The sequence below is a fragment of the Hungatella sp. L36 genome, assembly GCF_014288035.1.
The window spans coordinates 1-57,671 of sequence record NZ_JACOPC010000012.1 but is presented as its reverse complement, the minus strand read 5'-3'; the positions used below and the strand labels follow the sequence as shown (position 1 = coordinate 57,671).

Below are 57,671 nucleotides of genomic sequence, written 5' to 3'. Positions count from 1 at the left end.
ATATTTTATAATGCAGCTTCTCGTCCAGAGACAGACGCGCGAGCATTTTGGATACCTGAGGGTCCTTGATCTTTTGAGACTGATCGGCATATGCCTGGGCGGCGAACTTCTCGGACTCGGCGTCTGTCGCCAGCACGGTACGGATATCGCAGCTGTAATCTACCATATTTCCGCGCCAGTACGAACACGGCTCCGCCGAACGGCATTCCGGCTGGCCGCCAAGAAGAGTAATGAGCTGTCCGATAATGGTAAAATGGTGTTGTTCAACCACAGCGATGCGCTGGATCACACGGCGTATGTTTTTATGTAAGGCGCGGGAATCCGGCTTGCAGGACTCGTTATTATAATTGCTGCCGGCAGTCCAGGACTGATACAGATATTGGTGTACCGTGGTCATTTCGCTGGCCGCTGCGGCTAAGTCCGGCATGAGGATCTGCGCGTACTGAAGATTTTTTTCGGTAACGGCGACCGGAGGATACCAGTTCGAATGGATAACCGGTATGGAGTCCGGATTCGCATGGATACTATACGGAGTATTGTTCATAAAATAGCTTCCTCAAAAGATCTGATAAAGTAGTTAAGTAATCTTTATGAGAAAAAGCCCTGATATAGAACCTTGTACTGCACTGCGCCATTAAATGTGAATAAAATGCAGTACTGGCAGAGCCACACTCCATTATGTAAATTATGACCTATCCCCACCGCTTCACACACTGTTTTTATCTAATTTTTATAACCAATATTTTTATACTGGTAAAACGCACAATTTTTTATTTTGATTTTTCCAAAGTTTGTGAACACTTTTTTGTGGGAATGAGTTATATTAATAATCGTAAACCCCCCCAATACATTATATAGTTTTTGCTACACCCCATAAGAAACGAAATACCTTCTCCAAAAAAAGGATCAGCTCCCCCGGCTGGTCCTTTTTCATGTTATTCTTGCAATTTTCCAATTCTATGGTAAAATACATAACTAACTGCTTTGGCATTTTCGCCAAATGTGTGCACCTGTAACAGACAAATACATAAAGGAGATTTCTAACATGGAAAAAACAGGCGTGAAAGAGTTTTTGAAACGTAAAAACGTCAACATCACCGTCCAGACCTATCTCATTGATGCATTGGGTGCCATGGCATTTGGCTTATTTGCCTCGCTGCTGATCGGCACCATCTTTGCAACGCTGGGTGACAAGACAGGTGTCGCGTTATTTGGCACCATTGCGGGCTACGCAAAAAGTGCGACCGGCGCAGCTCTGGGAGTATCGATCGCTTACGCGCTGAAGGCGCCGCAGCTGGTCTTATTCTCCGCCGCTACCGTCGGGATCGCCGGCAACGAGCTGGGCGGACCGGTCGGTGCACTGGTGGCCACCGTCGTGGCAGCGGAACTCGGAAAAATCGTATCGAAGGAAACCCGGGTCGACATCATCGTCACCCCCGGCGTCACCATCATCTCCGGCGTCCTGATCGCTCAGTTTGTAGGGCCGGGTGTGGCTGCCTTTATGGCCGCCTTCGGAAATCTGGTAAAAACAGCCACGGAGATGCAGCCCTTCTTCATGGGAATCCTGGTATCCGGCCTCATCGGGATCGCCTTGACGCTGCCGATCAGCAGCGCCGCTATCTGTATTATGCTGGCGCTCGACGGTCTGGCAGGCGGCGCGGCCACGGCCGGCTGCTGTTCCCAGATGATCGGGTTTGCCGTTTTAAGCTTCCGGGAAAATGGCTGGGGCGGTTTGCTGGCCCAGGGGCTCGGCACCTCCATGCTCCAGATGGGCAACATCGTAAAGAATCCGAAAATCTGGATTGCGCCCACGCTGGCCTCCCTCGTAACCGGTCCGGTCGCCACTGTGATCTTCCAGATGAAAAACATCGAGACGGCCTCCGGCATGGGAACCTGCGGGCTAGTTGGTCCAATTGGCGTCTATACCGCGATGGGCGGCGGCGCCAGAATGTGGATCGGAATTCTGCTGGTCTGCTTCCTGCTTCCCGCCGTTCTGACGCTGGTCTTCGGAGAATTTTTAAGGAAAGCCGGCTGGATCAGGGAAGGGGATTTAAAACTGGATCTGTAGCACGACATACTGTACTGCAGAAGCGGAACAACCGTAATTTATTCAAAACAGGGCCTGGCTTTTTCCGCCAGGCCCTGATCTTTTGTTAAGCCATATCATCTCGAAGCGCATCAATGATATTCTCTTTCTTTAATTTTCCGACTGCAAACACCATTGTGATAAACACGATAAAGTACACACTGAACGCGCTGACTGCCATACTCGCCCATGGAAATACGAAGCTTACGTCCGCTCCCCCGGCAGCCATGCCGCAGTAGATCAGCCAGGAGCAGATTCCCGCCGCCGGCAGCCCAAACAGCAGCGTCCGCATACCGTAGAAGGCACACTCAAAATTCATCATCTTATTGAAATCACGGTCAGACATTCCTATCGACCGGAGCATGGCGAGTTCCCGCCTGCGCAGCTTGATATTGGTGGAAATGGTATTGAACACATTGGCCGCCGCAATCAGCGAAATCATCATCACAAAAACATACGTAAACACATGAATGACAAACAGAATGCTGCGGTTTTCTTCAAACATCCGGTTCACATTATACAGGGTGTAATCGGTTCCTATTCCCGCTTCCTGAATCATTTCCGACATCTCCGCCGTCACCTGGGAGGGCTTATCTGCCAGAAAGGTCAGTCCCATTATCTCCCCCGCATCCGGAGATACAAACTGTTCTCTTAGCTGCCATGGTGCGACGATCATAAAGATAAACGGCTTCACATCGGAAGAGTTCTTTGGAAGTGTATCGAGAGGTATGGTATCGACGAAGGTGATACTTATCTGCTTCTCTTTGTCTGCCGATGGATTCCCTTTCACCTCCCCGGGCAGTTCGGCTCTGGGAGTGACCGATCCGCTCACGGAATCACCCACAAACATATTAACCAGCCCGCTCCGGCCGCTTTTCGTCTCATCTGATTTTTGCTTCGCTACGGCAATCATTTTCGCATTCTGGCCGGTATATTCTTCCGGAGACAATCCCTGGCTTTCGATAAAATTACGGAATTCTCTGTCCTCAATGAACTGGATATCCATCGGCAGTGTGACTGTCTCATCCGGATTCTCATACCCCATGTATTTCCGGTATTCGTCTGATAAGTCGCCGGCCCTGACCGCGCAGGAATATGACATAAGCGCCTGATAAGAGCTTTCTTTGATCCCCTCCGCAGTTTTAAGCCTGCCGTAAAGACGGAATAATTCATTTTCATCGATTTTCGGGGACGAAAAACAGATGTCAAAATCCGTATTTACCACGGACCGCTTCGCTCCCTGATTCAGGCAGCTTCCAAAAGCATTGGCCGAGACAAACAAAATAACGCTTAAAGAGAGGGAAAGCACGATGCTGCGGCAGCGCTTCTTATTTCTTTTAAAATTTTTCAGAGCCAGCGTTCCCTCCAGGCCGCAGAGGCGCTGCGTCAGTTTTGATGTTCTCACGGCTCCCGATTCGATTTTGATCTCATTGGTCTGGCGAATGCTTTCCATCACAGGTCTGGCCGCGGCCTTCCTGGCCGGAATATAGGCGGCAAACAGAATTGTGACCAGACTGATCACCGCCGCCCCCGCTATGGCTGTACCGGACACAGTCAGCGAAAGAGACACGGCACTGTAGCCGAAGTTTTTGAACTTCTCCGCCACAAAGGATATTACAAGGCCAATGCTGCCAAGGCCCACAAGGATACCGATGGGAATACCAGCCGCACCGATACAGAGCCCCTCAAACAGCACCGAATTCCGCAGCTGTCCGGCCGTAGCCCCCACGGATGCCAGAATCCCGAACTGGCGCGTCCGTTCGTTCAGCGAGATGGTAAAGGAATTGTAAATCAGAAAAATCGAACCTGTCATGATCAAGGCCATCAAAATTCCGCCGACGGAATATAAAAGCATATTAAACAGGTGATCGCTGGACACCCCCAGAAAACGCAGCACATTGTCATTCAGAACATATGCGCTTTGCCCGGCAGTCCTTTCAATATAAGCCTGGACTTTTCCCGGATTTTTAAGTGTGACAAAGATGCTTAAGCTGGCCGTCTGACCTGTCGAGCCTGCCGTCAGACCTGCTGCTGTGTCTTCTGTCGTTATCAAGGTATAACCCGGCGCAGTAAATTCCTCGAAAGCCGGTCTTTCGCAGATGCCGACAACCGTATAGGTTCTTTCTTCCTGAGGCACAAAGGTTTCGTTTTCCTTCCCCGGCTCATTTCTGGCAGGAAAGGGATCATGCTGGCCGAGACGGCCTTCCCCAGCCATACGGCTTCCGATGGCAAGCGAAAGTGTGTCCCCCACTGCATAAGTAACGCCGCCGTTTGCCGCGACATGGGCCGGAACCAGAATCTCCCCGCTGTTCTCAGGCAGTCTGCCGGAGACTAACTCAATCGGAACCGTGTCAAAAGCCTCTTTGCTGAATCCCGCAATAAAGAGATAGGGCTTGTTGGGATTTTTCCCGCCTTTCAGCTCCGCATAGCCAATATTTTCGGATATCGCTGTGCCAGCCACACCGGCGTCCCGGGCCCGCGCCTCCCCGAATGAGGAATCGACATCCAAAAACTCGACGTGCCATCCGCCATATTTCACTGTTGCGCCCTTAATCATGTAGTTCAGCAAAGAAACGGAGAACGTCGTGACAGCCGTGATCATAGCCGCGGACAGAATTACCCCGATCACGGTGACAATTGTCCGCGTGCGGCTCTTTTTCATACTCTGCAGGGTGACCTTGTGAAAGATATTCATCATCACACCATCCTCTCATCCCGCACTACCTTACCATCCGAGATACCGATGATGCGGTCTGCCTGCAGGGCGATATTTTCATCGTGCGTGACGACGATGAGGGTCTGCCGGTATTTTTTGTTGCTTAATTTCAGCAGATTGATGATCTCATGGCCGTTGTGGCTGTCCAAACTGCCTGTCGGTTCGTCGGCCAGGCAGACAGACGGCGCATTCATCAGCGCGCGCCCAACGGAGACCCGCTGCTGCTGCCCCCCGGACAGCTGATTAGGCAAATGCGTTCTCCGGTCTTTCAGACCGAGCATTTCCAGCAATTCCTCCAGTCGTTCCTCGTTGACCTTCCTTTTGTCCATCAGGATGGGCAAGGTAATATTCTCCACCACATTCAGGGTGGGAATGAGGTTGTGAAACTGGTAGATCAGCCCCACCTGCCGCCTGCGGAAAATGGCCAGCTTTTCACTATTTCCCGCATACACATCCTGCCCGTCTAAATACACCTTTCCGCTGGTCGGCACGTCCACGCCGCCAATGATGTGGAGCAGTGTCGATTTGCCGGAGCCGGAGGGGCCGATGATCGCGGCAAACTCGCCCTTTTCGATTGTGAGTGAAACGTGGTCAAGGGCAGTAACCTGATTTTCACCCCTGCCGTAGACCTTGCATAGATTATCAATTTTTAAAAGCTCCATTATGTGAGCCTCCTTCCTCATGGTATACTCATATAATAGAGAATTCACCTTACATCTCTGTGACTTTTCAGTGAGAGATCCGTCACTTTGGAAAACGGATGGTAAATACCGCGCCTCCCTGCGGATGATTCTTTGCAGTAATCGTCCCTCCCTGCCGGATGATAATCATCCTGCAGAGAGCCAGCCCGATCCCATATCCCGCCCTGTTTGCGCTTTTTCCGCTGTAAAACCGTTCAAATATGTGAGGCAGAGCTTCTTTTTCAAATCCCGCGCCGCTGTCATGAATCGTAATTTCAGTGAACAGAACCGTATCCGTACAGACAATCGCAATCGTTCCGTGATCCCCCGCGCTTTCCATACAGTTTTTAAGGATGTTCTGTACTGCCTCCGCCAGCCAGCCCGGGTCGCCCTGAACGATTACGGGGAATGCCGTCTTTGCATCTGCATGCACCTCTCTCTGCACCACAATCCCATGCAGTTCCATAGGGATCAGCAGCGGCCGGAGAGCCGCGCTTATGAGGTCGTTTACGTCAACCGGCTCTCGTTGAAATACCACAACGCCCGCGTCCAGACGGGACAATTTAAGCAAAGACGTGATCAGCCAGTCCATGCGCACCAGCAGTTCCTCTGTTTCCCGAATAAAGGCCCTCCGTTCGTTTTCATCCGGATTTTTCTCCAGCAGGGAAAGCGTTAAGTTTGCAGACGTAAGAGGTGTGCGGAGCTGATGGGCGATATCGGCCAGCGAATCGGCAAGATGCATTTTTTCATTTTTCAGTGCCTCGTTCTGCTCCCGAATGCGCAGCAGCATTTTCGTTATTTCGCTGTGGAGAATAGACAGCTCGCCCTCTTCCAGTTCGTCGAGATCCAGACGGTCGGCATTGTGCAGCACGAGATCGATCTGATTGGAAAGCCGTGCGATACTCCTGTATCGGGCTTTCGTAAACAGGAAAAAGGCGATGCCGAAGACAGAAGTTGAAACGGCGGTAAGAATTCCGGCCGCCGTATTGATGGTAAATCCAAGTGCTACCGTGACGGCTGCCGTCAGGACGAACACCATGGCAAACTGCCGAAACTCCTTATTCCGAAACATTTCCGCCCCCCAATCGATACCCGGTTCCGCGGACAGTCAAAATAATCTGCGGATTTGCAGGATCATCCTCTATCTTCTCCCGCAGCCGCTTGATATACACAGTCAATGTATTATCATTGACAAATTCGCCCGCCGCATCCCACAATTCATCAAGCAGCCTGCTTCTCGTGATAATACTCCTGGGATTATTAACAAACACCAGCAGTAAACGGTACTCCAGCGCAGAGAGGAAAACCTCGCGGCCATATTTTTTCACAACGCCGCCCGCCATATCGACGGAAAGCCCGCAGATTTCAAATGCCGCCCCGCTGCGCCCATTTTTTCGCAGCGCTGTCCCGATCCGCGCGATCAGCTCCCGCGGGCGGAAAGGCTTGGTAATATAGTCGTCAGCCCCCATATTAAGCCCTGTGACAACACTCGTCTCATCGCCCGAGGCAGTCAGAAAGATCACTGGAATATCCTGGGTCTCCTTGATCTTAGTATATACCGTAAAACCATTTCCATCGGGCAGCGCAATATCAATCAGCGCCAGATCAAATTTATTGCCGTCTGCTGCGGCAAATGCTTCCTCCCGCGTGGGGGCGTGGGTGACCGTAAATCCCTCCGAGCGCAGCAGAAGCGTAAGGTTTTTCGCAATCTCCCTGTCATCCTCTACCAAAAATATCCGTGGCATTCGTCATTCCTCCAATCCTTCCATAGCTTCATCGGCCGGCACTAGATATCGATCCCTGCCTTGTGCGCCTGGCTTCCCAAGTCCTTCACCGCCAGCGTGTACCGTTTGCCGTCCTTGATAAAATGAGTCCCGCACTGCCTGAATTCAAAATGAATCCCGTTTTCCATACACTGCTGCCTCAGCCAGAGCACCCACTCATAATCCAGGGGCCGCGCATTCCGGTCGGATTCGCCGCCGGCCACCACCAGTTCAACCCCGGATAAATACGGACGTATATCGATCCTTTCAATCAGCGGCTGGCAGATGATATTTTTATGCCTGATCGGAAGACCGGAAAAGATGGAAAGCCGTTCATCGGCCCTGGCCTGATTTTCTACTGTACAGCAGACCGTCACATTGTCATATCCATTTTCCCAGTCGGGGGGAATACACTGCATAAACCGTTCAATACGTTTCGTCAGAAAGAGAAAATGCAGGTCCGTTCTCTGACGAATCATCTTCCAGCACTCTTCCCGCCACGCATCAGCCTCGTCAACCAGAAAATCGGACTGGAAGCAGAGATATACCACCTGGCCCGGCTTTATTTTGTATTCACCGTTCTTCTTTTTCTCGATGGGCGCAAAGAATTTATCCGTACGGATCACCTCGGCCGTATTGAGCCCTTTTCTAGTACTGCTTTGCATAAATAACTGAGTAATAGTGCCTGATATCTGCGTCAGGTGTGCGTCTGCGAAGCGACGGCGTAGTGGACCCTACGGCTAGCTTCGCAGGCGTGCTCCTGGCGTAGATAGCGGGTGCTATTACTTAGGAATTTATGCAAAGCAGTACTAGCATCGCCTTTGTGAATATAGCAGTATTTGCAGCCCTCGCTGTGCCGGTGGCACCCACGCCACGGATTCCAGACAGCCATCCTGGTTCCTCCTGTTCTTACTGAGAGTTTTCACTAAGTCATTTTAAATTATCAGAAGCTGCACTCATACAAAAACATTTCCGGGCAGTTATCTTCAGCTATCTCTTTTTCAAAGGAAGAATATACGAGAACCGTTGTAAATCCGATTTCTTTCAGAATCGACTCCATTTCTCCCAATTCATAGAGATGCGTCTGAAAATCCATCCGCTCCTCCTGCAATAATTCCGTACCGCAATATAATTCATAAAGTCCCGGTCCAAACTGTGTATGGCTTGTCTCATCGAAATAACTCTTTGTTTTAAGAACTAACTCGTAATTTTCTTTGGTTCTGACCGATATTGACTCTTTATACTCATCGGTATCGGGGCAGCGGTTTGCCGTCGTATCGACTGCGAAAACAAATTTTCCGCCTTTTTTTAACAGGGTCTTCATCTTGCTTAAAATGCTTTTACAGGACTCCATATCCGTAAACAGGGATACGGAACCTGATGAGATAAAAATGTAATCAAAGCTCTCCTGCGTCTGATATTTCTCTATATCGCTCTGTTCTACCATGGAATCCGGTGCTTTTTGCTTCAGTTTTTCAAGCATTTCCCTGGAATTATCGACACCTTTGATCTGATACCCTTTTTCCAGAAACGGGATCAGGAATCTCCCGCTTCCGCATAAGGGCTCTAAAATTGACATTTCTTTTTCGGCGTATGAAAGATAAAATTCCAACTCATCCTGCGGCGCCTTTTCATGCAAAATCTCGTACATTTCCGTACACAAACTGCCATAATAATTTTTCTTTAATTCCATATTTACTCCTTCGTCACACCAGTCAGATCAAGCAGCCTCTGAACCGCTTCCGGACTCTCTGCAAATGTCTCAATGGGTTCTCCCGCCCACTCAGAACAGGCCTCCCTGGTCATGGTCCCCTGTCTTACCTGGGGCCCGTCTTCCAGTTCGACCGTGTACGTCCAATTGACCTCTCCCAGATTTCCGGTCAGAGCCATCAGGACACAGGCGTATCCCTTCATTTGCTCTTCAAACACAGCCGAATTCGCCGCGCTGTTCTCAAAGTTCAATGTCCAGCCATACGGTTCCTCCGAAGTCTGAAGCTCATTTTTAAAGCTGCCAAGCGCCCTGCCGATTCCGAGCAGCTGTGCGACTTTGCCGTTGGCGGACATATCTCCCACATACGGATGCTTCGCGGCGAACAATTCATTTGCCTGCCTGCTTACAATGGTTCCGTCCTGCTTCACGGTCATTCCATTGATGGAAAGATCCGTTCCCACCTCCGTCAGATCAATGTTCAGGTTAAATACTCCACTCCTGTTCCAGACAGACGGCAGACACGCATAGATCACCATTTTTGTATTTCCATCATCCTCTCCAGCCAGTTTATACCTCCGGTACACAGAGGCGGAATCGTAAAAGACACCTCCGACCGCCAGCATGTGTTCGTTCACATTTGCATACGTCACCAGATAGGAATCCACCGGGTACCCGATGACAAACAGCTTTAAAAACAGGGCCAGCAGGACTACGGCAAATGCGGAGCCAATGCCTAAAAGTACTTTTCGCAGATTGCTCTTCCTGATTTTTTTCAAATAATCAATTTCCCGTTCATTTTCTTTTCGTTTTACATCCGTTTCACGTCCAAGGTCCTCTTTCATCCGCAGATACCGGCCGCGGCAGTCCTCACAGGTCTCCATATGCGCCTCGATCTGCCTGCTGCTCTCCTCGGACGTCAGCCCTTCCACATACAGCGGAAGAAGATCGCGGATCATTTCACAGGGTATGTTCTGTTTCATTTTCCTTCGCCTCCTTTACAATTCTTTCCTTTCCCCGATAGAAAGTCACTCTCGCCCAGTTCTCGCTCTTCCCCATGATCTCTCCGATCTGGCCAAAGGTCAGACTGCCGGTCAGGCGCAGATACATCACCTCCCGCATGGGGTCCTCCAGATGATGAAGCAGCTTCATGACCGAAAGCTGATCCCAGGAACAGAACACTTCCTCCTCCGCGGAAGGGACTGCAATCTCTTCCGCTTCCTCGAAATCGGCCCTGCCCTTCTGCTTCCGCAGATGATCGAACCATACGTTCCGCGCAATGCCGCAGAGCCAGGTAGATACACGGCTCTGCTCTTTGAATTTGTGGATGCTTTTCACCGCCTGATAGAATGTTTCCTGGGTCAGTTCCTCCGCCAGATCCGGGTTCTGTGTCTTCGTCAGGAGAAAGGCATATACTGTTTTGGCGTGTGATAAATAGATCTGTTCCATGGAATCCATATATGTGTTTCCTCCTCTCTGTTAATTAGTGTTGCAGAAACCCGATTCGTTACAGGCCGGTTACAATTTTTTTCATTTAGCTTCTATAAAACTTTTTCTTCGAACGTATCTGCTGTTTCCATTTACAGCAGTCGTTTAAATGCAGCATGGGGTCCCGTGTCGGCGGCATGAGCAAAAGCCCTGCCACGTCCTTCTTTTCCCAATAATCCAGAAGCCAGACCGAGTCCTCCTGTGCTGTGACGCCGCCTTCCTCCCGTATCCGTTTTAAGTCTTCTTTTCGGACCTCCCGCTTCATATCATCGGCCGTCAGTCCTTCCACGATCTGTCTCGTCCTTCTGCCGACCGCGCTCCTGTATTGCAGCAGTTCGGCGGGGCGCAGCGCCTTGCTGAGCTCCATGATCTGATCGTCACTCATCGCGTTGCCGGTATCTGCAACTGCTGTTCCCAGACGCCTGGCCCACTCCCGGTTCCATACCTGCTCCCCTCCGGAGACCAGAAGATTCATGGTCAAATCCTCCAGCCTGGCAATATGCCAGAGGGCCCAGGCGATCGTCTCATCCTTTGATGTCACCATCACCGCATACTCCGGGTCCTCCAGGTCTCCGGTCAGCCGGTCCAGCTCATTCTCCTCGCCACCCGACACCTCCGAAAGATGCAGGGCGCCATGAAGCTCTGAAAACAGACGCCTGGCATCCTCCAGACGATCCGCCTTCCGTATCATCGTTCCCAGTTCCTTATGCATTTCCCCCAGTCCTGCTCCAAAATATTTCATAGCTTCTCCCCATGTTCTTTGCTTTATGTTATGGCTGCTGGAACTCCTGCATTGCCAGAAGGATATTGCGGACAAAAGGCGGAACTACCTCCCGCACCGTATCATAGTCATGATTCAGGCACCATTTTAAGGACGACATGGTCAGGGCCGCGTAGGTTCCGGACAAATAATCCATCTGGCTGGCGTTGCCGATAAAGCCTGAACTGTAGGCAGCAATAAACCGGTGCTTTAAATAATCCGCCATCTCGTTCTCCAGCTGAACCTCATCCGTATGTATTTTCCACAGATTCAGAAATGCCTCCCTTTTATTATACAGCACCTCGTAAATCACATCGATAGTCTCATATACTTCCCTGTTCTGCGATGCCAGGAAACGATTTTCCAGCATATCCTGAAACTCCTGAAACATCCGGTCCGACAGCAGTCTGGCCAGATCGTATTTGTCCGAATAGTGTTTGTAAAAGGTGGATCGGTTGATCAGCGCCTCATCCAGTATATTCTGCACCGTGATCTCGGAAAAGGACTTCTTTTCCAGCAGCCGCAGAAATGACTCTTCTATATTCTTCTTCGTTTTAATCACACGCAAATCCTGCTGATTCATGCCATTTCCTCCTCGCTATGAGCACTTAGCGGGCGTCTTTTGACCGCTTACGTGCGATGCATGTCATCTCCACTTGGTGAGGTCCCTCACGAACCTAGTGGAGTGGCTCGCTATGAGCACTTGGCGGGCGTCTTTTGGCCGCTTACGTGCGATGCATGTCATCTCCACTTGGTGAGGTCTCTCACGAACCTAGTGGAGTGGCTCGCTATGAGCACTTAGCGGGCGTCTTTTGACCGCTTACGTGCAAGAATAGCAGCCTGATACGAGCAGAATAGCACATTCTATATGGATAAGCAACTAATTGTCGCATTTTATTGCTTATCCAATCAGTTCCGTTCCATCTGGTGATTGAAACTTTTTTCCGGACTCCTTACAATCGGAGGGAAAGGAGATGATGATTTATGAAAGCAATTGTATGGCTGCTGCCGCTCCTGTTTATCCTCCACGATATGGAAGAGATCATTCTCGCCATCCCATGGAAAAACAGTGAGGCTCCCAAAAAACGATTTATTCGGGTACGCTTCGTCCCATTCGGCACATTTTTCAATACGGAAAGCTTCTCGATCGCTGTCTGCGAGGAGCTGCTGCTTCTGACCCTTGTATCGGCGTTCGGTTACTTTACGGGACACTATGAATTGTGGCTCGGCTTCCTGGCCGCCAATATCCTGCACCTCATTCTCATACACCTCATTGGAACGGCTCTTGTATACAGAAGTTACGTTCCGGGTGCCATTACCGCGCTGCTCACAATGATTCCCTGCTGTCTGATCTTTCTGGATGCCCTGCATCTGCTTCAATATCCAGTCTGGAAACTGATTCTGTCCGTGGCCGCCGGAACCGTAGTGGCTGCAGTCAATATGAAACTGCTTCATCGATGCGGGGAGGTGTTTACAAACTATGTTTCTTCATTTTTCCAATGATGAGCAGATGAATTTTCAGATCAACCGCGCGCTGATGTCCGTCCTCTCCGAGCCTGCACTGCCGCCACAGACAGACGAAAACGCCCGGACGCTGGCCGATCAAAACGCCCGGACACTGGCAGAGATAACGGCAGCCGCTTCCAAAATCACCGATATGGCAAGCTGGTCGGCCACCTGGTGGGCCGCAGCTGAAAAAGCCCGCACGGAGCAGCGTTTCAAACATGCAGCCGCTTATTACCGCATGGCAGAATTTTACCTCCCCGATACATCAGTCCGAAAAGAAGAGTGTTACAGGCTTTTCCGGGAGTGCTTTGACCTGGCATATAGGGAAGATTCCATGGAGAGGTTCGAAGTTCCCTATCAGAATACATATTTGCCTGCAATCCGCTTAAAAGCCAGACCGGGAAGTGCCCCTCATCTCTGTTCGTCAGACATTGTAAGTCCTCCTAACCTCCGTTCGGCAGAAAATGAGCGGGGTGTTATCCTGATTCACGGCGGCTACGATTCCTTTATGGAAGAATTCTATCCGCTCCTAAAAGAATATCCGGATAAGGGCTATACCATCTTATTATTTGAAGGGCCGGGTCAGGGACAGGCGAGAAAAAATGGCCTCGTCTTTACTTACGAGTGGGAAAAACCGGTAAAGGCCATTCTCGATTACTTTCATCTCAGCAGTGTCACAATTCTGGGAATATCCTGGGGCGGCTATCTGGCGCCGCGGGCGGCGGCATTTGACAAAAGAATTCATTACGTAATCTGCTGTGACATCTTTTACTGGGGGCTCGATCTTATTTTAAGCCGTCTCTCACCGTTAAAAGGAACTGTTCTCCGGCTGCTTTTATTAACCGGGAGGAGAGAGCTTATCAATTCCCTGATACGGCGGAAAATGGAGTCTGACCTGGACTTAAACTGGAAAATAACGCATGGAATGTATATTACCGGTACCACAGCGCCTTATGATTTTCTGAAAAATATAGAATGCCACAGGCTTACAGACTGTATCAGTCTGGTTACCCAGGATGTCCTTCTTCTTGCCGGAGCATGCGACCAGTATGTGCCGGTTAAGAGAATGCGGCAGATCGAGCGAAAATTGACCCACGCCTCCTCTGTCACCAGCCGGATATTTACGGCTTCGGAAGGCGGAGAACAGCACTGCCAGGTCGGCGGCTTTAATCTGGCACGTACAGAAATAGAAACGTTTCTTTCTTCCACGGTTACTTGAAATGCTGAGTATCCCGTAAATCTACCCCCCACAAAACCATAAGACGGAGAAACAGAATTTCCTGCTTCTCCGTCTTACTCTCTCATAAAAACTTCCTGTTATCTTTCGATCATCAGAGCAGTTCCACTTCCCGCCTGATCTTCTTCGCGGCCACCATCAGCCTTTTTCTGTATATCTCCAGTTTTTCCGGCGACATCAAATCGATAGGACCGGAGATACCGATTCCGTAGCGGACACTGTTTAAGTAGCCGAATACGGGAACGGCAATACAACGGACACCGATAAACATCTCCTCGTCATCCACTGCATACCCCTGGCTCCGGATCTTCTCAAATTCCTCCAGAAGCTTCGCTTTCTCTGTGATCGTATGGACTGTGTAGCTGGTAAACTCATAATCCTCCAGAATCTCCTCCATCCGCTCCGGTGTGCGGTAGGCGAAAATGCATTTTCCCACAGATGAGGAATGGATCGGCTCGATCAGCCCTACCATAGCCGACATGGAGTAAGGCAGGTCGCTGACCACCTGGTCAATCACATAGACCATCCCCTTATTATAGGCGCATAAATGAACGCTCTGCCCCAGTTCCCGGCTGACTTCCAGCAGAACCGGCCGCGCGATATCGATGATCTGCAGTCTGCTGCGGAACCGTTCGGCCAGATGCAGCACCCGGAATCCAAGCTTGTATTTCCTCGTTTTTTTATCCAGCTGAACCATGTCGTGCTGGCGCAGCGTTTCCATGATCCTGGAAGCCGTGCTCTTATCCACCCCCAGCTCCTTAGCCAGTTCCGTAACCGACACCAGATCATGCTTTGCCAGAATGTTTAACGCATCCAGCCCACGGTCCAATGACTGTAATACCATCCCCTTCGCCCTCCTTTATCCAGTACTGCGTTCATAATGCAAAGCTGTACTCGCGTGTGATTAAAAATTAATACCAGTATACCACACCACTCCAGCATTTTTCCAGTCTGTAACCGTTTTTCAGCCGTAGTCTTAACTTCGTCCGGACCGCTTTCTGTCGATTAGTACCGCGACGACGATGATCGATCCTTTCACCACCTGTTTATAGAACGCCTCAACGCCCAGCAAATCCATACCGTTGTTGATCACACCGATAATCAGCGCGCCCAAAACCATATCAAATACCTTGCCGATGCCGCCTGTGAAGCTGACACCGCCGATGATACAGCCTGCGATGGCGTCCAGTTCATAGCCCACCCCCAGGTTGGGGGAAGCCGATTTCAGCCTGGAGGCCATGAGCGTACTGGCCAGTCCCAGCAGCGCGCCCTCTATTAAATACGCCTGGATCTTGATCTTATCCACATTAATGCCGGCCACTCGGGCGGCGTCCTCATTGCCGCCTACCGCATAAACATAGCGGCCTATGGGACGTTTCTTCATGACGAAATTCATCACGATGACCACAATAACAAACACGATGACTGACCACGGCAGAACACCTCCGATGGAGGTAGAACCCAGATAGTTGAAGGAATCCGAAAAACTGCCGATAGGCATTCCATGAGCCAGAATAAGTGCAAGGCCCCTGGCGATGGATTGGGTGCCCATGGTAACGATAAATGCCGGGATTTTGCCCTTTGCCACGATGATTCCGTTAAACGCGCCGAACAGAACGCCGGTGGCGATTCCTACCGCATATCCGACAAAAGCCGGAAGTCCGTATCCCGCCACACTGCTCGATACCATGATTCCCGCCGTCACGCCGGACAGCGCGAACATAGAGCCGATCGACAAGTCGATGCAGTTCATGATAATCAGCACACCTACGCCGATGGTGGCGATGCCGATACAGGAAATCTGCTTCAGTATATTAATCATATTGCTGGCGCTTAAGAAATTCGGAGCAAATATGGATAAATACAAAAATATTATGACAAACCCAATGACGATACCATGATTATTGACAAACTCTTTTACACTCTGTTTTTCAGCTGTTTTCTCTGCCATGTTCTTCTCCCCCAATCTCCTTCTTGACCGCGTACTTCATCACTATACTCGGATCGGCCTCGTCCCTGTTTAAGATTCCGGTCACATGCCCCTCATTCAGCACCAGAATCCGGTCACTGATCCCCAGCACCTCCGGCAGCTCCGAGGAAACCATAATGATGGACTTCCCTTCGCAGGCCAGCGTGGACATCAGCCGGTGAATGTCAGACTTCGTCTTAATGTCGATTCCTCTCGTCGGCTCATCCAGGATAATAATATCCGGATCCGCGTTCAGCACGCGTGCCACGACCACCTTCTGCTGATTTCCCCCGGAAAGATTCGCGCAGAGCTGGTCATCGCCGCTTCTCTTGATCTCCAGTTTATCCCCGAATTCCTTGCAGTACTTTGTCTCTAAAGACTTGTTAAGCGCCCCGTTTTTCAGACACTTGCGCAGTGCCGACATGAGGAGATTGTCTCTGATCCCCAGCTTCAGCACCAGACCGTTTTTCTTTCTATCTTCAGGAACCATGATAATCCCCCGCCGGATGGCGTCCTCCGGGATTCGGTTCACAATTTTTTCTCCGTTTAAATAGATTTCTCCGCTGTCCGGCCTCCGGACACCCATGATCGTCTCTACGACCTCCGTTCTTCCGGCGCCCATGAGCCCTGCCAGTCCCAGGATTTCTCCCTTTCTCAGAGTAAAGCTCACATTTTCAAATTCCTTCGCCCTGGTTAAATTCTTCACTTCCAGAACGACGTCCCCGATCTTCGCCTGCTGCTTCGGATACATTTCGGAAATCTCACGGTCCACCATATATTTGATCATCTCGGCTTCCGTAATATCCTTCACCAGACCGGTATGGATAAAGCGTCCGTCTCTCAGAATCGTCACACGGTTGCAGACCCCGTATACCTCTTCCAGCTTATGGGAGATAAATACGATCGCCTTTCCCTGGTCGCATAACCGTCTCACCGTCTTCAGCAGATATTCAATCTCCGTCTGGCTCAGCGCCGAAGTCGGCTCGTCCATGATGATGACATCCGCATCGTAGGAAATTGCCTTTACAATCTCCACCAGCTGAAACTTTGCCACCGTTAAATCCGCCATCCTCGCTTTCGGGTCTAAGTCTACTCCCAGCCCCTCCAGCAGGCGCTTGGAATCCTCGTACATTTTCTGATAGTCCACACAGCCTGTCCTGGTCATCGGCTCCCGGCCCAGATAGATGTTTTCCATTACCATCATGTACTTTACCTGGTTGAATTCCTGAAATATCATACTGATTCCGGCCTTCTTCGTGTCCATGACCGATTTAAAATGCACCTGTTTCCCCTTGTAGTAAATTTCCCCTTTTGTCGGCACATAGAGCCCAACCAGAATCTTCATCAGTGTGGATTTTCCGGCACCGTTTTCCCCCATCAGCGCATGCACCTCACCCCGTCTTAAGGTGATGGACACATCATCAAGTGCGTGCACGCCCTGGAAACGCATGTCTATATTTTTCATTTCCACTATGATTTCATGATTCTTCTCTTCCGTCTGATTAGCCATGCTGCCCCCTCCTTGTTTAAATGGGGAGCCTGCGCGCACCCCCGCGCAGCGCTCCCCGCATATACCTCGCCGTTTCTGCTGATTAGAAATATTTCTTCGCCAGCTCGTCACGTTCAGCCGCTTTCTTCTCGTACTCTTCGATATTATCCTTCGTACAAACCTCGTAAGGAATAATATAATCGGATATTTCCTCGCCCTGGGCCGCTAAAATGGCAAGGCGCAGCGCATTTTCTCCCTGTGCCAGACCATCCTGCCAGATGGAACAGTCCACTTTTCCGTCCTTGATTGCTTTTAAGATCACCGGATCACAGTCCATTCCCGCCAGCTTGATTTCCCCCATCTTGCCCGCGTTTTCAACAGCTGTAATGACACCGGTAAGCTGACAGTCTGCCATACACAGGATGGCGTCTACGTCCTTTCCTGCCTGCAGCCAGTTCTCCACAAGTCTCATGGATTCCTCCGGAGACCAGTTTCCCGTATCGTGTACGACCAGCTCCACACCCGGATTCTTGGCCAGCACCGCCTCATACCCCTGTGCCCTTAACACCTGTGCGGAATGCCCCAGAACCGCATCCACGTAAGCCAGCTTCGCATCGGGACCGCATACGGAGATGATTCTCTCCATCTGGAGTTCACCGGCCTGCTCGTCGTCACAGCCCACATGGGCCGTGTTTCTCGTGCTGTCCGTGACGGTGTTTAACGTGATGATCGGAACGCCTGCATCCGCCGCCAGATCCACGGCTGCCGCACACTGAGTCTTGTCTACCGGCTGAATAATGATGGCGTCTACTTTTTTACTCACAAAGGTTTCCACCTGGCTGAACTGCTTCGCCGGATCGTCATCTGCAAATACCACTTCCATGTCGATATCCTGTGCCTTCGTCGCCTGATACTCATACATGGCCGATGTAAAATACTGAACAAACCCGCTCTGATTTCCCTGCATGGAAATGCCGATCTTTATCTTCTCTCCTGTCTCTTTATTCTCCGCAGCGGCCGGTTCGGCAGCCGCCTCTTTGGCCGCCTCCGTCGTCTTCGGAGCTTCCGCCGTTCCCGCCGGAGCCTGTTTCTGTCCGCATCCCGCCATCGATACCACACATGCTGCTGCCAAGATAACCGTAACCATACGTCCTAACTTCATATCTTCTCCTCCTTGTTATGAGCACTCAGCGTCTGTCTCTCAGACGCTTACATGCGACTTTTGAATATTTCCACGCTCTGCCTGACCCCTTCAGCCAGAGGCGTCACCGGCACTTCCCCTATCAGCCGGTCCAGTTCATTTCCGCTGATATTCTTTGGAAATGGCAGCGGTTCGTCTTTAAATGTAATCAGCCCCTTCGCCTGAGGACACGCCTCCTCGATGGCCTTCACCACTTCCGTCATATTTACGGAATTTCCGGCGAAATTAAAGCAGTGAGCCCCCTCGTACTCTGCCTCTGCCGCCATGATAAATGCCTTCGCCACATCGTCCACATACTGGAAATCGAAATCCCCTCCGTACGAAATCTCGTATGCTTCTCCCTTGACGGCGGCCTTCATGGCGGTCGTCGGGGTAGACGTCATCCCCTGGTCTCTCAGTGGTCCATAGGCCACGTAAGGTCTTAAACCGATACTGGAAATGCACTCCTTTTCGTAGTAAATCCTGGCGCTCCACTCATTGGCCTGCTTGTACACACCGTAGTGGGCGTGAGGATGGAACGGCGAACTGTTGTCGTAGACACCGCCCTCATACTCTTCCGTCAGGCCGTAAACCGCCGTGCTGCTGGCGTACACCAGCTTCTTTAATCCGCAGGCCTTTACCGCCTCGAACATATTGACGGTGCCTTCCACGTTTACCCTGGCGCCCAGAACCGGGTCCGCCTGGCAGAACGGCATCTGCATCGCAGCCATGTGAATGACCGTGTCGATCTCATCGTCCTTCAGAGTATGAAGAAGCAGCTGGTAATCGGTAATATCTCCCTTTACCACATGGATCTTCCCGATTTCCTCCTTTTCCATAATCAGCTCCAGCACAGACAGCTTCTCCGGGCTGCGCACCAGCGCATAAACCTCCCGGCCTGATTCAATCAGATTTTTCACCACCCAGCCGCCGATACAGCCGGTGGCGCCTGTAATAAAATAACGTTTTCCCATGTAAGCTCCTCCTATTTTGCCGCCCAGCCGCAGTCTACCAGTAAGTCAGATCCCGTAATGAAGGACGCCCCGTCGCTGGCCAGAAAATAGATGGCTTCAGCGATCTCGGATGGCTCCGCCCAGCGTTTAAAGGCCTGCTCCGCTTCCCTTACCTTCTTTACATCTTCAAACGGAAGTCCGGTGCGGGTCGCCTCCAGCTGTATATCCGAACGCAGCATGGGAGTATCCACAGATCCCGGGCTCACGGAGTTAACTCTGATGTTGTAATCCGCCACCTCCCAGGCAACCGCCCTCGTAAACGCGATGACCGCCCCCTTGGTCGCCCCGTAAATGGCATGTTCCGTCTGACCCACGTGGCCGGATATGGACCCCAGATTGACGATGGCCCCCTCCTTTTGCTGTTTCATCATCGGAAGCACCAGCTTCGTCAGGACAAAGGTTCCGCCGATATTGACCTTGGCCACACGCTCGAATTCCTCGAATTTCGTGTCCTCCAAAGGCTTTACGACCACAATTCCCGCATTATTGTTGAGCACGTCGATTCTGCCATAGACTTCGATCACAGTATTGATGAAATTCTCCATGGTCGTCTCATCCTGGACATCGCCCACGCAGGAGAGGAATTCTCCCCCCATTTCAGTCACCATTTCTTCCGTCCTGCTGAGCGCCGGACTGATGTCGATCATAGCAACCGCATACCCTTCCCTGGCAAATTTTAAAGCCGATGCCTGACCGATTCCATTGGCCGCGCCCGTTACAACCGCAACTTTCTTCCCCATAGTCTTATCCTTCCCTTTTCCTTTATAATCCCAGCATCTCCCGGGCCTGGGCCGCCGTTGCCACTTCCCGCCCCAGACTCCTGGAAACGTCTGCAATCTCCTGTACCAGCTCATGGGTCGTGCAAACCTTTCCCTGCTGGTTAAACGGATAATCCTCGGTTCCCACGCGCACATGGTCTCCATTTAAGATTGCCGCCGCAAGTATATCCATCTGCTCCTCACACATAATCGTTACGGTGCAGGCGCAGTTTTCAGGCATCAGCCTGCGTCTGTACAAATACTCTTCCACGGTGGCCGGTGACCATGTGCCGCCCGGCCATCCGAAGAACAGTGTCGTAATGTATGGAGCGTCTAAAAGACCTTTCTCTATCAGCTGGTTCAAATTCCAGATGGAGCCTGTATGCCAGATTTCAAATTCGGGTTTTACACCGTACTTCCTGCAGGCCGCCGCGTATTCTTCCAGCTCTGATAACGGGTGAAGCACATCACAGTTCACCTCTTTAAATGCCTCCGCATGATGGTTGGCAATGATTGAAACCATGTCATACTTCAGCTCAAACAGCTCGATTCTCTCCTGAAGCGGAATGCTTGACATGCCGCCCTGGAGGATAATATCAGAGCGTTTCTTTACCTCGTCATAAACTTCCTTCCACTGCCCCTCGGCATGGGTATGCAGTACAGCGGCTCCGGCTTCCCGGCAGAGTGCCGCTTCCTCTCCGATTTCCACAGCGTTTCCCGGATATGCCACCTCCGGATGCAGCCAGCAGATGTTTGGTGTCGCTACGATCACCAATGGTTTTTCCTTCCTCATGTTCGTATCCCCTCTCATTTTTCTATAATTTGTTTTGGAATGGTCGTGACCTTCTTACAGCCATCCCCTGTCACCACATACGTATCTTCCACGCCGATCAGGGCGCCCCCGAATTCCTCCCATGCCTCGATCTCGAACACCATGTTCTCTTCAAACGGGCCGTCTATATTACCCAGGGTTCCCAGGATATGTACGTCCTCGCACTCCATGCCCATGCTGTGTCCGATGGAAAATGCCAGGCTGTTCGGATACTTGTTCTGATACCATGCTTTGGCTTCCTCTCCCAGCTCCTTCATATTAGTTCCCGGCTTCACCCGCTCCTCAATATAATGCTGGAATTCCAGCAGCGCGTCGATATGGGCCTTTGCCGCTTCCGGGGTCTTTCCGATGATCACATGGCAGTTGATATCCGCCACATACCCTTTGTAGCTGGCGCCGAAGTCGAGGCGGATGATCTCTCCCGCCTGAACCTCCCGGCCGGTTCCCGGCGCCTCCGGATCGGAATCCCCGATGGTCATGGTCAGATGATCCCAGTCGGAGGCGCCCGCATCCAGCATGGCCTTCTTGCCGATTGCAAGGAGCTCGTTGTCCGTCACGCCCACGGCACAGGCGTCGATGCACGCCCTCAGCGCCGTCTCCGTGATCTCGGTAGCCTTTAGGATGTATTCCATCTCCTTCTCTGATTTGACCAGTCTCATGTCGCGGAATGCCTGATCGGCCTCCACCACTTCTATGGCAAGCTTCGGATCGTTCAGCACATCCATCACGTATTTGGGAGCGGTGGATTCCACACCCACCCGTTTCCCTTCCATTCCCCACTGTTTCAGCTTCCATTTGAGGGCCTTCTGTACATCGCGGGGACTCTCGATTCCCACACTGTCCGCGGCCCAGCACATGGTCTCCGCGCTCTTAAAGACGTTCCAGTGAAATACGGTGTTCTCTCCCGCTTTTCGTATCAGCCCCATATAGGGATACTGGTTGGCCAGGGAAGCCAGGATCGGATTCGCCGCACTGTGAAGCACCGGCAGCCCCGTCGTGTAGTATACATGGATAGGTGAGGTGGCCAGCAGCAAATCCAGTCCGTATTTCTTCATCACTCCCGCAGCCTTTTTCTTATCGTAACCAATGGGATCCGCCATCTTAATCTCCTTTAAATTCTTATTGATCGGAATAGAAGGCGCCAGCTTTTCCAGTATTTCATGGGTTCTGCCTTCCTCGCCCATCTTCCGTACCTCCTCACAGCGCACCGGCCGTTTTTCAATATGTGAAAGGTAACCGGTCAGAATCGCCTCAATGGCATGCATGGCCTGGTACGGCGTGAACTCCGGAACCGTATGATCCAGAATGCACCGAGCGAAATGCTCGTCCTCCCTCTTCACCGAGATGGGATAGTACTTCGGAAACGGCGCGTGCTCGCACTCCGGTTCATACCATTTCTGGCGCATCCGTTCGTCCTTTGACGTCATGGAGTAGACTCGTACCGGCTTTTCCCACGCATGGTTCTCAAAGATCGTTCCCTCTGTTCCGTAGACCTCCAGGCTGTTAAATGGTGGTGTCATCTGTGTAAAGCTGACCATAACGTCTGCAATGGCTCCGTTTTCATATCTGGCGATGGCCGCCGCGTTGTCCTCGGCCTTCTCCGGCAGATTAATCATCTGCTTTGCCAGCACCGCGGTCACTTCCTCGCAGCGGCTTCCCATAATATATTCGATAGTGGCAAATTTGTGGGCCGCCATGTCCATGAGGGACCCGCCTCCTGCCTTGATGGGGTCTCCCTTCCAGAAGCCGCTCTGGCTTAAGCCGGGAATTTCATTGACTCCCTCATAAGCCCGGATCATCGTCACCCTGCCGATGGCGCCCTGTTCAATCAAGTCGTGCACACAGTTGTGTGCCGGAAGGAAACGGTGATTCTCCGCAATCATAAAGAGCACATGGTTCTCCTCGCAGGCGTCTATCATACGTTTACACCCTTCCAGCGTGGTACCCATGGGCTTTTCACACAGCACATGTTTTCCTTTTTCAGCACACTGCACGACAATGTTGTCGTGATAAACGTGGGGCACCATGACCAGCACCGCGTCAATGTCGCTGTCCAGCATGTCGTCCAGATTCTCATAGGCTGTCATCGGGTTGTTTTTATATTTCTGAGCCATTCTCTTTGCATTTTCATAGTTGATATCATAGATGGCCGTATATTCCAGAATCTCTGAACCTCGTATGCCGTTTGCATGGAAGTAAAATGCGCCTCCGCCTCCGACTACTCCAAATTTTATCTTTCTCAAGCCCCATACCTCCTTGCTGAATCTGTTATTTCATCCAATACATTTTCCAGAATGCTGATAAACCGGATTGCGCCGTCCTTGTATCCGATGTAGTCCACGTCCCCGTTCATGTGGGCTACCGCCGAATATACCCGGCCGTTTATGATATCCAGTGCAACTGCCTTGTGAATCCGGAATGTCACGTCCGGAAGAGATATGGTGCCCTTCACAGTCCTGCAGCTTCCGTTCTCAAAGACAATCGCGTAGGAATACTCATCAAATACAAACTGGAAGCTCTCACTATATCCTTTCAGTGTAAAGGTAAGAATGTCATCCGAGTTGCACACCTGTTCAAACAGAACAAATATATTGTCGAAATCCGCTTCGTTCAGTCTGTCCTCCAGAATCTTCGTTCCTGTTTCAAACATCAAATCTTCATCCATCGCATTTCCCTCCTTTTTGTTGTTCGCGTTTTTGCTTTTTATCCCCTTGCAAGTTTACTATAACAATCTTTTTTGCCCATTTCAATTCTCAACCTTGAACTTGTTTCACTATATGCAACAACTGATTACTTTCTCATGAACCGAAAGGGGGTTTGTCTTTCAGCCATCCTCTGCAAAGCGTCTAAATGACGGATCCCAGTCAATAAAATCAGTGTTTTTTTATCTATTTCCGACAATCAATATTTTTTTACTGGTAAAACGCACAATTTTATCTTTGAATTCTCCTGAAGTTTGTGAACACTTTTGTAGGGGTTATGGTGTATATTAATAATTGTAAACCCCCCCAATACATTATATAGTTTTTGCTACACCCCATAAGAAACGAAATACCTTCTCCGAAAAAAGGACCAGCTCCCCCGGCTGATCCTTTTTCATTGTCTTAATATATTATTTTGCCCTGTGAGAAAGGGGCGGCAGACTCGCGTCCGCCGCCCCTTTCCCTATTTCACCAGATAGCCCTTCTCCGCGAGCGCTTCCGCCGCCCGCAGGAAATCTTCTTTCTTCGTCAAAACGTAATCGGTGTTATACGTGGAAACAACGAAAATACCGATCGAATGCTTCGCCAGGACTGCCGATATATCCGCCAGGATTCCAATCAGGGAAAAATCCAGCACTCCCTCGATCCGAAACGCCTTCCAGCCATCCTCTCTGTCCGTCGTCTCCTCCGGAACATGCTCCGTTCTGCACACCAGTGATAATTCCTCATCCGTTTTCCCGATAAAATAAAACGAATCCGTCAGATTGACTCCTGACAGGTCCCGGATTTTACAAACCGAGAAATCGTCGTTTAAAAGCTTTATTTCCATATAACTTCCTCCTGCCACCTTATTCCATCATATTATCGCGTTTGAGCTGAAAGGCGGCTACTATACCGTCTAATCTTCTCGCTTCGGCGGAGAGTGTCTGGCTGGCCGCCGCTTCCTCCTCGGCGGTTGCCGAATTGGACTGCACGATCTCGGCAATCTGTTCCATGCCGCCGCGCAAGAGCCTGATGTGCTCCGCCTGCTGGGCCGACGCGGCCGATATCTCCCGCACCAGTCCCATCGCCTGATTGGAAGCAGACACGCCCTGCTCCAGAGCTTCGGCTGTGGCAGCGGCGATCTCTCTGCCCTTTCTGACCGCCGTGTTGGCATTCTCAATCAGCTTCGCCGTATCCCTGGAAGCCGCCGAGCTCTTTCCCGCCAGACTCCTCACTTCCTCCGCGACCACGGAAAAGCCTCTGCCCGCCTCCCCGGCCCGCGCGGCTTCGACGGCGGCGTTCAGCGCCAGCAGATTCGTCTGCAGGGCAATATCCTCGATCACCTTTGTAATTCGCTCAATCTCTTCGGATGCGTGTGTGATATCATTCATGGCGGCCGTCAGCTGTTCCATCTGGGCCTTTCCCGCCTCCAGCACCCGGACCGCGTCCTGGGAGACGAGACTGGCCTCGCCCGCGTTGCGCGCCGTACTGTCAACCTCATCCGAGGCGGCTTCCAGCGTCGCCGCCAGTTCCTCCACCGAAGCGGCCTGCTCCTGGGCTCCCTCACTCAGCGTCATGGCGCCGTCTGCCACCATACCGGCTCCATCTGCCACCTGGGCGGAGGACCGGACGATCTCTTCCAGCGTATGATTTAACCGCAGCGTAATATGAACCAGAGATTCCCGGATGGAGCTGAAATCTCCGACGTAATCCAGTGTGGGACTCACCGTTAAGTCATTGGCCGATATCCGTTCCAGCACGTATGCCAGCTCTCCGATATACTCTCTCAGACGTTTTACGGTAAGTTCAAAGGTTCCTGCCAGCTCTCCGATCTCATCTCCCGACGTAATTCCAGATACCACAGGAGCATTAGAAGCAATTCCAAAATCCCCCTGTTCCACCGTGCGGGCAAACTTCCTGAGGACGGCGAAGGGAAGCGATATGGCTCTCTTTGTGAAAAACAGAATCAGTCCAACGCCCGCCGCCGCGCAGATCAGCCCCGCAAGCCCCATGGCAAACAGCGCCCGGTACATCGTGGACTTCGCCTCATAACTCGAGACTCCCGAAAAAATAAGCCCTTCAGCCGTCCCATCCGCTCCATACACCGGTACATAGGAGCAGACATGGGGAACACCCAGAATCGAGGTCTCTCCGACAAATGATTTCCCCTCTGAAAGGACTATCTCTGCAACTTCCGGATCCAGCGTCGTTCCGGTGACGCGCTCTCCATCCTTTATGATCGTGGTGGCTGTCCGCTTATCTCCCTGAAAGATCGTATACTCGTAACCGGTCTGAGCCTTCAGTTCATCGAGAAGCTGCGTCCTGTCCCGATCCCCGTATTCCGCCTTCGAAAGCTCATAATTCAGCAGATTCGTTCCCTGCACACACTCCGCCTTCAGCATGTCCATGAACTGCCTGTGGAAAATGATTCCACAGAGAGTAATAACAAAAGCTGTGCTCGCACACAGCAGGACACCAGCCAGAATACTGAATCTGGCGCCTAGTTTCAGTGACTTTTTATGGCGCTCCATACGTGGCCCTCCCGGAATTAATTTCCTGGTCCTTTCTGTTAATAAGAAATATTCTGCTTAAACATATCACGAGGGCTTATGTCTGTCAAGAACTTTGAAAGGGCTTCCAATTCCGGGAGGAACGGCCTGTTTTTACAGATTTTTCACCGGGAGCAGTTCAATATATCCTCTGGTACCGACCGGCTCCAGCTGAATCCGGGGATTTTCGCTGTCCCACCGGTATCCCGCGGCTGACGGCTCGTATCTCTGAATCGCTGTCTGAACCGCCTCGATCGCTGCGCAGTAGTCTTCTTCCTCAAAGGGTTCCCCCTGGAACATGAGGTATTTGGCCGCAGGGAGTTCGATCACATCGAAGCCCTCCGGAACCGGACCGTCGTAATCCATGGTGACCTCCACGCCCTGTACATAGACTGAGGTCCCGGGCTTACGCAAGGACTCCGGAAGCCAGAGGCATACCGGTTCCCCGCAGAGGGATTTCATGCTGGTTAAGAGTCCCCAGACATCGCAGCCCACCTCTTCACAGTAGGGGAAGTAGTCCTCCGCCTTCACCCCTCTCTTGATAATCACCTTGCGCTCCGGTTTGTCGATTGTCTGAATAAACACATTTTTTACATTTTCCATTGCGTTCCATTCCTTTCTGATCTCTCTGTATTTGACGCCATACGGGGTAAACAGATACAAAGGGACCGGATTCCCGGCGTATTCACGCGGATTGCAGCCAAACTCCCGGAAGAACGCCCTCTGGTATCCATCCACGCTGCCGAACCCATACTCAAACGCCACGTCTGCGATTCTGCACTGCTCGTCTCTCAATTTCAGTGCGGATTCGGAGAGGCGCAGCCGCCTGATATAGTCGGCCGGAGTCTGGTTCGTCCACTGCCGGAACAAACGGTAGGAATGCCACGGCGAGAACAGCGATACCCTGGATAAATCAGCCAGCGTAACCGTCTCCTTTAAATGCTCCTGAATATAGTCCTGCATCCTCTGAACCGCTTCCACCTGTTCCTTCATGACTGTCTCCTCCTGTTCTGTGCACCCAGCGGGCGTCTTGAACCGCTTGCGTGCAATTTTGTCATCTTCACCTAAAAAGTTTCTTCACGAACTTTCTGATGTATCTGACACGCTTATCATACAAAAAATCAGAAAAATACTCTCGACCTTTTTTGCTGAACGGAATTCTGATACAGCCGCCTCCTTACCGGGATTCCTGTTCCTGGACGGGCAGCGGCATTAACCACACCTCCATGTAAAGATCGGATTCGTTGCTCCTGTAGTACTTTTCCGCCGAAAACGGCAGTGTTGTCAGGCCATGCGCCGGCAGCCACGTTCCGAATAAGTATTTTCCCGCCTGATCCAGCGCGATGGTCACCAGTTTTTCAAACGTCTCCGCCTCAATTCTGCATACCAGATACTCTCCCACAGGGAGTTCCCGCTTCACAAGCGTGGAAGTGGAAGCCGCTGCCGCTTTCGACTTTGTCTTTGCTTCCATTCCTGCTGCCTCTGTGTCCCCCTCCGCCTGAGCCCCGGCAAAATAGAGAAATGTCCCTGCCTCCGGATCTGCCATATGCGACATCCCCATTTCCGGTCCATCCGACGCCAGTCCATCCACAGATGGTTTCATTTCATGGAATGCTTTCCACAATTGCCCCGGTACATCGATTCCGGTGCTCTCACCCGCCGGCACCTGCCTCTTCATCTCCACGGCAGTCTCCATTCCCAGGTAAGCCTCGGGAACCGCAAGCCGCCTCCGCTCGATCTCCAGAACGATATCACCCGCAATCAGCGGCACGCCCTCATCCACCAGCTGATATCTCATGGACAGCTCCGGCTTATCACACGTATTGAGCATGGGCCAGTCCTTCCTGTACTCCTCCGGCGAGATGCCGTAGGCCTCCTTAAACGCCCTTGTAAATGCGGCATGGCTGGAAAATCCATACTCCACGGCGACATCCAGAATCCGCTTTTCCCTGTCGGCCAACGCGGAAGCCGCCATAGCCAGACGCCTCATCTTAACGTATTCCAATACCGGCCGCCCTGTCAGCCGCTTGAACAGCCGCTGAAAATAGAATGGGGAAAGGCCGGCCGACTGTGCCAGCGCCTCCGTGCTGATATCCTCCTGTAAGTGTTCCTCAATTAAATCCAGTGCTCCTTCGATTGCTTCCCATGCGTGCATCCTCTTGTCTCCTTTCGATATCTGTCTTTCCTTCTATCCTCGTTTTCTGACCTCATTATTTTATCACGCACACACTTTGCCCGCTATCCGTCCAGTGCCCTTTTTCCGCTTCCCCAGGCGCTCCCTTCCCCAAATCCTCCGTCCCCTGCACTGAATTCACCGGGCGCAGCTCAAAACAGCCCGGTGTGCCATTACAGCACATCGGGCCATTCTGTTAAATTCCATGGCGGCGCTCAGCAGTCGCCCACATAATAATTCACAATGCTCAGGTAATCCGCTGGTGTGGGAACCTCCAGGCTCAGACTCAGAATCTTCCTGTTCCTCTGATATTCCGCCTGAAGCTTCGCCTGGATTCCGTATTCTTTGTTTATATTTTCTTTTCTTCCATCAGAGTCCACGATACGAACGGGCCCCGTACAGCCATTGACAGCTTTCAAAAATTCCTTCATATCTAAAATCCTGAGTTTCATCATATCTATCCCTCCTGAACAAAACCGTCCGGCACGCCGGACACCTGCACTGTCTGATCTGTTGTCTTCTCTTTACAATATCATTATAGTGCAGTTTGTTTCAGGAAAATATCATCTTACTGTCATTCTATATCATAATTCCGCCATTTGCTTCGATACTCCATGGGACTGCATCCGATGCGTTCCCGAAATACCTTTCCGAAATAGCTGCTGCTTCCCATTCCGCAGGACTGACAGATCCTGGTGACGGAGTCATCCCCTTCCGCCAGCATGTGGCACGCCTTCTGTAAGCGGTAATCTGTCATATATTCCACCGGCGTCATCTTCAGGCAGTCATGAAACGTGCGGAAGCACTCCCTCTCGCTGATATAGGCTGCTGCCGCAAGCTCCGCCACCGAAATCTTATCCGCGCAGTGTTCATGGATATACACCATCATCATCTTAATCTTTTCACTCGGCCTGCTGCCCTGGGCGCCGTCACCGCAAAGGGGCTCTGCGATCGCAAGCAGACGGCACCACAGCTCCGAGAGAAGCGTCCGCAGGCGGATCTCGTAACCATACTCATCCTCCGAAAGTTCAAACGATTCCCGGAGAATCGCAAGGAACTCCGCGTGCTCCGGCCGATCCGGATAAAGCCCGATCATCTCGATACCAGGGGCTGTGACGAGCGGCCGCACGTATTTCTGGTCAATCCGGCTTCCCGTCTGCCCGCTCACCAGCAGCGGATCGAAAATATGAATCATGGAAACCGACGTCTTCTCCCCCTCCTTCACCCGCGACATGTGGAGTACATTGGAGTTGACGAAGCCGGCGGAGCCCTGTGGGAGGATGATTTTCCCCTGGGGTGTATCATACTCCACCGCCCCCTCTTTCATATAAAACAGTTCGACTTCCTTATGCCAATGCCACGGCGACTGCTTGCCCAGATGCTTCTCCAGTTCCACATAGGAAGCGATATAAGGGAAATCCGGCGAAAAATCAGGCAGCTGCTCTTCATAGCTTCCCGGCTTTAATTCCACAGTATGGATAACTTTCATGGCGACCTCCTGTCTCTGGTCTTTATTATACCAGAACGAAAGGCTGCTGTAAAAAGAAACTGACCTTTCTCTTTACCTGATATTTTATCTGGCGGCTCTCACTATTTCAGCTGCCAGAACCATGTTTCTCAGGCTGGGGGCGGTCTCCTCCTCCCCTCTGGTCTTTAAGCCGCAGTCCGGGTTCACCCACAGCTTCTCCGCCGGTATCTTAGACAGCATCTTCTCCAGTGCGTCCACGATTTCTTCGGTGGAAGGAATCCTCGGCGAATGGATGTCGTAGACCCCCGGCCCCACCTCGGTTCTGAATCCGCATTGATTCAAAGCATCCAGGATGGTCAGGTCCGATCTGGAAGCCTCAAACGTGATGACATCCGCATCCATGCGGTCAATGTCCTCTATAATATCCCCGAACTCACTGTAACACATATGCGTATGGATCTGTGTCTCCGCCTTCACGCCGCTGTGGACCAGACGAAACGCGGGAATCGCCCAGGATAAGTAGTCTTCCCGCCAGTCCTGCCTCCTCAGCGGAAGTTTTTCTCTCAGCGCGGCCTCATCAATCTGAATGATTCCGATGCCTGCCGCCTCTAAATCCAGCACCTCGTCCCGTATGGCCAGGCCAATCTGGCAGGCGCATTCCTTCAGGGAGATGTCTTCTCTCGGAAATGACCAGTTCAGTATGGTAACAGGTCCCGTCAGCATGCCTTTGACAGGCTTTTCGGTAAGGCTCTGGGCATAGGCGGCATAGGACACCGTCATGGGACGCCTGCGGGAGATATCGCCCCAGATTACCGGCGGCTTCACACATCTGGTGCCGTAGGACTGCACCCACGCCTTTTCAGTGAACAGAAAGCCATCCAGGCACTCTCCGAAATATTCCACCATATCATTTCTCTCAAACTCTCCATGTACCAGCACATCCAGTCCAAGCTCTTCCTGCAGTCTGATACACTCCTCTATTTTCCTGCAATTAAACTCCTGGTACTGCCGCTCATCGATCTGGCCTTTTTTATACGCGGACCGGTTGGCGCGCACCTCCTTCGTCTGAGGAAACGATCCAATGGTAGTGGTGGGAAGGAGCGGCAGACCGAACCGCATCTTCTGAATCGCCTCTCTCTCCTCAAATTTAGGAAGCCGTGTAAATTCCTTTTCTCCCAGGGAATTCACACGTTCCCTGACCGCCGGATTCTGACCGCCTCTGGCCTCCCCGAACACACGCTGATTGCTTAAATAAGCCTCCTGCTTCCCCGGCTCCTCCGATTCCAGAACAGCCCTTATATCCGCCAGCTCCGACAGCTTTTCCTCTGCAAATGCAAAGTATCTCCGGTACTGTTCCTCCAGCTTTGTTTCATTTTTCAGAGTGCAGGGGACATGGAGCAGGGAACAGGACGTGCTGAGGACTACCTCGCCCGCCTCATTCTGAATCTTCTCCGCCAGCTCCAGGGTTCCTGCATAGTGATTTTTCCAGATATTCTTTCCGTTTACCACCCCTGCAAACAACACCTTATCCTGGGGAAATCCATAAGTCTTAAGAAGCGGCAGTGACTGCCTGCCTTCCACAAAGTCGAGCCCGATACCATCAAACGGAAGGGCGGTAATCGCTTCATAGCAGTCTCTCACGTCTCCGAAATACGTCTGTAAAAGGACCTTCACCCCTCCTTTTCCGCTCAAAATATCGAAATACAGATCGTGAAAGAGCCTGCTGTCCTCCTCGCCTAAATCCCGTACCAGGGAAGGCTCATCAAACTCGATCCATTCCGCCTTCCTGTCGTCAAACTTCTTTAAAATCTCCCGGTATGTGCAGATGACCTCGTTCTTTACGTCCTCCGCTCTTTTATTTCCCGTAAATCTCGCCAGCTTTAACAGGGTAAATGGTCCGGCCATCACCGGCTTTGTCGTGATTCCCAGTTCTGCCGCCTCATCGTATTCATCGAAGGGCTTCGTTCCCTCAAGGGCAATCTCACAGGAATCCTCGATCTCCGGCACCATATAATGATAGTTGGTATTGAACCATTTTTTCATGGCCAGCGCCTTTACATCTCCGGCCTCTCCCTGATATCCCCTTGCCATGGAGAAATACGTATCCAGCGGGGATAAATTCAGTTTCCTGTACCGTTCCGGAATCATTCCCAGTAAACAGGCCGTATCCAGAAGGCCGTCATAGAAGGAGAAATCATTGCTGGGGATATAATCGATTCCCGCATCTCTCTGCAGTTTCCAGTGGCGTGCACGAAGCTGCCGTCCTGTCTCCTCCAGCTCTCCGGCCGAAAGCTCCTTTTTCCAGTAGCGCTCCGATGCAAATTTTAATTCTCTCAGTTCCCCAATCCTCGGGTATCCAATAACCGATGTCTTCATACGACTTTTCCTCCTGCGGCTGTTCTGATGTTTCGTTATAATCAATTTCTGTTATCATAGCACAACAGTACTCAATCGTATAATTTCTATTTTCCATTACTATCCATAGTTTTAAACTATGGCCTGCTTTCCTGCTCCTTCGCTTCTCTCTCCCGGTTCTTCAGCGCATCGATATGCTCCCGCGCCTTCTGCATATTTCCGTACGGATCTCCTTTTACAGGGTCAAAATCCATATTATAACGGCCCCGGTGTACACCAGGCTTCTTATCTCCATCCTTTAACACGGCACTCACTCCTCTTCCTTTCTGTCATAGGCCTTGATATAGACAAAGTTTTCATTATCCCGCTCCATCCGGTAGGCCGGATTCAGCAGAGCCTCGACAAACTCCTTACCGCCTGAATCCACCGCCACCAGCTTCATACCAAGTTCCCGCTCCACATCCGCTGCCGTAAGGTCGTCCAGGAACACCGCTTCCCCCATGCGCAGCATATTGGATGGGATCTGAAGCACAGCCCCAAGGTCCTCCCCCTGGCACTGACGCTCCTTGAGCTGGCGGATCAGATCCTGTCCCGTAATCAGTCCGGATACCGTAATGGTCTCTCCAAAGAAATCATTGCGTATCCAGTATACATGAATGGTCAGGCCGGGAAACGCCTCCATCATCCGGGATGCAAAATCGCAGATGGTTGGATACGTCAGTTTCCCTGTCGCAATGGTCAGCGTGCGTCTGACGCTTTCTCTCAGGCTGTGGTAATCGTCGCTGTGCACGGCCTCCTTAAGGGCCTCGCCGAACTCATCGATGAACATTCGCATCATGCCTACGCCGTTTTCCAGCTGGATATACCCGTCATACCGTTCCTCTGTCGGAAAATCCCGGCCAGCCGTGATATACCATTCATCGCTGGCATGAATAAAATGGAGGCCGTATCTGTCGTAATACTCCTGCTGATGGCTTTCGATCAGGTCAATGATTTCACCGGCCTCCTCCTTCGTATACAGTTCGATCGGGAACAGTCCCTCTCTGTACTTGGTGATTCCGGCCGGAACGACGCTGACACTCCTTAAAAACGGCAGATACTGCGACAAATCCCGGATGGAGCGTTCCAGCTCCGGTCCGTCATTGACGTTCTTGCAGCACACGATCTGGCCGTTCATCTCCACCCTTCCGTCATACAGCTTCTTCAGATACTTGAGCTTCTCTCCGGCAAATCTGTTGTGAAGCATCTTGCAGCGCAGCTCCGGATTCGTGGTCTGCACCGATATATTAATGGGGGCCAGCTGCATACGGATAATTCTGTCGATGTCCTGGTCCTTCATATTCGTCATGGTAATATAATTTCCCTGCAGAAATGACAGACGCGAGTCGTCGTCTTTAAAATACAGCGTCTCCCGCATTCCCGGCGGCATCTGGTCGATAAAGCAGAAAATACACTGATTGCTGCAGGAACGATAATCACTCATCAGGCCATTATCAAACTCCAGGCCCAGATCATCGTCGTATCCTTTTTCAATTTCCAGTTCCCATTCCTCGCCATTGGCTTTTCTGATGAGTACTTCGATATATTCATCCTTGATTAAGTATCTGTAATCAAAGATATCTCCTATTTTTTCGTGATTAATGGAAAGCAGGATATCTCCCGGTTCTATCTCCAGTTCTTCCGCGATGGAACCGGGGTATACCTCCTTTATCACATGTTTGTTCTCATTTCTGTTCATGAAAGCTGTTCCTTCGGTTTCCAGTAAACCAGCGCACCTCGGAAAGAATACTCATATTCCAGTTTTCCTTCCTCATTGTATCGAAAATAGTTCTGCAGAATCTGACTGATCTGCTCTTTGTGATCCTTCACCCAGTCCGCGCCGGCATCCACCCTGCTGGTCTCGCCCGACACCATCTGTTCTAAATCGTCGTATAGAAACTTCTTCTTCAGAGGGATGACCGTCATACCGGCATCGATTCCCATGGCGTAAAGCACATTGATAAAATAGATCATGTCCTTTTTCCCATAGGTCAGCCTGCATCCCAGTTCCCTCTTCATCTCCATATAGTATGGCGGCATAAACCCCATGTTCATACCTGCAATGCACATCTTTTCTGCTGTTTCGTTCATTTTTCGAAAACATTCCTCCAGACTGCGCATCCGGTAAAAGCAGTTATATCCAAAAACCACATCGTAACGCTCCGCGGAAGAAAATGTCTCCCATTTGCTGCACACCCCGGTCACGTGACGGATCTCCTGCTCCCGCGCTGTCTGATCGATATAGGAGAGTACCTCCGGAGAGATGTCCACACAGGTCATGCGGCCGCAGAGCTTCGCCAGCTCCATCGTGTAATTTCCCCATCCCGGACCAATCTCCAGAATAGAGGCGGTCCGGCAGTCTGCCAGCAGCTTCCTGACCGCCTCCATCACAGTCTCAGCCGTATCATCACGCTGGTAACTCCTTTTTCTTCCCATAAAGCCCTTCCAGAACTCCCGCTCCGCCTCGTCGTCGGTCTGGCGTCTCGAATAGGAACCGTCCGGCAGCGTGATAGCTTCCTCCCAAAGCCGGTTAAAATCAGCGATTTTCACCCGCTCCTCCAGATATGTCATAAAGTCTGCCTCCTTTCAATTCCCTCTTTTCATCTGTGAACCAGGAAACCACCTCTCTGTCATGGGATATGAAGAGATATGCGATTCCTTCCCGCTCCTGAATTTCCTTTAAAATATTTAAAATCTGAGCCTGCACCGACACATCCAGCATGGATGTGGCCTCATCCAGAATCAGCACCTCCGGTTCAGGCAAAAGCGCACGGCACAACGCGGCCCGCTGTATTTCCCCTCCGCTCACCTGATGCGGATAGCGGTCCAGCACCGCGCGGCCCAGTTTTACCTGGGTGAGCAGCTTTTTAAGCTTCTGATCCGCCTCCCGGCAGCCATAGACTTTCGCCGCCTCCATCACGCTCCTTCCGATCTTCCAGTTGGGATCCAGAAACGATTCCGGATGCTGGGAAATATACTGCACGCGCCGCCTGAACTGCTTCATGAGCCGCCTGTCTTTTCCATTCACGGGCTGACCGTGGAAACAGATCTCCCCGCTGTCCGCAGGCTCCATCATGAGCAGAATTCTGGCCAGCGTGCTCTTCCCGCTTCCACTGGCTCCCATCAGCCCCAGCGTCTTTCCCTTTTCCAGCTGGAGACTGACGCCGTCCAGCACCTCCACCTTCTGCCTCCCCTGGTAGGCTTTCGTGATCTCCCGCATCTCAAGCATACTGAAAACACCTCACAATCCGGCCCTCTGTCTCATAGCCCTCCGGCCTTTCACAGAAACACCGTTTCTCCGCGTCAGGGCATCTTGACGCAAACTTACATCCGCCAATCTGTTCGCCGGGCGCGGGAGCGCAGCCCTTCATGGGATGCATACCGTTTACCGGCAGCGACTGTAAAAGTCCCCGGGTATAGGGATGCTTCGGATCGGCCAGAACATTCTTTCCAAATTCGATCATCTCGCCACTGTACATCACTGCCAGGCTGTCACAGAGACCCGTGGCAAGCTGAAGATCATGGGTTATGATGAGCATGCCCTTGATCCCCCTTTTCTTCACCGTATAGAGGGTCTCATAGAGCTGATGCCGCAGCGCCTCATCAAGCCCCTTGGAAGGCTCGTCCGCAATCATCCATTCCGGGCAGGAGGCCGTTCCCATGGCAGCCGCCGCCCTCTGGTTCATGCCGCCGCTCAGCTCAAAGGGATAGGACGACAGCACCCGTCCGGCCTGCTGGGGCTCAAATCCAAATTCCACCAGGAGTCTGGCTGCCATTTCGTTTTTCTGGCCCTTCTGGTTTCCCACGGCCAGCGCCTCCCTGATCTGCCCGCCGATTTTCCGCACCGGATTAAAGGAGTCTGCCGGATTCTGAGGAATCAGCCCCAGTTTTCGCCCCCGCAGCTTCCTCATCTGTCTGGAGTCCAGCGATAAGAGATTCTGTCCATTCAGCCAGATCGCGCCTTCCGTCCTGGCGTAGGCGGGAAGCAGACCCAGAATCGCCATGCCCAGCACAGATTTCCCGCATCCGCTCTCTCCGATCAGACCGGTGATCTCTCCCGCCGCAAACCTGGCATTTACGTGGTCAACCGCCTTCACGAGTCCGTCCTTCACTTGAAAATGCACCACCGCATCCTGGACGGTCAGATTATCATCCATCAATAGCCTCCTGCCTCCCCTCTCTTGTGATCCATCACATCCCGCAGCATGTCGCCCACCAGATTGATCCCGAGAAGCAGGAGCACCAGACACACGCCCGGCGCAATAATCAGATGGGGATAGGAACGGAAATTCATTCTGGCATCGTTTAACATAACACTCCAGTCCGGGTTAGGCGGCTGTATGCCAAGCCCCAGAAAGCTGAGTCCCGAAATGGACAGAATGCAGCGGCCAATCCTGGTGGCAAACAGCACAACCGTATTGCCCTTCATATTGGGCACGATGTGTTTCCAGATAATCGCCTGATCGGAGACTCCCAGAATCTTAAGCCCCTTCACGAAATTCTCCTCCTTCAGCCGCAGCACCTCCGTGCGGATAATCCTGGCAAATCCGGTCCAGCTGGTCAGCACAAGCGCGATCATCAGACTCTGAAAGCTCGGTCCCATGATCCCGGCGATGGCGATCATTAAGCTGGTTCCCGGCAGTCCCTGAAAGATATTCATGCAGACCAGGATCACATCATCACAGATGCCTCCGTAATAGCCTGCCAGCGTTCCTACCGCCATGCCCGCCAGCATGGACAGCACAGTCGCTGTCAGTGAAAGAAGAATCGAGCTCCTTCCGCCGTATAGGATCCTGCTGAAAATATCTCTCCCCAGCAGATCCGTGCCGAGTAGATGGGCCGCGGACGGCGTCCTAAGTGTCTGGGACATATCGACGGCATTGACTTCATAAGGAGCCAGCACAGGCGCCAGAACACTGCCTGCCAGAATCACGGTCAGTATTACAATTCCGATGATTCCCGGAATCATCTGTCTCTTACTCATTTCTGCCTCCCTCCCCGCGCTTTCCGCCGTCTCCCAGCCGTATCTTCGGATTGAGCCATGCGCATAGTAAATCTGCTGCGAGAGAAACGGTGACATAGATCACGCCGGTAAACAGCACATATCCCTGAATCACCGGATAATCCCTTGAATGAATGGCCTCCAGCACGTAGGAGCCGATTCCCGGAAGGGAAAACATATTCTCAATAATCACGGAACCTCCCAACATTCCCCCCAGGTAATTACCGAACAGCGTAATCACCGGAAGCACCGCGTTGGGAAACGCGTGACAGAGCATCAGCCTGCTCTTTTTAATCCCCTTTGCGTCAGCCGCCAGCATATACTGCCTGCCGAACTCCGTCAGCATGGAGGACCGCATCAGCCGCTGAGTCATGGCGATATTGGCGCAGGCCAGCGTGACCGACGGCAGAATCATATGACGGATGCCTCCCACGCCATTGGTGGGGAGCAGCTTCCATTTTTCACCAAACAGGATAATCATGACGATTGCCAGCCAGAATGACGGTACTGCCATCATAAGATTTGTAAGAAATTTCATTCCCTGATCGGGCGCGCGGTTCACAAACGCCGCAGAGAATATTCCGAAGGATATCCCGAAGACGCACACCAGTGCCATCCCGGAACATGCCAGTTTAAGCGTCATGGGCAGGCGGCGGAGAAGTTCTCCGCTCACCTGCGAGTGATCGCTGTATGATCTGCCTAAATCTCCCTGCAGTACCTTTCCCGCCCAGCGCAGATACTGGACCGCACCGGGATCATTTAATCCCAGCTCTTCCCTCTTGGCCTCTAAAAGCTCCGGCGTCACCTGAGAGACGCCATCCCTTCCAAGGGCCATGGCCGCAGGGTCTCCCGGTGTCAATAAGCCCAGCATGAAGGCCATGACGGAAATTCCGATTAACACAGGAATCACGGACAGAATCCGCCGAACTATATATCGAAGCATCTCATACTCTCCCTGTTTACTGTGCCCAGCCTACCTTTGTCAGATCCAGTCCGTAGATCTGCGCCTCATATCCGGCCAGTTTCTTATTGTAGACCATCAGAGTCTTTTCGTTGTAGAGAGGAAGCACAGGCTGTGTCTCAACGGAGATTTCCTGCAGCTTATCGTAAGCTTCCTGACGCTTTACCAGATCGATCTCCGCATCCGCCTGATCGATCAGGCCATCAATTTCCGCGCTCTTTACTCCAAGGCTGTAGTTCACGTTCTGATCGCCTGTGGAATACATGAAACGCTTAAAGATGGTGATGGCTTCCATATTGGAAAGCCCCTGCTGGCCGCGTGCAATATCGTAATCCCCGCTCTTCATCATATCCTTCATGGCCGCCCAGTCATAGGATTCGATGGTCACGTCCACTCCGATCTCCGGAAGAATCGCCGCGATCAGCTCCGCCTCCGCCTTCTGCTCCGTGTTGTCCTGCTGAACCAGATACTTTACGCTGACTCTCTGATCTCCCAGAACCTCTTTTGCAAGCGCTTTTGCCTGCTCTGCGTCGTATTCCACCGGGAAGTCCTTATAGAACGGCGTGCTGTAGTTTAAGATATTGGAAGTAGGGGATGCGTATCCAAGATAGATATTATCCGCAATGGCGTTTCTGTCTACCAGAAGGCTGAACGCCTTTCTCATTCTGACATCATCAAACGGCGCCTTTGTTCCATTGAGGCACAGGAAATCGATCATGGTAGAATTGGTCGTCGTGATCGCAAACTGGTCATCCTTTACAAGCTCCACAGCGAGAGCCGGCGTGATCGCCTTTAAATCGATAACGCCCATGATTTCTCCGGACTTCATAGCGGAGAATCTGGTATTGACATCCGGGATCGTCATCACGCGGATTGTCTTCGCCGCAGCCTTCTCTCCCCAGTAATCCTCGTTGCGCTCCAGGAGTACGTACTGATCCTTAACATTCTCGGTAATCTTAAATGGTCCCGTACCCTGTGCAATGCCGGTGTAATTATAATTTTCATCAAAGCATTTGGGGCTGTACATGGCGCTTCCGAAATTGGTCATGGTAAAAAGAAGGGTCGGTGAGGCCTCTGTAAAGGTCAGCTGCACCGTATAATCATCCACCTTCGTTACCTGGTCAAGATTCGGATAAAAGCTGTCGATGTTCAGGCTGTAGAAGCCGGAAGGCTTCACCTCTGATCTCATCCGGTCAAAGTTATAAAGCACTGCGTCCGCATTGAACGCTTCGCCGTCATGGAATTTGACGCCTTCCTGTAAATGGAAGGTCCAGGTCTTCGCATCGTCAGACATCTCCCAGCTCTTCGCCAGCTTTCCTACCGGCTGTCCGGCTGCATCCATCGTGATCAGCGGTTCCCATACATAGAGAATTACGCTGCAGTAGTAGGCGTCATCCACGCCAGGCGCCACATTCCGGTAGCCCGCCAGGACAATCTCATCGTCCGGATTCACGGCCGCTTCTGTGGTCTTTTCCTCTGAACCTGTTTCTGTACCCGCCCCGTTCTTTGCCTCAGCACTTGTCTGAGCGGTCTCTGTGCTCTGTGTGCCGGCCTTCTGACCGGAACAGCCGCTCAGCATCAGGGTCAGAATCACCGCCAGGAGCGCGAACATGGAATACGCGCTTCGTCTCTTTTGTCTCTCTTTCATAGTTCCTCCATTCGTCTGCTTTTCGCAGGTATCATCCTTGTATAACTGCATATCATACCGTAATTCATAAGCGCAGGCCAAATCAGAGGCCGCCGGAAGCAAAAAAAAGAAACGCTTTTTTATTCCGCGTTCCCGTCATCAGGCATAAACTATTAAGCCCCTTCTGCGCCTTACGGCAAAAAAGAGCTTCTTTATCCCAGATGCATTGCCTTACACGGAGGCTTCATCTTTTCCTATTAAGCAGGTTTCCTGACTTACAGATCAATGCTCCATCTTCCCTTCTCACATCTTTGATGCAATGGATTTGAAGATATCGCTCCCTGAATACAGTGACCGGATCGCTCAGGATTCTCACCTGATTCCCTCTTGAACATGCACTTAATATCATATGATTCAATTATACTTCCCTATCATAGCACAAAGTTCCGTTCTGTTCCACCTATTTAATCATTGCCGCAGACTATTTTTCCATGTCGAGGAGATACACGTCCGCGCCTTTCCACACCGCGGTATGAGGCAGGGAACCGCAGTATAAATGTCGTTCCCTCACCAGCCGCGCTCTTCACCGTGACCTCTCCCCCGTGCTTCTCCACGATGTCCTTTACGAGGGGAAGTCCCAGACCGGCTCCGCCCACGGCGCGGGACCGGGACTGATCCACCCGGTAAAACGGTTCAAAAATATGGGGAAGCGCTTCTTCCGGGATTCCAATTCCCGTGTCTTCGATCTTCACAGTCACACCATTATCATCTCTGCCCGTGACAATCGAGATGGACCCATGCTCCCGGTTGTATTTTGCCGCGTTCTCCAGCAGATTGCTCATAACGCGGTAAAGCATGACGCGGCTGCCGGTCAGGCTGATATCCGGCGTATTCTCGATGGAGACGGTCAAGTCCTTTTTTCGGATCAGCGGTGAAAGCTCATAAAGCGTTATGGCAAACACTTCGCTCAGCTCCACTTCCTCCTCCATCTCGTGGTCCTTATCCGACGTCAGGCGCATCAGGTCCTCCACCAGACGGATCATCCGCTCCGTATTCGCTTTTACGATGGTCAGCACCTTTTCCATGCGGTCCGGCGAGGTCTTCCCGTCCAGCTCCAGAACCTCCAGATTCACAAGAATCGTGGCAAGCGGCGTCTTCAGCTCATGGGCGGCACTGGCGGAAAAGCGTTTCTGCCGTTCAAATGAAGCGCTGACTTTGTCCATCATATGATTAAAAGACCGGGCCAGCCGGCCGATCTCATCCTGTCTGCCCTGTATCTCCACGCGGTTCGACAAATCATTGCCGCTGATCTCCTCAATCGCGGACGACAGCTCCTTCAGCGGCTTCAGCACATGGCCCGCCATCAGCCACGTCGCCCCGGTTCCCAAAATAAGGACCAGAAAAAGGGCCGCCATCCCCCATAGGTTAAACTGCGTGCCCGCCTTTTTCAAGGAAACGGTAACCTCCTGCAAGTCCATATTTTCGTTAGGGACTCCCTCTTTTTTTACACTGGTGATGATAATATCCTGGGGCTGAAACGTCATCTTCTGCTCTAAGTCTCGTACGAAAATGCGGTCTGCCCCAAATAAGAACATGCTGGTCAGTATGACTGCCACACTGGCCATCACCAGGGCCGACAGAAGGGTCAGCCGCATGCGGAGTGACAATTTCTTCATCATAGAGGTTCCTCCTTATCGATCAGATATCCGGCGCCGCGGATACTGCGGATGATTTCCTCATCCGTAACCGCCTGAAGCTTGCGCCGTATGACGCTGATATAGACCTTCACCTGATTGGAAAAGGGATCGGCCTCCCTGTCCCACACATGCTCCAGCAGTTCCTCTGCACTGACCGGCCTGCCCATGTGAATCATCAGATATTCCAGAATTGCGAATTCACGCATGGAGAATTCCAGCGGCTTTCCCTGAAAAGCAGCGGTCTTTAAATTGGAATCCAGACAGAGACCTCCCCTCGTCAGGGCGGCCTCTGTCTGGATAAATGATCTTCTCAGCAGCATACGAATGCGTGCCTCTAATTCCTCAAAATGAAACGGCTTGGTGAGATAGTCGCTGGCTCCGCTGTCCAGCCCGATTATCTTGTCTGCAAGCTCCGAGCGGGCAGAGAGAATCAGCACCTTCGCCGGGTTCTCCATGGACCGAATGTGCCTCAGCACTTCCATGCCATCCAGACCGGGGAGATTTAAGTCGAGCACCACCAGATCATACTCATTGATCCCGCACTGTTCGACCGCGTCGGCGCCGTCACCTGCGGCGTCCACCGCATACCCGCGTCTGCGCAGGCCGTAGCACAGCGCCTCCCGCATATCTTCCTCATCTTCCACAATCAAAAGTCTCATGGTAAATCAAATCCTCTCATCCTTTTTGGTATCCCGATAAAATCCTTCTACTCAGCCGCGACGACGCTGTATACGACACTGCCGTCATTGCTGATTCCTTTTTCCGTCCAGCTGATATAAATCTTCGATCCGTCTTCCGCGATAATATACGTTTCCCCATTTTCATCGGTTCTGATCTCAGACTTATATTGTCTATTCCCGTCCGCATGGTCCATAACGGTGGAAGTGCATACGGCGGATTTGCTGGTATCCGCCTGTACATCCTTTACCGCCGCAGAAGCGGTAAAGGCTAACGTCGTGGCTGCTACGGCTGCTGCTGCCAAAATGGCTGTTGTTCTGTGTTTTAACATCATAAATGCCTCCTGTTATTCGCTCTTTTATTTTCTGTGTTATGTGATCACAGGCTTATTATACAGGAGCCAGGGTTAAAGTACGGTTAGAACAATAAAATGTAAGATTTATGAAAGGCCGCCGTCGCCCTTTGCTATCACAAAATACGGATTATCCCAGACACCGTCGATGTTCAGCCAAAGGCGTTCGAATTTTGAAAGCTCCGTCTTTCTGTTGTAGACCGGGTTCTCTTCGTTTTCGCAATTAGCCAGCCCCTGTATGCTTTCCGCAAAATACAGATACTCCTCATCATAGCCCACCACCGGAATATAGTGGGTGGAATGTACGGTTTTATGCGGCTCTTCCGTATGAATAAACACAATGACAGGAACGCCCTGGCTGACCAGCCCCTTTATCTCCGCCACCGTCCCGTTCTGTCTAAATTCCGCCTGGTATCCCTTTCCCTCAAAGTAATTCACGATTCCTTCCGGAAAAATCCCCCCGTCCGGCGCCCGGTTCGGAAAATCCGCAAAGATGTCCATGCCCTCCGCCGCTTCCCCAAAATGCCGCAGTACGTAGGCTGAAGAAAAAGCCGCACACTGCATGCCATCCTGATAGTCATAATAGTTATCGGAGTCAATCATAAAAGAATGGGGGAATGCCGGAATGTCTTCCGGTTCTTTGGATGCCTTCGGATTGATGGTGTCGTTGACTTTGGCCGTGTCACCGACTTTGGCCATTTCACCGACTATGGCCGTGTCACCGACTTTGGCCGGTTCCTCGTTCTCTGTTCCTGTATTCCTGCTGCATGAGACTATTGATATGCCGATCAGTAACGGTGCCATTACCGCTATTATTTTTTTCATCCTCATTTCCATTTCCTCCAAAGAACAATGATCAGCCGCCATGGCTGTTCGCCAATGATACACAGTAAACCGATTGAATATCAATTATAACATTACAGCGGTTCATAATGCCACAGAATGTAAAAAACTTAAGTTTAATGTAAAAACTCTTCCGGATCATCGGGAGGCGCTCCCTGTAACAAGAAAGAGTCCGGCGAGCCGGACTCTCGCGCCGGAGCGCGGTCGCTTCAGCGGCCATACTTCCTTAGCGCAGAGTGCGCATCCTCCCGGAGGGTTTTTATTTCATAGGACGAACTTTCCTGTGAAAAAAAACCTCACAGCTGCAAAGATACAAGTTCTCTGCGGCTGTGAGGCATTCGTGCTGAATTCAATGGTATTTGTTCAATGCAGTACCAGGACGTGTTTGAAAATTCATTCCTGCCATCGGCACGCCCTGGTCTCACGTACCAATAATATGTAAGACACCGTCCGCCAGTTTGCAGACGGCCTCCGTTTCTTCGTCAATCCGGATCAGGTCCCCACTACGGTAGACACCTCTGCCGGTGATCTCCTCGATTGCCATCAGATACAGCTGCTGGTACAGCGCCTCCGGCTCCTGATGGGTATTAAAAACACAGACCTCCGGATAACCAAAATCTGCAAGGCCATCGGTCCGGGCCATCTTCTTTCCGTCATCGAGATAGAGAAGTACCCGGATCCAGAGCGGCGCCGGAAAATAGTTCCGGTCTTCACCGACGGGAGACTTTATAATTTCCACGTGTCTCAGATAAGTTTCCTTTTCCAGAAGCAGCCCGGCCCCTCCCATATACATGCCGGCGGCCTGTTCCCGTCTCATGACCGCTCCGCACAGCCGGTTAAACGCCAGACAGGCCTCCCGTTTCTTTTCCAGTTCAAACCCATTGCCTGCAATAATCAGAAATGCCTGATGTCTCCCCATCTCCAGCTCCGCCTCCGGCGACAGCGAATGAAACGGAAACAGTTTCTCCACCTCATGGTCCGGCACAGCAAACGGCATCAGCGTACAGATAAACTGGGCCTCCTCCCTGCTTACAATCACAGAAAACAGCTTGTCCCTGGAAACCTCTAGCTCCGTCTCAGGGCCAAATTCCTCTTTTATCGCCCCTGTCAGCTCATCCTCCGAAAGCTCAGCCGTATGAAGAAGGGCGAATCCCATTATGGTATCCTTATTAGGGCAGAGCGATTCCTGTGCGGATGTTGGTGCCGATGCTGGTGTCTGTGCCGATACTGGTGCTGGTGCCGATGCTGGTGTCTGTGCCGCTTCATTTTTCTTAAATAGTTTGTTGAATAATCCCATGATTCCTCCCCCACACTCACTCGTCAAACACGGTCTCCGAGTTTCGTTTCGCCTCCAGCAGATACTCAACCTGTTTCTCAGCTTTTTCGATTCCCTCTATAACTTCATTTGATTTCATATTATAACAGCGATTTGACGAAAATGTAGGAATTTTAAATTTCATCCCATCCAGGCAGAATCGGAAGCTCACCAGGCTTGTCCCTCCCGTTATCCCCTTTCCATCGCTGACCTCCGCCGAACGGATTCCCGAAGCCTCCAGGATCTGAACAGAAAATGGATTGAGCCGCATCAGCAGTCCTATTTTCCCCTTGTTCGCGTCAATCGCCACGACGGCATTGTAGCTGTCAAACCGGCTGGTGCATCGGAAGCCCTCCGCCGCCAGACGGTCTGCCATCTGTTTTTTGCCGACCGCATAAAACAGCGCCCCTAAAATAAGGAGAGACAGCGCCGACAAAATCAGACCAAATACTGCCATTCCAACCATCAGATCTGCCATTTCATAGGGCAGGCTTCTTCCACCCACCAGTACCAGAACCGCAGAAATTCCAAATCCCACCACCAGATGGAATACCATAAGCAGCCAGTTTATCTTTTTCACTTTCATCATTTACTCCTGTTCCAATTATCATCTGTTTTTCTTAAACCTGTTTTTTCTTATTCCTGTTTTTCTTATTCCTGTTTTCTCATTTCACCGAATCTGCACCAAATACCTCAGTAATCTGCGCCTCCGTCATTTTATCAATCCCGGTCAGCGTCCCATTTTCATATCTTCCCTGTAAAAATATCCCGGAGTCCGTGTCACGGTTCAAATACCAGTCATGGCGGCTGCCATTTGAAGCGATCCTTCCGACAAAGCCCTGCACAGGCTGGCCTTCGTAGTAAAGCGCCCGTCGGCTCAAAACGTATGTGATTCCATATGGCGCATATTCCCTGTAGGGAACATCGGTGCCGGCATTCTCCGCGCCCATGGCATTCGCACTATGAAACCTGACTTCCACTTCACCGGCACTGGACTGTGCAGTCAGCGCAGACGGACCGCCCTGATGCGTCCGGCTCCCCTCACTCCTGCTGCCATCTACCATGATCGTTCCCATGTCTACCGACAAATTATATTGATACTTTGCGGCTTCCTCCGTTGTCTCAAAGCGGATATTTCCAAGATCAACAGAGAGATTTACGTTACCCTGAATATTCCCGGAGACCGTAACCTCACCGGCGCTGCATTGCACATCCGCCGAATGGGTCACACTGCTGTCCAGCATACCAAAGTTCCCCAGATCCTGCTCGATTTTCAAATCCCGGACAGAGACCCGGTTCAGCAAGATGTCCCCCGCGTCACAATGGGCCTGTAAGGAATTAACCTTCCTGTCCGCAATCTGTATCCCTCCCAGGTCTGTCTTGAGAGAAACCGTATCCAATTCGACCGTCTTCGGCAAATACACGATAAACTGTCCGCTCTCGGCATTGCGAAGCCTGAGAGCTCCATGCTCGGGGGTAAAAACGGTAAGCTTTCCATTGCTGACTTTGTAATTTGGCTTGATCCGTTCGTCAGCCCACACCATCTCTATGCCGTAATCCTCCGCCGTCAAAAATGACACCTCTGCCAGTTCTACGGATATATCCGCACTGGTAAACGGCGCAATCCCCCATTCGACCTGCCTCTGCATGCTTCCGGCCGCATGTTCTTCCGCCGCCTGCACAGGCTGTGCGCTGATAGCCGCCGTAGAAATCAGAATCGCTCCCGACAGCAGAATCGTACTGGCCGCAGCTATTATTCCAATCGTTTTTCCCTTCATCCTCCGTGTTCCTCCTTATAAAATACTCTATGCTTCCCATTCTGCTTCAAATAAAATGCATTCGTACAACCAGGACCAGGTAGAATACACTCCCTGCCACAAGTACAAGATAATACAGTTTTACCGCTATTCCGGAATCAGCAGTTATCATCTCGGCTCCGCGCTCCCAGCCCGCCTCCCCTGGTTCTAACGCGTCCAGTTCTATCACCGTCTCTTTTATAAAGCAGCCAATCAGACTCATCGACGAGAGCAGACACACTGTAATTCCATAGGAAATCATAACAGCTGCAGGCATCTGCACCGCGATACGGCAATTCAGCAAAAGAAACATGACAGCCATCACCCCAAGCGATACCAGCGCCTGTATTACAGATTTAACCCGTTTTCCAAAGAGTCCCTTCCGCACACTTACGCGAGGCAAAACCGGCTGTTCCTCCTGCATCTGACTCCAGGTGAGCAGCCTGCGTCCGATCTCCCTCTTTACCGCGAGCCATCGGGTCAGTTCCTCATCGGAGTAATGGATCCGCCCGCCTCTGCCCTGTTTTGCCCTTTTCTTTACCACGGTCAGGTAGTAATCCGACTCCCCTTCCGTCACCCAGAGCCGGAATAAAAGATGGCCGCCGGCGATATTTTGCAGCGTCCTTCTGTCCTCCTGCGCATGGTCTGCGGATATTCTCTTTAAACCATCAAACAGGGAATCATCACAGGTCAGCAGTTTTCTGACCAGCGCATCCGTATCCTCCGGCAGTTCAAACAGGATGGTAACTTCCTTCGCCCATGTTTTGCTGACCTCGCAGAATGGCTTCGAAGCCTCCATCAGGAAACCAGCCTCCAGGAACACAAGTACTGTCAAAAACTGCAGTGCAGAAAACCATAATTCATCCCGAACACCGTATACCACGAAACCGGAAGCACTGGAAAACAATACAAAAAAGGCGCTCAGCAAAAAAGCCGTGAACGCCGCTGTCTTTCGATTCCGTACCTTACCCTTTTTCACCACAAAATACTGGCAGATGGACTCCATCGCTATAACGGCCATCAGAAAAAAGAATACGGTTCCTTTTGTCGAATAAAAAAAGTGAAATAGAAAAGTATATCCAAACGCCAGCATCGGAACAATCCCTGACGCACACACCAGAAAATATGGAAAAACCCATGCGGATATCTTCCCCGATGGCCGATAAAACCGGTTCATAAGCACCTCCCACCACACGCCAGACAATCACAGCTTCATTATAACGCTTTGAGTGAAAATATGCCTGTCATTTGATGACATTTTCGTCTATCTTTGGTGACATGGGACCGATTCCAAAGCCCATCTCCCGTGCATGCAGTACGCTGTCTCCTTCCTGCATTGGCAGCCCATTTTCTTTGCCACGGTTCTAACTCTGCCTCTGTTTTTACTCTGTCTCCCGATAATGCTCTGCTATCTCCTCAGTAATGGGAATCAGGCTGCCATCTTCAAGAAAATATACCAGGTCACACAACTGCTCTATATCTTTGTATTGATGGGATGTCAGGAAAATCGTTTTGCCTTCTGCTTTCAGCATACGAATGATTGTTTTAACATCTTCATACGTTTTATAGTCCAGAGCATTAAACGGTTCGTCTAAGACCATAATATCCTGTCCCTCCATCATAGCTTGTGCAAGCCCTAATTTCTGCTTCATGCCAAGGGAATAATGCTCGACCTTGGTTTTATCTTCCGGATCAAGACCGACCTTGCTCATAGCCTCTTTAATTTCCTCTTCGCCAATTCTTCTCTGAATATCTGCAAGGAATTTGAGATTCTGAAAGCCGCTGTAAATACCGATAAAGCCAGGTGAATTAATGAACACCCCCACGTTGTCCGGAAAATCCCGGCCTTTCGTCCCGAGCTGCTTACCGCGTACACAGACTCTGCCCTGATCAGGTTTCTCGAAGCCGCACAGTATTTTGAACAGCACCGATTTTCCGCTTCCATTGGCGCCGACAAGGCCAACCGTTTTTCCACGTTCCACAGATAACGATACATCTTTTAAAATCTTTCTATTTCCAAATCCTTTTGATACGTTTTTTATTTCGAAATATGAACTCATATAATTTCCTCCTAATCCAGTATTTTTCTGCTTCCAAATATCAAGAGCCATACAAGCAGCAGCACTGCAAAGGCAGTCTCCACTCCCAGAGCCGCTGCGGCAGAGATTCCAATACCGGAATTTAATTCCGCAATCCGTGTCAGGCTGGATAATCCAAACGGCAGATAAGATACCCATGGCTGCGGTAGAATGCAGAGCAGATTTCCTGCAGTCAATGCAAGAAAACCGATTGTAATCTGTTTTGAAAATACATATATACACATCATAATAAAATATTGAACCATTATATCAAGGAATCTTAAAAAAACAGCATACAGCAGCATTTTCCATACTGGCATCCCCGTTCCTTCCCTAAAGAAAAGTGTTCCAGAAAGTCCCGCTGTAAACCACAGAAGCATATAGGCAGCGAGAAATATTATACCAGTCGACAGGATACCCCTCATCAATGTCCTACGGCTTTTCGTGCGGACAGAAATAAAAAGGGATTGACCGCTTACTGTCTTTTCCACAAAAACCGCCAGAAGATAAAGCGGCGCACCAATCGTGATCATCATTTCAAAAAACGCAAAAACCCGGAAACCGCCTGTACCATGCCCGGCAAATAAGGAATAGATCCACTCCTGCCCGGATTTTCCCTGGAGCTGTCCTGTCTCTTTGTAAAGGGTAATTATAAAAACAACGCCGCAAAGGATCCGGACATTCTGCCTCGTCGCCAATTCACGGATATAGTAGGTAACAATGCCGGAAATCTGCCGCCTCTGGAAGAATCTATATCCCTGCCGCCCAAACCGAACCGTGGCAGTTATGATTATGGCAATTATTAATAAAGTAATACCTGTAACTGTCAAACGGCAGTGTGAACCTAAATTATGATGCAGGATCAGCAAATGATTAAATCCAGTAAGCGGCAGTATCTGAATAACCGGAAGTTTCATCCACAAAGCCGAAAACATATAAAGAGCAAGAATCAGCCGGATTGACCATTTCCGTCCGCAAAAGTGTCCAATCCACATACAGATCCCAAATATAATCCAGGTTCCGCAAAACTGATAGAGTGAGAAGACCCAAAATGCCTGTAACGGAGTTGAAAAATACTGCTGCAGCACTAAAAACAACTCTGTCACGGTTGATCCTGAAGATAACTCCCACCAATTTCCCATCGGAAGTCCTATGCCGGATAAGAGAATCGCTGCACTTTGAACAGCAGCCAGTAAAAAAGCACTCAGCCCTGCTCCCAGCCATTTTTTTAAAAAATAAGAATGATAGCTCTGAAAACGTAAAATCACAGTTTCTTCATCATCTTCCAAAAAAGAAAAACTGCAAAGCAGCAGAATCGGAAGCATAAAGTATGTCAAATAGTAGTGGTCAGATACTGCTGATAAAATATGCTGTTCATAATAAATCCCTTCATTTAATCGTCCGCCGATGGAAAAAAGCAGGCAGCCGGCAAAAAGAGCCAGCGCCTTTCCATATCCCCATAAACGGAAATTTTTCCTCATAAGCGCTGCCATAGCAGCACCTATACGGACACCACGGCATTTTTCCTGATTTTTGCAAGAAAGAACGCCGTCAGACCGATAACACAGAGCAGCAAAACTGGCCCCACAATAAACGAAAAATATGTCACCACACTGTTGCTCATACTCGTTGGGTCAAAAGCAACAACTAGCCGGTATGCCGACAGATTCAGAATTGACATTATATAATTTTCGAGTATGGAATACATAAATGGCCCGGTTAATATTACAAATATATTTTTACAATACAGGGCAAGTGTAAAGCCAAGGGTCATAACTAAAATACCAATCACTCCTCTCCAACAGGAAAGAATGACCGCATAAAGCAAGGGTTTCTCAACAAATACCGTTTGAAAAACATGCGAAAAGGTGTTGGATTCAGGAGGAATCACGGGCGCTTTTATATAAATTGCGTATACCGCAGCCAGCGCATAGGGAACCGCCATAATACAAAATGCTCCCAGTGTATAGGCGGTCCATTTCGCAGTCAGATATTTTCTGATTGGTACACGCGGCGCGATATATAAAAGGAAGTTATTTTTACGCTCATAATATAGATTCCAACAAAGAGGCATCACAACGAGCAGGGGATAAAGCACGGAAAATACTCCTGTTCCTACCTCCCACGCCTCCAAATCATAATGCAGTAAATAGCTTAGATAGAGTATTCTGGTCAGCACACACATGGTAATGGTCAGACCCACGGTTGTGAGGAGCACTGGCAAAAACACTTTTTTACACTCAATTCTTATCAACTCAAACATATATCTCTTTCCTTTCTTTTTTTTCAGTATATCGAAATACTGCCCGTGCTTCAATGGTTTGAAATCAAGAGAGGGGGTTAAAGGAATAAAATCATTTTCATTCCTCTAACCCCCTCGTTCATACCTTTTTATCATGGAAGAAGGACGCCAAAGACAACATAGTTTTCTTCTGAAATATGTTCATTCCGCGTCAGGATTTTTCCATGATACCGTTCTGTGATACACAGTATATTATACAAACCGTAGCCGCGCCCTTCCTGGCTGCTTTTTGTTGTAAAGCCTTTCCGAAACAGAGCCATGAATTCGGTATTCGTCATGGCTGGGGCCGGATTGGAAACAAGCAGTTCCAGATACGCCCCGTTTTTCCTGCCTGCAATAAAAATCGTGCTTCCTTTTGGCGATGCCTCGATTGCATTGTCCAACAAAATCCCGATTACTTCAATCCATTCCGTTTCAGGCGCCGCAGTTTTCTTAAAAAGGCCATGCAGCTGCAATTCTATATGAATCCCCACCGCTTCTGCCTGCTTTATTTTCCCAAACAACATCCCGGCAATGATCTTACTGTCGCAGGAGAGTAATTCGCGGTCATTGGGATTGATGGCAATCCCGTCTGTCAGGGCTGCTACCTCTCTTTTTGCCTCCTCCAATGTATCGGCAGAGGCCACGGCTGCATCGATGGCCAGCATACGGTTCTGAAACTCATGCTGCCTCGCCCTTACCTGCGAAATCAACTCCTCCACAATAGGCACATACTGTTCGATCATATGAAACCGTTTTCGTTCCTGCATTCTGCGCCGATGCAAAAACAGCAGGATGCTGTCGAGTAGCAGTAACGCCAGCAGCAGTACCGAAATCAGCCATAAATACGAAACAAATCGATCCACATGAAAAGAAAGAACTGAAAGCGCCGCCATCAGCAGAATTGCAATATCCGATGATACAATCCCGACCGTACCCCCTCCTGTTTGGAGCAGCTGCTGAATCTGACCGTAAAAAGGCGTACAAAGCAGCAGAAGAACCAGGGCCAAAGTCAGTACACGGCTTCCAGGGATCAGCCAGGCCTCCGAAGCCCCGCAAGCCGCCAATACAGCAACACACAGGCATCGCACAAACAGATAAAGGGAAAATACCGCCATTGTTCCGCTCAGGACATCGCCATTGTCTCTCCATCTAAAAAAAATGCTGTTAAGCAGCAGTACGGAAAATAGCAGGAACAGCAAGCCGGCGATACTGTTGGCCGGAACAATTTCAGATCCATGTGTCAAAAGTGTTGCGATTACCCGCTCATTTGCCGTAAAATTCATCCGTGGTACAATACACAAAACAAGCAGAACAGGAAAAAGCAGGAGGTCTTTTGCCTTTACCTCTGACCTTTTTTGAAAGATCGCTTCGCAGCAGACTGCCAGTGCTCCGGCATCTAAACCCGCTTGTACAAACTGGAACATAAAATTCATGGCTTCCCCCATAACACAGACTGATATTTATTACCGACTGGGATGGCATCCGGAAATCCTTTTAAGAAAATTTTTCGCCCAGTCTTGTCAATTCTGTCAATATGAGTGGTATTCACAAGATAACTCTTATGGCACTGCACGAAAGAAGCGCCCTCCAGCAGCGCCAGCATTCCTGCTAACGTATATCCGGAAATGGTATCTTCTTTCATACCGGACATATGGTTATTGGTGTGAATGACCAGCCTCTTGCCAAAAGCTTCTATATACACAATGTCCGCCGTCGTATACTCCAAAATAAATTGTTTTTGCTCAATTTGGATTGTTTTACCCTGCCGGTTAATCCGCTCAGACAACCCAATTGCTTCAGTAAATACCTCGGTAAATTCTTTCTCACTAAATGGTTTTATAAGAAAGCTGTAACACTTCACATCACGGTAGGCGGAAAGCTCTTCTCCTGCCAGCGCCGTTTCAAATATGATCGGCGTATATTTATATTCTGGCAGCTCACGAATTTGCTTTGCCAAATGAGTTCCCTTATAATCCTCTAACTGAATATCAAGAACAAAAAGAGAAATTTCGTTCTCCTTTGCGTACCGCAGAGCGCCTCCAGCCTCCGGGAAAGAAACCACATTGAATTTCGCGGATATTCTGCTGATATATTCGACAATCTTTTTTACTGCAATTCGATTGTCCTCCACTAATAATATTATACTCATGATTACAATTCCTCATTATTTTATAATTGCTTAGACGATCTGCCTCCAGTCCATTATAGTTCTTTTGTCCGGATCACACAAGAAAAGAAGTATGGCCTGCAAAATCTATTGCATAGTCTGCTATCAAAAAATGCCCCAGACCCGTATAAAATTACTTTCTTACGGGTTTGGGGCATTCATCATCTCATTTCTAACAATTACTTGGCGTAATCTGTCACTCTGGACTCTCTGATCACGTTGACCTTAATCTGTCCCGGATATTCCAGGGCTTCTTCGATCTTCTTGGAAATATCGCGCGCCAATAAGATCATTCCGTCATCGTTAATCTGTTCCGGTACTACCATAATCCGAACTTCGCGTCCCGCCTGGATGGCGAAAGACTTGTCGACTCCCTTAAAGGAGTTTGTAATATCTTCTAACTGTTTCAATCTGTTTGTATATGTTTCCAGTGTCTCTCTTCTTGCACCCGGTCTTGCGGCAGAAATCGTGTCCGCCGCCTGTACGATGCAGGCGATAAGACTCTGTGGTTCAACGTCACCGTGATGGGATTCTACGGTATTCAGCACAACTGCGGGCTCTTTATACTTCTTACAGAGTTCCGCTCCCAGCTGAATGTGAGAACCTTCCATCTCATGGTCAACGGCTTTCCCAATGTCATGTAATAAACCGGCACGTTTAGCCATACGGACATCGAGCCCGATCTCTCCGGCAAGAAGCCCGGATAACTGGGCTACTTCGATGGAATGCTTTAACGCATTCTGTCCGTAGCTTGTCCTGTACTTCAGTTTACCAAGCAGTCTGATGAGTTCCGGATGCAGACCGTGAATACCGACCTCAAGGGCCGCGGCCTCACCTTCCTCACGCATGTTGGTTTCCACTTCTTTCTGTGCTTTTTCTACCATTTCCTCAATTCTGGCCGGATGAATACGTCCGTCCACAATGAGCCGTTCCAATGCGATTCTGGCTACTTCTCTTCGAACCGGATCGAATCCGGATAATACAACCGCCTCAGGGGTATCATCGATAATGAGTTCCACGCCCGTCAGGGTTTCTAACGTACGAATGTTGCGTCCTTCACGTCCGATGATTCGGCCTTTCATCTCATCGTTCGGAAGCTGCACAACGGAAACTGTCGTCTCTGCAACGTGGTCCGCAGCACATCTCTGGATGGCTGTCACCACATATTCCCTCGCCTTTTTATCGGCTTCCTCTTTTGCTTTGTTGTCGAGTTCCTTGATTAATTTCGCAGTGTCATGTTTTACATCATCTTCAACAGATTTTAAAAGATATTCTTTTGCTTGTTCGGAGGTTAATCCGGAAATCTTTTCCAGTTCCTGTATCCCTTTTTCATAGAGAGACTCTACTTCGGCGTTTCTCTTATTCAGGGCTTCCTCTCGAGCAGCAAGACCTGCTTCTCTTTTTTCCATTGCGTCGGACTTCTTGTCCAGGTTTTCTTCCTTGCTTAGTACTCGTCTTTCATAACGTTGAAGCTCAGCTCTTCTTTCTCTGGTCTCTTTTTCCAGTTCATTCTTAGTCTTCAAAGACTCTTCTTTTGCTTCAAGGAGAGCTTCGCGCTTCTTTGTCTCAGCGGTTTTTAATGCTTCATCTATTATTTCCCGGGATTTTTCTTCTGCAGAACCAATCTTGCTCTCATACGATTTCGTACGATACGCGATGGCAGCAGACCAGGCAATAAAAGCAACTACAACTGATGCGACGATTGCAATCAATGCAGCCGTGAATACTGATACTGACACAGGAGCACCTCCTTATTTAATTTTCATTGTACATCAATACAACACTACAATTTTAAACTGTTTTATACATTATGTCAAGTATTTAACCGCTGTTTCCAGTATACTTATACACATTTTCGTAACGGTTCAGACGGCCATCTTCTTGACCGAAAAAGCCGGTCAAGAAGCATCGGATATTCATCCGATGTGAAAATTGGCACATAAAGCCGCTTACAAGCAAGCTTGACGCTGCTTCCTGCACCAATTTTCCCGCCGTCTGAACTGTTACACATTTTCAGAATGCCCCGTCATCACCGTACTTACTGCCGAAAACCCGGTTGACTGTCTCAAAGGAAAATCCTTTTCTTCCCAGCGCTGCCATGGCTTTTCTCCGCTCTTCCAGTGTCATGGCTTCCGGCTCCAGTCTCTTCCGCCTGATGTAGTCCCTGATCTGCGCCTCCTCATCCACCGGATGCTCCTCCAAAATGTCGGTAACCGCCTCCTTGGAAAGCCCCTTTCGCTGAAGCTCATACTGAATCTGCCGCTTGCTTTTCTTCGTGGAGTGGTACTCCACGTAGCGTCTGCCATATTCTTCATCGTTGATATACCGGTGCTTCTTCAGGAATTCGATGGCATAATCGATGGCTTCCCCGGGATAGTATCCGTCCTTCAGCTTCTTCCGCAGCTCCTGTTCCGTCTTATCGGAAGACTTCAGCAGGTAACAGACCCGCTCCACCGCACGCTTTAAAAGGATCTCTTCCATGATCTCCCGATACGTCTCCTCCGGCAGTTCCTCTCCCGTCTCAATGTGATACCGCTTAATTTCCCCGTTATAAAGCGCAAGAGCAAAGTCTTCATCCAGAATGACTTTACTCCTGCGCTTATCAAGGGGTGTGATCTCCGTAACTGTCATACCTGCCCCTTACTTTTCTTATTTACTTATTTTATGAATCACTGTCTTTATGGCTCACTTTTTATGATTCCCTGCCATCTTATTAGCCAGACTTATGATTCCTTCGGTTCGGCCTTAATTCTCTTACTCTCTTTTTCCGGAGCAGCTTCTCCCGCGGGAGCACCGCCTGCCGGAGCACTTGCCGGAGCCGCACCATCTTCACCGAGTCCGTAACGGGCGCGCACCTTATTCTCGATCTCCTCACAGACAGCAGGATTATCCTGGAGATAAATTTTAGAATTCTCACGGCCCTGGCCGATCTTTGCTCCGCCGTAGGCGAACCATGCGCCGCTCTTCTCCACAATATCTTCCTTCACCGCCAGATCGAGCACATCGCCTTCTTTGGAAATACCCTTTCCAAACATGATATCAAACTCCGCTTCTTTAAATGGCGGAGCAATCTTATTCTTAACAACCTTCACACGTACGCGGTTACCAACCACTTCGCCGCCCTGCTTTAAGGATTCAATTCTTCTGATATCCATACGTACAGAGGCGTAGAATTTCAGGGCACGGCCGCCAGTCGTTGTCTCAGGGCTGCCGAACATAACGCCTACCTTCTCACGCAGCTGGTTGATGAAGAGTACCGTACAGTTGGACTTACTGATGACACCGGTCAGCTTTCTTAACGCCTGGGACATCAGACGGGCCTGCAGACCTACATGAGAATCACCCATGTCGCCTTCGATCTCCGCCTTCGGAACAAGGGCTGCAACCGAGTCCACGATGATAATGTCAACTGCGCCGGAACGCACCATCGTCTCTGTGATCTCCAGCGCCTGCTCTCCGTTATCCGGCTGAGAGATATATAAATTATCGATATCCACGCCGATCTTCTTCGCATACACCGGATCAAGGGCATGCTCGGCGTCAATAAAGCCCGCGATGCCGCCGCGCTTCTGAACTTCTGCAATCATATGTAAAGCCACGGTCGTCTTACCACTGGACTCCGGGCCATAGATCTCCACGACTCTTCCCTTCGGGATTCCACCGAGTCCCAGGGCGATATCAAGGCTTAAGGAACCGGTCGGAATAGTCTCCACGTTCATCTTCACGCCGCCTTCTCCCAGCTTCATCACGGAACCCTTGCCATATGCTTTCTCAATCTGTGTAATGGCGGCATCAAGTGCCTTTAATTTATCATCTTTATTCATGTTATCCTCCAATGCGAACAAATGTTCTTTTCCTGTTTATAATCATAGTATACTTGTCCCTAAATGTCAACTGGAATTTTCCTGAATTCCCGCGTTTTTACACCGCTGAAAGCAAAAAAATTCCTGCCCCTATCCCCTCAAAACGCATCACTCTCCTGTTCTCTATTCTCTTTTGTAGCTTTTCCTGAAACTGCGGCGAACTGCCGGTGAACTGCAGAAATAGAGAACGGAACGTTCTCCGATACCCTTTTACTATATCATAGGGACGGTCTTCATGCAATTGGTATTTTCTGTTTCTGGTAAGTATACCGATGCTATTTTTTATTTTATGTTTAAATAATTTTTCTGGATTTCTATTGTGTAATTTTTTTTGTATGTATTGTAATTTTTTTCTGGCTTTCTACCGTAAATATGGTAAAATAAAAGCAGTCTCTGCCGCACATTCCTGTGCGCAGAACCGTTCATCAAGTCCGTGGCTGTCATCTGTACAGCATACGGCGTCATACGGGATCAGACGATCCCGTCAGGGCCAGTTCGGCCATAAGTTTCCATCACTCATTTTGGATACACCGCAAACAAAATATCTGACTCAAA

The 57,671-nt window shown here is 50.4% G+C and carries 55 protein-coding genes and 1 riboswitch (1 of these 56 running past the window's edge); of the genes, 3 read left to right on the top strand and 52 right to left on the bottom strand.

Features of this window, described 5'->3' with window-relative positions; genetic code table 11:
* A protein-coding gene (locus H8S80_RS23705; RefSeq protein WP_025529219.1) for a ferritin-like domain-containing protein crosses the window boundary here: on the bottom strand, positions 1-544 show its 5' portion. 26 nt of this gene lie to the left of the window's left edge; only the first 544 of its 570 coding nucleotides appear in the window; it begins with the start codon at positions 542-544; its stop codon lies beyond the left edge, outside the window.
* A 501-nt stretch (positions 545-1,045) separates the two neighbouring features.
* Here H8S80_RS23705 and H8S80_RS23700 point away from each other — a divergent pair.
* On the top strand, positions 1,046-2,068 hold the full coding sequence (locus H8S80_RS23700; protein ID WP_117622114.1) for a PTS sugar transporter subunit IIC: 1,023 nt from the start codon (positions 1,046-1,048) through the stop codon (positions 2,066-2,068).
* 85 nt (positions 2,069-2,153) lie between these two features.
* On the opposite strand, the gene H8S80_RS23695 is transcribed toward H8S80_RS23700, so the two are convergent.
* The 11 genes from H8S80_RS23695 to H8S80_RS23645 form a co-directional block, all read right to left on the bottom strand.
* Positions 2,154-4,781 carry an FtsX-like permease family protein gene (locus H8S80_RS23695; protein ID WP_117622113.1) on the bottom strand — a complete coding sequence of 876 codons (2,628 nt, stop codon included), beginning with the start codon at positions 4,779-4,781 and terminating at the stop codon, positions 2,154-2,156.
* Between the two features lie 2 nt (positions 4,782-4,783).
* A complete protein-coding gene (locus H8S80_RS23690; protein WP_002601366.1) occupies positions 4,784-5,464 on the bottom strand; it encodes an ABC transporter ATP-binding protein in 681 nt (226 codons plus the stop codon).
* Positions 5,465-5,546: 82 nt separating this feature from the next.
* Positions 5,547-6,554 carry a sensor histidine kinase gene (locus H8S80_RS23685; RefSeq protein ID WP_117622112.1) on the bottom strand — a complete coding sequence of 336 codons (1,008 nt, stop codon included), beginning with the start codon at positions 6,552-6,554 and terminating at the stop codon, positions 5,547-5,549.
* Positions 6,541-7,227, bottom strand: coding sequence for a response regulator transcription factor (locus tag H8S80_RS23680; RefSeq protein ID WP_002601368.1), 687 nt, complete (start codon positions 7,225-7,227; stop codon positions 6,541-6,543). The genes H8S80_RS23685 and H8S80_RS23680 overlap by 14 nt, the downstream gene beginning before the upstream one ends.
* A gap of 41 nt (positions 7,228-7,268) precedes the next feature.
* On the bottom strand, positions 7,269-7,910 hold the full coding sequence (locus tag H8S80_RS23675) for a DUF5131 family protein (protein WP_117622111.1): 642 nt from the start codon (positions 7,908-7,910) through the stop codon (positions 7,269-7,271).
* Positions 7,911-7,942: 32 nt separating this feature from the next.
* Positions 7,943-8,137, bottom strand: a complete 195-nt coding sequence (locus H8S80_RS35145) for a DUF5131 family protein (RefSeq protein WP_002601370.1) — start codon at positions 8,135-8,137, stop codon at positions 7,943-7,945.
* A 51-nt stretch (positions 8,138-8,188) separates the two neighbouring features.
* Positions 8,189-8,938 (bottom strand): class I SAM-dependent methyltransferase, encoded by a 750-nt coding sequence (locus H8S80_RS23665; protein ID WP_117622110.1) that lies wholly within the window; start codon positions 8,936-8,938, stop codon positions 8,189-8,191.
* 2 nt (positions 8,939-8,940) lie between these two features.
* Positions 8,941-9,936, bottom strand: a complete 996-nt coding sequence (locus tag H8S80_RS23660) for a zf-HC2 domain-containing protein (protein WP_117622109.1) — start codon at positions 9,934-9,936, stop codon at positions 8,941-8,943.
* Positions 9,914-10,411, bottom strand: coding sequence for an RNA polymerase sigma factor (locus tag H8S80_RS23655; RefSeq protein WP_117622108.1), 498 nt, complete (start codon positions 10,409-10,411; stop codon positions 9,914-9,916). The genes H8S80_RS23660 and H8S80_RS23655 overlap by 23 nt, the downstream gene beginning before the upstream one ends.
* Positions 10,412-10,487: 76 nt before the next feature.
* Positions 10,488-11,183 carry a DinB family protein gene (locus H8S80_RS23650; RefSeq protein ID WP_002601374.1) on the bottom strand — a complete coding sequence of 232 codons (696 nt, stop codon included), beginning with the start codon at positions 11,181-11,183 and terminating at the stop codon, positions 10,488-10,490.
* A 28-nt stretch (positions 11,184-11,211) separates the two neighbouring features.
* On the bottom strand, positions 11,212-11,784 hold the full coding sequence (locus H8S80_RS23645; protein WP_117622107.1) for a TetR/AcrR family transcriptional regulator: 573 nt from the start codon (positions 11,782-11,784) through the stop codon (positions 11,212-11,214).
* Between the two features lie 401 nt (positions 11,785-12,185).
* Here H8S80_RS23645 and H8S80_RS23640 point away from each other — a divergent pair, with 401 nt between their 5' ends.
* Together H8S80_RS23640 and H8S80_RS23635 are read left to right on the top strand one after the other, a co-directional pair.
* Complete coding sequence (locus H8S80_RS23640) at positions 12,186-12,704, top strand: HXXEE domain-containing protein (protein WP_117622106.1); 519 nt, start codon at positions 12,186-12,188, stop codon at positions 12,702-12,704.
* Positions 12,682-13,926 carry an alpha/beta hydrolase gene (locus tag H8S80_RS23635; RefSeq protein WP_117622105.1) on the top strand — a complete coding sequence of 415 codons (1,245 nt, stop codon included), beginning with the start codon at positions 12,682-12,684 and terminating at the stop codon, positions 13,924-13,926. The genes H8S80_RS23640 and H8S80_RS23635 overlap by 23 nt, the downstream gene beginning before the upstream one ends.
* A 112-nt stretch (positions 13,927-14,038) precedes the next feature.
* On the opposite strand, the gene H8S80_RS23630 is transcribed toward H8S80_RS23635, so the two are convergent.
* The 40 genes from H8S80_RS23630 to recA all read right to left on the bottom strand — a co-directional run bounded on the left by H8S80_RS23630 (position 14,039) and on the right by recA (position 57,077).
* A complete protein-coding gene (locus H8S80_RS23630) occupies positions 14,039-14,788 on the bottom strand; it encodes an IclR family transcriptional regulator (protein ID WP_117622104.1) in 750 nt (249 codons plus the stop codon).
* Positions 14,789-14,920: 132 nt separating this feature from the next.
* A complete protein-coding gene (locus H8S80_RS23625) occupies positions 14,921-15,895 on the bottom strand; it encodes an ABC transporter permease (protein WP_002601379.1) in 975 nt (324 codons plus the stop codon).
* Positions 15,876-17,423: a sugar ABC transporter ATP-binding protein gene (locus tag H8S80_RS23620; protein WP_117622103.1), complete on the bottom strand. Its 1,548-nt coding sequence runs from the start codon at positions 17,421-17,423 to the stop codon at positions 15,876-15,878. The genes H8S80_RS23625 and H8S80_RS23620 overlap by 20 nt, the downstream gene beginning before the upstream one ends.
* An 82-nt stretch (positions 17,424-17,505) precedes the next feature.
* The gene (locus H8S80_RS23615; RefSeq protein WP_117622102.1) at positions 17,506-18,564 is read right to left on the bottom strand and encodes a sugar ABC transporter substrate-binding protein; all 1,059 of its coding nucleotides are present in this window, start codon (positions 18,562-18,564) and stop codon (positions 17,506-17,508) included.
* Between the two features lie 47 nt (positions 18,565-18,611).
* Positions 18,612-19,556: an NAD-dependent epimerase/dehydratase family protein gene (locus H8S80_RS23610; protein ID WP_117622101.1), complete on the bottom strand. Its 945-nt coding sequence runs from the start codon at positions 19,554-19,556 to the stop codon at positions 18,612-18,614.
* A gap of 11 nt (positions 19,557-19,567) precedes the next feature.
* The gene (locus H8S80_RS23605) at positions 19,568-20,335 is read right to left on the bottom strand and encodes an SDR family NAD(P)-dependent oxidoreductase (RefSeq protein ID WP_117622100.1); all 768 of its coding nucleotides are present in this window, start codon (positions 20,333-20,335) and stop codon (positions 19,568-19,570) included.
* A gap of 22 nt (positions 20,336-20,357) precedes the next feature.
* Positions 20,358-21,146 carry a beta-keto acid cleavage family enzyme gene (locus H8S80_RS23600; RefSeq protein WP_055658855.1) on the bottom strand — a complete coding sequence of 263 codons (789 nt, stop codon included), beginning with the start codon at positions 21,144-21,146 and terminating at the stop codon, positions 20,358-20,360.
* 14 nt (positions 21,147-21,160) lie between these two features.
* Positions 21,161-23,428 (bottom strand): M24 family metallopeptidase, encoded by a 2,268-nt coding sequence (locus H8S80_RS23595; protein ID WP_117622099.1) that lies wholly within the window; start codon positions 23,426-23,428, stop codon positions 21,161-21,163.
* Positions 23,425-23,850, bottom strand: coding sequence for a hypothetical protein (locus H8S80_RS23590; protein ID WP_002601386.1), 426 nt, complete (start codon positions 23,848-23,850; stop codon positions 23,425-23,427). Before H8S80_RS23590 ends, H8S80_RS23595 begins: the two co-directional genes overlap by 4 nt.
* A 500-nt stretch (positions 23,851-24,350) precedes the next feature.
* Complete coding sequence (locus H8S80_RS23585) at positions 24,351-24,716, bottom strand: ACT domain-containing protein (protein WP_002601387.1); 366 nt, start codon at positions 24,714-24,716, stop codon at positions 24,351-24,353.
* 19 nt (positions 24,717-24,735) lie between these two features.
* Entirely contained in the window at positions 24,736-26,400 is a 1,665-nt protein-coding gene (locus H8S80_RS23580; protein ID WP_117622098.1) for a methyl-accepting chemotaxis protein, read from the bottom strand.
* Positions 26,401-26,532: 132 nt separating this feature from the next.
* A complete protein-coding gene (locus H8S80_RS23575) occupies positions 26,533-27,411 on the bottom strand; it encodes a helix-turn-helix domain-containing protein (RefSeq protein ID WP_117622097.1) in 879 nt (292 codons plus the stop codon).
* 184 nt (positions 27,412-27,595) lie between these two features.
* Positions 27,596-28,573, bottom strand: coding sequence for an AraC family transcriptional regulator (locus tag H8S80_RS23570; RefSeq protein ID WP_117622096.1), 978 nt, complete (start codon positions 28,571-28,573; stop codon positions 27,596-27,598).
* 233 nt (positions 28,574-28,806) lie between these two features.
* A complete protein-coding gene (locus H8S80_RS23565; protein ID WP_002601390.1) occupies positions 28,807-29,046 on the bottom strand; it encodes a hypothetical protein in 240 nt (79 codons plus the stop codon).
* Between the two features lie 119 nt (positions 29,047-29,165).
* Complete coding sequence (locus H8S80_RS23560; protein WP_117622094.1) at positions 29,166-30,080, bottom strand: AraC family transcriptional regulator; 915 nt, start codon at positions 30,078-30,080, stop codon at positions 29,166-29,168.
* 84 nt (positions 30,081-30,164) lie between these two features.
* Positions 30,165-32,435, bottom strand: a complete 2,271-nt coding sequence (gene metE / locus H8S80_RS23555) for a 5-methyltetrahydropteroyltriglutamate--homocysteine S-methyltransferase (RefSeq protein ID WP_117622093.1) — start codon at positions 32,433-32,435, stop codon at positions 30,165-30,167.
* Between the two features lie 116 nt (positions 32,436-32,551).
* Entirely contained in the window at positions 32,552-32,719 is a 168-nt protein-coding gene (locus tag H8S80_RS23550) for a hypothetical protein (RefSeq protein ID WP_181987977.1), read from the bottom strand.
* A gap of 5 nt (positions 32,720-32,724) precedes the next feature.
* Complete coding sequence (locus H8S80_RS23545; RefSeq protein ID WP_002601394.1) at positions 32,725-34,152, bottom strand: DUF512 domain-containing protein; 1,428 nt, start codon at positions 34,150-34,152, stop codon at positions 32,725-32,727.
* Complete coding sequence (locus H8S80_RS23540) at positions 34,149-35,024, bottom strand: class I SAM-dependent methyltransferase (RefSeq protein ID WP_002601395.1); 876 nt, start codon at positions 35,022-35,024, stop codon at positions 34,149-34,151. The genes H8S80_RS23545 and H8S80_RS23540 overlap by 4 nt, the downstream gene beginning before the upstream one ends.
* A complete protein-coding gene (locus tag H8S80_RS23535; protein WP_117622092.1) occupies positions 34,990-35,682 on the bottom strand; it encodes an ABC transporter ATP-binding protein in 693 nt (230 codons plus the stop codon). The genes H8S80_RS23540 and H8S80_RS23535 overlap by 35 nt, the downstream gene beginning before the upstream one ends.
* The gene (locus H8S80_RS23530) at positions 35,675-36,610 is read right to left on the bottom strand and encodes an ABC transporter ATP-binding protein (RefSeq protein WP_117622091.1); all 936 of its coding nucleotides are present in this window, start codon (positions 36,608-36,610) and stop codon (positions 35,675-35,677) included. The genes H8S80_RS23535 and H8S80_RS23530 overlap by 8 nt, the downstream gene beginning before the upstream one ends.
* Entirely contained in the window at positions 36,610-37,437 is an 828-nt protein-coding gene (locus tag H8S80_RS23525; protein WP_117622090.1) for an ABC transporter permease, read from the bottom strand. The genes H8S80_RS23530 and H8S80_RS23525 overlap by 1 nt, the downstream gene beginning before the upstream one ends.
* Positions 37,430-38,398 (bottom strand): ABC transporter permease, encoded by a 969-nt coding sequence (locus tag H8S80_RS23520; RefSeq protein WP_055658826.1) that lies wholly within the window; start codon positions 38,396-38,398, stop codon positions 37,430-37,432. Before H8S80_RS23520 ends, H8S80_RS23525 begins: the two co-directional genes overlap by 8 nt.
* A 16-nt stretch (positions 38,399-38,414) precedes the next feature.
* Positions 38,415-40,064, bottom strand: coding sequence for an ABC transporter substrate-binding protein (locus H8S80_RS23515; RefSeq protein ID WP_034563336.1), 1,650 nt, complete (start codon positions 40,062-40,064; stop codon positions 38,415-38,417).
* Positions 40,065-40,286: 222 nt separating this feature from the next.
* A riboswitch (cobalamin riboswitch) is annotated at positions 40,287-40,461 on the bottom strand.
* 46 nt (positions 40,462-40,507) lie between these two features.
* Complete coding sequence (locus H8S80_RS23510; protein WP_117622089.1) at positions 40,508-41,722, bottom strand: sensor histidine kinase; 1,215 nt, start codon at positions 41,720-41,722, stop codon at positions 40,508-40,510.
* A complete protein-coding gene (locus H8S80_RS23505; protein WP_117622088.1) occupies positions 41,719-42,399 on the bottom strand; it encodes a response regulator transcription factor in 681 nt (226 codons plus the stop codon). The genes H8S80_RS23510 and H8S80_RS23505 overlap by 4 nt, the downstream gene beginning before the upstream one ends.
* A gap of 47 nt (positions 42,400-42,446) precedes the next feature.
* The gene (locus H8S80_RS23500; protein WP_055658818.1) at positions 42,447-42,752 is read right to left on the bottom strand and encodes a hypothetical protein; all 306 of its coding nucleotides are present in this window, start codon (positions 42,750-42,752) and stop codon (positions 42,447-42,449) included.
* A gap of 105 nt (positions 42,753-42,857) precedes the next feature.
* Complete coding sequence (locus H8S80_RS23495) at positions 42,858-43,601, bottom strand: C39 family peptidase (protein WP_117622087.1); 744 nt, start codon at positions 43,599-43,601, stop codon at positions 42,858-42,860.
* Positions 43,602-44,034: 433 nt separating this feature from the next.
* The gene (locus H8S80_RS23490; RefSeq protein WP_117622086.1) at positions 44,035-44,910 is read right to left on the bottom strand and encodes a hypothetical protein; all 876 of its coding nucleotides are present in this window, start codon (positions 44,908-44,910) and stop codon (positions 44,035-44,037) included.
* 16 nt (positions 44,911-44,926) lie between these two features.
* Positions 44,927-45,517, bottom strand: coding sequence for a hypothetical protein (locus H8S80_RS23485; RefSeq protein ID WP_147338558.1), 591 nt, complete (start codon positions 45,515-45,517; stop codon positions 44,927-44,929).
* A 76-nt stretch (positions 45,518-45,593) separates the two neighbouring features.
* On the bottom strand, positions 45,594-46,706 hold the full coding sequence (locus H8S80_RS23480; RefSeq protein WP_117622084.1) for a DUF4097 family beta strand repeat-containing protein: 1,113 nt from the start codon (positions 46,704-46,706) through the stop codon (positions 45,594-45,596).
* Positions 46,707-46,752: 46 nt separating this feature from the next.
* Positions 46,753-47,901, bottom strand: coding sequence for a hypothetical protein (locus H8S80_RS23475; protein WP_117622083.1), 1,149 nt, complete (start codon positions 47,899-47,901; stop codon positions 46,753-46,755).
* A gap of 205 nt (positions 47,902-48,106) precedes the next feature.
* The gene (locus H8S80_RS23470; RefSeq protein WP_117622082.1) at positions 48,107-48,784 is read right to left on the bottom strand and encodes an ABC transporter ATP-binding protein; all 678 of its coding nucleotides are present in this window, start codon (positions 48,782-48,784) and stop codon (positions 48,107-48,109) included.
* A gap of 11 nt (positions 48,785-48,795) precedes the next feature.
* Positions 48,796-50,283, bottom strand: coding sequence for a hypothetical protein (locus tag H8S80_RS23465; protein ID WP_243009710.1), 1,488 nt, complete (start codon positions 50,281-50,283; stop codon positions 48,796-48,798).
* 20 nt (positions 50,284-50,303) lie between these two features.
* Positions 50,304-51,065, bottom strand: coding sequence for a hypothetical protein (locus H8S80_RS23460; RefSeq protein ID WP_002601411.1), 762 nt, complete (start codon positions 51,063-51,065; stop codon positions 50,304-50,306).
* A gap of 131 nt (positions 51,066-51,196) precedes the next feature.
* Entirely contained in the window at positions 51,197-52,519 is a 1,323-nt protein-coding gene (locus tag H8S80_RS23455) for a sensor histidine kinase (RefSeq protein WP_117622080.1), read from the bottom strand.
* Positions 52,516-53,235 carry a LytR/AlgR family response regulator transcription factor gene (locus H8S80_RS23450; protein WP_002601413.1) on the bottom strand — a complete coding sequence of 240 codons (720 nt, stop codon included), beginning with the start codon at positions 53,233-53,235 and terminating at the stop codon, positions 52,516-52,518. The genes H8S80_RS23455 and H8S80_RS23450 overlap by 4 nt, the downstream gene beginning before the upstream one ends.
* A 197-nt stretch (positions 53,236-53,432) precedes the next feature.
* Positions 53,433-54,992, bottom strand: a complete 1,560-nt coding sequence (gene rny / locus H8S80_RS23445) for a ribonuclease Y (protein ID WP_002601414.1) — start codon at positions 54,990-54,992, stop codon at positions 53,433-53,435.
* A gap of 274 nt (positions 54,993-55,266) precedes the next feature.
* On the bottom strand, positions 55,267-55,884 hold the full coding sequence (locus H8S80_RS23440; RefSeq protein ID WP_002601415.1) for a regulatory protein RecX: 618 nt from the start codon (positions 55,882-55,884) through the stop codon (positions 55,267-55,269).
* Between the two features lie 92 nt (positions 55,885-55,976).
* Positions 55,977-57,077 carry a recombinase RecA gene (gene recA / locus H8S80_RS23435; protein WP_002601416.1) on the bottom strand — a complete coding sequence of 367 codons (1,101 nt, stop codon included), beginning with the start codon at positions 57,075-57,077 and terminating at the stop codon, positions 55,977-55,979.
* Positions 57,078-57,671 lie beyond the last annotated feature (594 nt).

Coding starts and splice junctions, on each gene's coding strand:
- H8S80_RS23605 (WP_117622100.1), bottom strand. CDS start 20,335: ATGGGGAAGAAAGTTGCGGTTGTAACGGGCGCGGCCAATGGAATCGGT.
- H8S80_RS23475 (WP_117622083.1), bottom strand. CDS start 47,901: ATGAACCGGTTTTATCGGCCATCGGGGAAGATATCCGCATGGGTTTTT.
- H8S80_RS23545 (WP_002601394.1), bottom strand. CDS start 34,152: ATGAACAGAAATGAGAACAAACATGTGATAAAGGAGGTATACCCCGGT.
- H8S80_RS23525 (WP_117622090.1), bottom strand. CDS start 37,437: ATGAGTAAGAGACAGATGATTCCGGGAATCATCGGAATTGTAATACTG.
- H8S80_RS23575 (WP_117622097.1), bottom strand. CDS start 27,411: ATGAAGGAACAGGTGGAAGCGGTTCAGAGGATGCAGGACTATATTCAG.
- H8S80_RS23470 (WP_117622082.1), bottom strand. CDS start 48,784: ATGAGTTCATATTTCGAAATAAAAAACGTATCAAAAGGATTTGGAAAT.
- H8S80_RS23535 (WP_117622092.1), bottom strand. CDS start 35,682: ATGCTTGAGATGCGGGAGATCACGAAAGCCTACCAGGGGAGGCAGAAG.
- H8S80_RS23585 (WP_002601387.1), bottom strand. CDS start 24,716: ATGGAAATAAAGCTTTTAAACGACGATTTCTCGGTTTGTAAAATCCGG.
- H8S80_RS23580 (WP_117622098.1), bottom strand. CDS start 26,400: ATGGAGCGCCATAAAAAGTCACTGAAACTAGGCGCCAGATTCAGTATT.
- H8S80_RS23570 (WP_117622096.1), bottom strand. CDS start 28,573: ATGCACGCATGGGAAGCAATCGAAGGAGCACTGGATTTAATTGAGGAA.
- H8S80_RS23675 (WP_117622111.1), bottom strand. CDS start 7,910: ATGCAAAGCAGTACTAGAAAAGGGCTCAATACGGCCGAGGTGATCCGT.
- H8S80_RS23620 (WP_117622103.1), bottom strand. CDS start 17,423: ATGGCTAATCAGACGGAAGAGAAGAATCATGAAATCATAGTGGAAATG.
- H8S80_RS23600 (WP_055658855.1), bottom strand. CDS start 21,146: ATGAGGAAGGAAAAACCATTGGTGATCGTAGCGACACCAAACATCTGC.
- H8S80_RS23520 (WP_055658826.1), bottom strand. CDS start 38,398: ATGCTTCGATATATAGTTCGGCGGATTCTGTCCGTGATTCCTGTGTTA.
- H8S80_RS35145 (WP_002601370.1), bottom strand. CDS start 8,137: ATGGCTGTCTGGAATCCGTGGCGTGGGTGCCACCGGCACAGCGAGGGC.
- H8S80_RS23650 (WP_002601374.1), bottom strand. CDS start 11,183: ATGAAATATTTTGGAGCAGGACTGGGGGAAATGCATAAGGAACTGGGA.
- H8S80_RS23455 (WP_117622080.1), bottom strand. CDS start 52,519: ATGAATTTTATGTTCCAGTTTGTACAAGCGGGTTTAGATGCCGGAGCA.
- H8S80_RS23660 (WP_117622109.1), bottom strand. CDS start 9,936: ATGAAACAGAACATACCCTGTGAAATGATCCGCGATCTTCTTCCGCTG.
- H8S80_RS23680 (WP_002601368.1), bottom strand. CDS start 7,227: ATGCCACGGATATTTTTGGTAGAGGATGACAGGGAGATTGCGAAAAAC.
- H8S80_RS23460 (WP_002601411.1), bottom strand. CDS start 51,065: ATGTTTGAGTTGATAAGAATTGAGTGTAAAAAAGTGTTTTTGCCAGTG.
- H8S80_RS23500 (WP_055658818.1), bottom strand. CDS start 42,752: ATGATGTTAAAACACAGAACAACAGCCATTTTGGCAGCAGCAGCCGTA.
- H8S80_RS23515 (WP_034563336.1), bottom strand. CDS start 40,064: ATGAAAGAGAGACAAAAGAGACGAAGCGCGTATTCCATGTTCGCGCTC.
- H8S80_RS23495 (WP_117622087.1), bottom strand. CDS start 43,601: ATGAGGATGAAAAAAATAATAGCGGTAATGGCACCGTTACTGATCGGC.
- H8S80_RS23510 (WP_117622089.1), bottom strand. CDS start 41,722: ATGATGAAGAAATTGTCACTCCGCATGCGGCTGACCCTTCTGTCGGCC.
- H8S80_RS23690 (WP_002601366.1), bottom strand. CDS start 5,464: ATGGAGCTTTTAAAAATTGATAATCTATGCAAGGTCTACGGCAGGGGT.
- H8S80_RS23440 (WP_002601415.1), bottom strand. CDS start 55,884: ATGACAGTTACGGAGATCACACCCCTTGATAAGCGCAGGAGTAAAGTC.
- H8S80_RS23540 (WP_002601395.1), bottom strand. CDS start 35,024: ATGACATATCTGGAGGAGCGGGTGAAAATCGCTGATTTTAACCGGCTT.
- H8S80_RS23590 (WP_002601386.1), bottom strand. CDS start 23,850: ATGGATGAAGATTTGATGTTTGAAACAGGAACGAAGATTCTGGAGGAC.
- metE (WP_117622093.1), bottom strand. CDS start 32,435: ATGAAGACATCGGTTATTGGATACCCGAGGATTGGGGAACTGAGAGAA.
- H8S80_RS23685 (WP_117622112.1), bottom strand. CDS start 6,554: ATGTTTCGGAATAAGGAGTTTCGGCAGTTTGCCATGGTGTTCGTCCTG.
- H8S80_RS23465 (WP_243009710.1), bottom strand. CDS start 50,283: ATGAGGAAAAATTTCCGTTTATGGGGATATGGAAAGGCGCTGGCTCTT.
- H8S80_RS23645 (WP_117622107.1), bottom strand. CDS start 11,784: ATGAATCAGCAGGATTTGCGTGTGATTAAAACGAAGAAGAATATAGAA.
- H8S80_RS23480 (WP_117622084.1), bottom strand. CDS start 46,706: ATGAAGGGAAAAACGATTGGAATAATAGCTGCGGCCAGTACGATTCTG.
- H8S80_RS23490 (WP_117622086.1), bottom strand. CDS start 44,910: ATGGGATTATTCAACAAACTATTTAAGAAAAATGAAGCGGCACAGACA.
- H8S80_RS23695 (WP_117622113.1), bottom strand. CDS start 4,781: ATGAATATCTTTCACAAGGTCACCCTGCAGAGTATGAAAAAGAGCCGC.
- recA (WP_002601416.1), bottom strand. CDS start 57,077: ATGAATAAAGATGATAAATTAAAGGCACTTGATGCCGCCATTACACAG.
- H8S80_RS23565 (WP_002601390.1), bottom strand. CDS start 29,046: ATGATGAAACTCAGGATTTTAGATATGAAGGAATTTTTGAAAGCTGTC.
- H8S80_RS23610 (WP_117622101.1), bottom strand. CDS start 19,556: ATGGGAAAACGTTATTTTATTACAGGCGCCACCGGCTGTATCGGCGGC.
- H8S80_RS23485 (WP_147338558.1), bottom strand. CDS start 45,517: ATGATGAAAGTGAAAAAGATAAACTGGCTGCTTATGGTATTCCATCTG.
- H8S80_RS23635 (WP_117622105.1), top strand. CDS start 12,682: ATGTTTCTTCATTTTTCCAATGATGAGCAGATGAATTTTCAGATCAAC.
- H8S80_RS23560 (WP_117622094.1), bottom strand. CDS start 30,080: ATGAAAGTTATCCATACTGTGGAATTAAAGCCGGGAAGCTATGAAGAG.
- H8S80_RS23615 (WP_117622102.1), bottom strand. CDS start 18,564: ATGAAGTTAGGACGTATGGTTACGGTTATCTTGGCAGCAGCATGTGTG.
- H8S80_RS23640 (WP_117622106.1), top strand. CDS start 12,186: ATGAAAGCAATTGTATGGCTGCTGCCGCTCCTGTTTATCCTCCACGAT.
- H8S80_RS23655 (WP_117622108.1), bottom strand. CDS start 10,411: ATGGATTCCATGGAACAGATCTATTTATCACACGCCAAAACAGTATAT.
- H8S80_RS23505 (WP_117622088.1), bottom strand. CDS start 42,399: ATGAGACTTTTGATTGTGGAAGATGAGGAAGATATGCGGGAGGCGCTG.
- H8S80_RS23530 (WP_117622091.1), bottom strand. CDS start 36,610: ATGGATGATAATCTGACCGTCCAGGATGCGGTGGTGCATTTTCAAGTG.
- H8S80_RS23630 (WP_117622104.1), bottom strand. CDS start 14,788: ATGGTATTACAGTCATTGGACCGTGGGCTGGATGCGTTAAACATTCTG.
- H8S80_RS23665 (WP_117622110.1), bottom strand. CDS start 8,938: ATGGAATTAAAGAAAAATTATTATGGCAGTTTGTGTACGGAAATGTAC.
- H8S80_RS23625 (WP_002601379.1), bottom strand. CDS start 15,895: ATGGCAGAGAAAACAGCTGAAAAACAGAGTGTAAAAGAGTTTGTCAAT.
- H8S80_RS23450 (WP_002601413.1), bottom strand. CDS start 53,235: ATGAGTATAATATTATTAGTGGAGGACAATCGAATTGCAGTAAAAAAG.
- H8S80_RS23700 (WP_117622114.1), top strand. CDS start 1,046: ATGGAAAAAACAGGCGTGAAAGAGTTTTTGAAACGTAAAAACGTCAAC.